Here is a 57,671-nt window from a genome sequence, read left to right on the forward strand (position 1 = left end):
GTAATGGTTGCTGATCCAGCAATGATGCCATTATTAGGTAAATACGGTAAAAAACTTGGGCCTAAAGGTCTAATGCCAAACCCTAAAACTGGCACAGTTACTCCAACTCCTGAAAAAGCAGTTGAAGAACTTAAAAAAGGTAAAGCAAACTATAGAACAGATAAAGCCGGAATTGTACATACTCAAATTGGAAAAGTATCTATGGATACAGCAAAATTAGTTGAAAACGCGCAAACTGTTATTTCACTAATTAAAAAACTAAAACCTACCGCAGTTAAAGGCGCATACATGCAAAACTTGGTTGTCTCACCTACTATGGGTCCTGGTATCAAAGTTAAAATCGAAAAATAAATATTTTTAATCAAGCAAACGCTTGGTTTTTTATTTTTTTATTATTGCTATAACTATTAACAAGAAAATAATAATAAAAAAAGGGCAAATAATATCATAATACCCGACAATATTCCAAGTCGTCACAAGACTTTAGATTACTTATACTAGACATGTGTTTTTTAATTTTGATATAGTACTATTAATATATAAGAAAAAATACATAAGTACGTTATTCGCTTTTGTAGATGGGGAATTGTATTTTCTTGTTAATTAATCGTTTTATAAGACTCTTGACCAAAAACATGTTTATGGAGCCAATTTGTTTTGGTTTTTATTATGACAATCAGTAAGCTACAATGAGGACATATAGTTATCGACTCGTTAATCGCGAAACCAATTTAGGAATTCCTTGTATTTATTTAATATATAAGTGTTTGTCAAAAAAAATGAATTAAAGAGTTATCTTAAAATACTCATTTCTCAATGAATAAGGAAAATTTTAAATTACACAATAATCTTATATAATCTATTCACTAAGGAGTTAAAATGTATAAATCAAAGTTATCAATTAGACAAACGCAGAGCGCAATCCAAGATTTGCGCTCGTACTTCCAGGACCTGCTCAAATTAGAGTTAAATTTAACGAGAGCTACCGCACCACTATTTGTTACATCAGAATCTTGTTTAAATGATGGTTTAAATGGCGAAAAACCGGTTTCATTTTTACCAAAAAATTCAACAGAAGAATTGCAAATAGTTCACTCATTAGCAAAATGAAAAAGACAGGCATTACATGATTATGATTTCAATCTTTATGAAGGTTTGTTTACCGATATGAACGCAATTCGGCGTGAGGAAGAATTGGATAATATACACTCATATTATGTCGACCAATGAGATTGAGAAAAAATAATAGATAAAAAAGATAGAAATATTGAGTATTTAAAATATACAGTAAATAAGATTTATAAATCGGTTTTACTCACCAAAAAACACATTAATGAAAAGTTCAAATTAGACACAAAATTTAGTAAAGAAGTGTTTTTTATCAGTTCTCAACAATTAGAAAATCTTTATCCTGAATTAACTCCCGAGGAAAGGGAACAAAAACTAGCCAAAGAAAAAGGAACAATTTTTATATATCAAATTGGCTGACCTTTAAAATCTGGTTATGTGCAATCTCGTCGAGCTTTTGATTATGATGACTGAGACTTGAACGGTGATTTAATTATTTATGCACCTTGACTTGATAAGGCAATTGAAATTTCGTCCATGGGTATTAGAGTAGATAGAGACGCTTTATTAAAGCAATCGAATAGAAGTGTCCAAGAATTGACTGAAATGTCGGAGTTTCACGCTAACATATTAAATAATCTTTTACCATTAACAATTGGTGGTGGAATAGGACAAAGCAGATTATGTATGTTAATTTTAGAAAAACACCATATCGGAGAGGTCCAATCTTCATATTGGCCCGAAAAAATGAAGCAAGAACTCGCTGAACAAAACATACACTTACTATAATAACGAGAAAATTCTCGTTTTTTTATTTATCGCCTAAAGACATATGTAAATATTGCTGGTTTAGTTTATAATATTAGATTATGGAACAAACAATGTACAAATCATTAATGGGTATCAAAAATAAACATGATGAACTAGTCGAAAAATTAACCGAAGAATCAGTAATTAACAACATAAAGGAGTACACAAAAATAAATCGTGAAGTTGGCAAAATTAAAGATATTGCCAATGTTTTCACTAAATATTTAAACTTAGAAAAAGACATAGCAACGGCCAAAACTATGCTTTCATCAAAAGATCAAGACGAAGTTGAATTCGCTAAATCTATCATTGACGAAAACGAACCACAGCTAGTTGAACTAGAGGGAGAATTAAAAATTCTTATTCTACCAAAAGATGAAAATGATGATAAAAACGTTATCATTGAAATTCGTGGAGCTGCCGGAGGTGATGAAGCAAACATTTTTGCCGGCGATTTATACAGAATGTATTCAAAATACGCTGAAGAGGTCGGTTTTAAACAAAGTGTTCTTTCAACTTCGCCAGCAAATGCCGGCGGATTTAGTCAAATAGTATTTATGGTCAAAGGCGAAAACGCCTACTCAAAACTAAAATTTGAAACAGGTGTGCACAGAGTCCAAAGAATACCAACAACCGAAAGTTCAGGGCGTATTCATACATCAACAGTAACGGTAACAGTAATGCCAGAAATTGATGATAGTATAGATATTGAAATTAAACCTCAAGATATTAACATTGATACATATCGTTCTTCTGGAGCGGGAGGACAAAGTGTTAATACCACTGACTCAGCGATTAGAATTACACATATTCCAACCGGAATTGTGGTAACATCTCAAGATCAACGTAGCCAAATTGCAAACAAAGAAGCTGCAATGTCAGTTCTTAGATCTAAACTTTACGACCTTGAAATGCAAAAGAAACAGGATGAAGAATCGGGTTATAGAAAATTAGCGGGACACGGGGACAGAAGTGAAAAAATTAGAACATATAACTATCCTCAAGACCGTGTAACTGACCATAGAATCGGTTATTCCACATCTTTAAAACAAGTAATTGAAGGCAAATTAGATTCAATTATTGAAAGTTTGCTGACTGAAGAACAAAACCAAAAAATAGCAGCAAGTGGATTAAAATAATGCCTACAATCGAAGAATTAAAATTAGAAAAACGTCGTTATGGATTAAGCGAAATAATCTCTGATGAAGAACTAAAAAAACTTCAAAAAGGAATGCCTATTCAATATATTATGGGATATATTGAATTTTTAAATACTAAGATAAAACTAGACCATAAGGTTTTAATACCTCGATATGAAACTGAAGAAATGGTTGATTTGGTTTTAAAAAAATATGTGAAAAACAACAATGATTTTAAAGTACTTGATCTTTGCTGCGGGTCAGGTTTTATTGGTTTGGCAATTAAGGTGAATGCGCCAAAAGTACAAGTAACTCTTTCTGATATTGATCCTATCGCTATCAAGCAAACTAGGGAAAATGCAATTGATAACCTTGGCAGTGATACACACGTAAATATTATCCAAAGTGACTTATTTTCAAATGTAAATGAAAAATTTGATTTAATAATATCTAACCCTCCATACCTCGATGAAAATATTATCTTAAATAATGACAAAGATTTAAAATGAGAACCACAACATGCTTTATATTCAAAAGACGAAGGGTGGTATTTTTATAAAAAAATACTTGAACATTATAAAAATTATTTAAACGATGATGGCATACTTATATTCGAAATTAATCCCTTGCATATTAATAAATGAAATGAATTGAGTAATGTCAAAATTTTAAATGATATAAACAATAAACCAAGATTTGCTATTATTGTATAATTACGCTATGAATATTACAAATTTAGTTATTGAAAAAGTGCAAAAATTTACCAAGTCTAAAGTTTCATTAAACTCTGAATTAAAAGAACTTAAAATAGATTCATTAACTTTGGCTGAACTTGTTTTTGACCTTGAGGACGAATTAAAAATTCGTGTCAGTGATGAAGAATTACTGAAATTAAAAACAATACAAGATGTTGTTAATTTAATTGAAAATACTAAAAAATAGCCTACGCGGCTATTTTGTTTTTAATTAAATACACCTTAACTTTTTCTTGCATTTTTACATTCAATAACGGTGTCGCAAAATGAGTAATTAAAGAAAATAAAGAAGTTAATAAAATAGCTATAAAAGCACATTCCAACATCACATTACCTGAATTAGAACCGTGTTTATTTAATTCTGCCACCATTCTTGTTGTTAACGTTTGTTGAGGGTAAAGCAACGAAAAGACTCTTGAATTTTGTCTTCCTGAAGTTAATAAAAATGGTGATGCTTCAGCAACAAATAGAGTTAGCACCATAAAGAAACAATTAAAAATTGTCGGTGATATCAATGGAAGGACTAATTTGAAAAATATTTTTTGGTTACTTAAACCTTTATTTGCGGCTTGTTTAATTAATGTTTTGTTAATTTTTTTGAATCCGTTATTAAACTGTTTAATCATTACCGGTATTAACAATACAACAACAGAAGCAACACCAGCCAATAATGATGAATCGTGACCTTTATCTAATGTTCAACCAAAAAGATGGATAAAAATACCATACGCAAATAGACCGTGTACTAATGAAGGTAAACCTCCGCTTGTTATTAATAGTGAATTAATTAACTTGCTAAAAAACGTTTTTCTTGAAAATCTCTCAAAATAAAGTGAAACCATCAAACTAAAAGGTATAACGATAATTGCTGTTCAAATAGCGCCATATAATGTGGTTGACATCGATCAAAGCGTCGTATCTACACCAAATTTTATAGTTGATGTCGGTTTAATTACTGATAAAAATCCGAATATCAAGATATAAACGAAAACACTAATGATTAACAAGCCAATAATTGTAAAAAATAACCACTCGATTGATTTTTGAATATTATCATAAATTTTAGTTCTTTTGGATTCCTTATTATTTCCATTATTTCACTTGTTGGACAATATAATTAAATTGTCTTTGTATGTTGTTTTAAACGAATTTGTTTTCATAATTAAAGTAATAAGAAAATTAATTACTCCAATCATAATAATTAATGTTAATGATAATGCAAATAGATATTCTTTCACATATCGACTTTTAAAAGCGAAAAAGTTAGTTGTTACCATTGTTGCAGCTGGTTTAACGGAGTTGCTGAAGAAATTTTTGCCACTAAACCATAAATTATATGAATTATTACTAATCATAATAAATGATGCTGCTGATGCCTCACCAACTACTTTAACAAAAGCCGTAAAACAACATTTTAAAATTTGCTTTTTATTAGATTTTAATAGTAATTTATAGATAATCAATGTTGAATTTATTCCCAAATCTTTTGCAATTTTTTGCTGGTTAAAATTTATGGAATCAAAACAATTTACTAAGTTATTTATCAAAACTGCAGAATTAAATATAATAAACATCAAAACACATGCTATAAAACTTTTTCCATTAAACGAATTAAACATAAAATGAGTAAAATTCGTTAAAACATTGAGAGCATACAATGCAAAAATCACTGAAGGGGCGCTTCCTATTATTTTCACAATTAGCTTTATAATCTTGCTTACTTTATTATTAAGTCTAAATGTAATTAAAACTGCACTTTTTATTGATAAAGGAATACTGAAAATTAATGTAAAAATAGCAATTATTATAGAGATAGCTATTGAATTAAATATACCTCCCTTAATACCGTCTACATCATCAAAATCAAATGACCAAGGTTTAAATCCAAACTCCTTAACGATATCAAATGATTTTCAAATTATTACACCTAAAAAAGCTAACATAAAAATTAAAAAAAATATTGCCACAAATAAAGCAAAAAGTTTAATCGGTTTTTTAGATGCGAATTTCCATTTATATTTACTATTTTTTTTCATATATAAAGTATAAAAAAATATTTAAAATGCAATAATATTTATAAATAAAAGATATAGGAGATACAAATGGAATTATTAGATATTTATGACAATGAACGTCAAAAAACAGGCAAAACATTCATTCGCGGAGAAGGTTTAGAGTATGGTAGCAACCATATAGTTGCTTTTCTGTGTTTATTTAATAAAAAGGGTGAAATGTTAATACAAAAAAGAGTTTCAAATAAACCAAAATATCCTAGTTTGTGAGATGTTAGTGTTGGTGGAGCGGTCGATCATGGAGAAAGTGCTGTTGAAGGAATAAAACGAGAAGCGTTAGAAGAAATTGGTTATAACTTTGAACCTTTGCATCAAAAAGCGGCATTCACAATCAACCTAAAGAAAATATTTTGTGACTATTTCATCGGTTTTACTGACTGAGAAATAGAGAAGTTCGAAATTCAAAAAGAAGAAGTTGAACAATTAATGTGAGCCGATTATGACACAGTCATTAATTTGATAAGAGAGAATAAGTTCATGAAATATCATGAATCCTTAATCAAATATATTTTTGATATTTGACAAATGCCATATACGAGATTAAGTGACCCAAACTTAGTGTAAGGATATAATTTAAATATGACAAACTATATACAATTCTTAAAAGAAAATATCAGTAAAGAATTATTAAGTGAACTTTCTGACATCAAATTTATATATAAGGGGTTTCACAACTACACATTTAAGGCTAAATATAAAAGAAAAGACGTACAGGTTAGAATACCTATTTCCAATCTCGTTAATCATGATATTGAAGCACAAGTCTTAAAATCACTCTCTACGACTTTATTTTATGAAAATGGAATATTAATTCGTGAGTGATTTGATGGAAAAACACTTGAAGATATCAAATTAACGAAGGAAATTCAACTGAAAGTAATAAAAAAAATAAAACAATTCCACCAATTACCATTAAATGTGCCAAAAATGGATTTTCATTACTACAAAAAGGGCAGTGAAAAATACGCAGATTTAGTCAAGAAATACACAAAAGACGCCAATCTGGTGACTTCACACTGTGACTTATCCGCTAAAAACATATTAATAAATGAAACAGGTGATATAGAATTAATAGATTTTGAATGAGTTCGTAAAGCCCATCCCTTTTTTGACGCTATAACATTGGTTCAATCACAGAATTTTAACACCGATATTGTTAAAACTGAATTTTGCATGACTGACCAACAATTTGAAGAAATAACATTTATATCTGATGAATTCAGACAACATGGTTATGAATCGGTATATTCAAATTTTGTTATTAATGGCGATAACAAAAAAATAGGAAGAGGATTGACAAATCTTTCTTATGTACAAAATGATTTATTTATACAAATCAAACAAAAAAATGAGTTTAATCACCTAAACAAATTATCTTTATTTGACAAACTAAAATGTAATGAAAAAGTTATATTTGAGAATGAAAATATGATAATTAGAAAATACATAAATTCATTAGATATTAATTTTGGTAACGAATATATAATTACTGACATTGCGAAGGCAATATCTGAATTACATTGTTCCCGAATTAAATTAAAAGATAATGTAATTCGTCAAAGAATTGAAAAATACATTGAAGTGTTAAATAACCATAGAAAATTTAACTTAGTATTTACTCCGAATATAATTAAAACACTGTTAACATATGCGGAATTTTTAACTAATGACGTTCCGTCCCACAATGATTTAAACAAAGAAAATATATTACTTGATAATACTAACAATATTAAGTTTATTGACTTTGAATATTCTAGTATGAACAGTATTTATTTTGATCTTTCTTATTGCGCTTCAGCCTTAGAGCTGTCGCCAGAGTTGGAGATAAAATTTCTTAATTCTTACTCTGAAAATAGCAGTAGAATAATCGATCTAAACGAGTATCATAAAACCAAAGCGTTGGCAAATTTTTACGGAATTGCATGATCGCTAACAATTAATCCTGAATTTGATTTTTCTTGATTAATAAACAACGTTTTAGATAATCTCAAATATTTTGAATAAAAAGCATTAATTAATAAAACAACCAAAAAATTATAAAAAAGTTCGTTTTTTTATTGCGTGCTTATTTTTACTTTATATATATAATGTTAATATGATTAAATTAGAAGTTACATATAAAGAGAGAATAGATAAATATATTTCAGATAATACCGAATTATCAAGAAACGATGTTAAGCAATTAATCTTACAAGGCGCGGTTTTGTTAAACGATAATACAATACCAGTCAACAAACCAAAATACATTGTTCAACCAGGTTGAAATATTACTATTACAAAATTAATCGATAAGGAAACTAATGTTGTTCCTAGAAAAATGGACTTAGACATTGTTTATGAAGATGATGATTTAGTTGTTTTAAACAAACCTACAGATTTAGTTGTTCATCCAGCACCAGGGCATCATGATGATACATTGGTAAATGGATTGCTGTTTCATTTCAAGACACTATCAAACGAAAATGGTTTATTGAGGCCAGGCATAGTTCATAGAATCGATAAAGACACAAGTGGATTGCTAATTATAGCCAAAAATAATGAAACCCACGTTAAATTGGTTGAAATGTTAAAAAATCATAAAATTCATCGTTCATATTTGGCTATTTGCGATGGTTTAATTGAAAATAAAATAACCAAAATAAATTTACCAATTAACAGACACGCAAATGATCGTAAGAAGATGACTGTCCACAAGGATGGGAAAGATTCAATTACCACAGTGTATCTACTTAAGCATTTTTATTTAGAAAAAGAACCAAAATCGTTAGTGAGATGTCAACTTGAAACTGGTCGTACTCATCAAATTCGTGTACACTTAAAATATATTGGGCACCCAGTTTATGGAGATCCTGTGTATAACAAAAAAATTGATGAATTCAATCAACGTTTACATGCTTATAAATTAGAATTTATTCATCCAATCAGCGATAAAAAAGTTACTGTTTTTGCACCTATACCAAATGAATTTAACATTACGGATTTTGATTTTAGCGAATTGAAAAACGAAGAATAATTAAGGAGAAAAATGAAAAGAACATATTTAAACATAAATAGTACAGCCGAGTTATGAAAGCTGGAAAAAACAACATTTCGTAAATACGTGATTGGCTCATTAATATCTATACTTGTAGTTGCGATAGTAATATTAGTACATCAAATATCACTATTTATACTTCAATATAAAGATGGAGTGTTTACAACAAAAGTAGATAATAGCTCAGTCCTTATTTATAACATCTTAATTCCATTGTTGTATATCGCAATATGAGTATGGATATCTATATCATACATTTTGGGAATGATTAAAAGTTATCAAAATAAAAGTTTTGAACATTTAAAACCTGGTACAGCCACTTTTTTTGGAATAATGTCGTTTATAAGCTTTTTCCAAATTATTACTTTCTTTATATCAAAAGGCAACACTTCAAACACAAAATTGAACACTTTACAAATATTACAATTAGTATTACCTATTATAATTTCGTTCCTAACAATATCTTTATATTATGGATTTGTGCGTGAAACTAAATTTATTTATATCGCTTTTGCAAACGCTAAACAATTCGAGCTTATCAAGACAATTGGCCAAAGCACTAACATGTTTTCAGACTTAAATAATATTTTCAATCATAATTCAGTGTCACCAGAATCTTCACAAAATCAAATGCCTAATCAACCCGCAGACGAAACCGAAGCCGAGATAGTTAAAACTGATAGACAACAAAAAATAGAAAAATTGCTAATGCTTCCAAATTATCGTTTATACGAAATAGCTAAGAAATTGTATATTAGTGGCTATGAAAAAATGGAAAAAGAGGAATTGGTTAACAAAATAATTGACATTACTGACAAAAAATAATTAGATTTGTGGCGCTTTGCTACAATTTTAATTAGGAGATAAATGGAATATAAAGTTAATATCGAATTAAGAGAATTTAAAAATCTAAAACAAGTTTTAGGTTTGGATGAAGCAGGTAGAGGCTGCTGTGCTGGCCCATTAGTTGTTGCGGGAGTAGTATTCCCTCCTAATTATTCAAGCCCATTAATAAACGATTCTAAAAAATTAAATGCAAAACAAAGAGAAATTGCTTTCGAACAGATTAAAAGAGATGCTATTAAATACGATATTAAATTTTTAACCAGTATTGAGGTTGATAAATTAAATCCTAAAGCCAGCTCTGTAAAACTAATGACTGAAATTGCGAACCAATTTAATGATGTTGATTTAGTTATTACAGATTATGAAAAATTGCCTAATTGTACTGTGAAACAACTAAATTTAGTGAAAGGCGATTCAAAATCTCTTACTGTCGCAGCTGCTTCAATTTTAGCGAAAGTTTCGAGAGACAGATATATGGATGAATTGGATATTAAATATCCTCAATACTCGTTCAAAACACACAAAGGTTATGGAACTTTCAAACATAAACAAGCAATGGAAAAATATGGATTAATTCCAGAACACAGAAAAAGTTATAAAAATGTTAAATTAGCATACGAAACATTTTTAAGAAATAAGGAGTAAAATGAGTTTTTATAATAAAGCTATCGAAAGATACAGTGTTCGTGAATACGACACAAACAAAAAAATTACCGATGAAGATTACAATAAAATAATAAATGTTATTAAATCTGCACCGACATCTTCAAATTGACATTCATCGAGTGTTATTGTGATAAGAGATAGAGAAATATTAAATAAATTAGGAGAAACTAGTAAATATACTGGTGCAATAAAATCATGCGATATGTTTTTGGTTTTTTTAGCAGACTACAATAGAATGAATATTGCAAAATTAAAACACCCAGAACTACAATATAATAGTCATTCGTCTGAATCTTATACAGTGGCAGTTGGTGATGCATTTATACAAGCTACAATGGCTCAAGATATTGCTACAGATTTAGGATTAGGAACTTGTTTTATAGGTCTTGTCAGAACGATCGAAAAAGAAATAATTGACTTATTAAATATAAAAGGTCAAGCATTCCCTGTAGTTGGATTAACAATTGGTCACAGACTTAATGACGGACACGTTAAACCTAAATTAAACCGTGTATACGAAAACTTCTATGACTACAATAATTTAAATCATGAAGTAGAACAATACGATACTCAACTTATTAAACATTTAAACGAAATCTCGCCAGATAAAAAAGCATTTTCATACACTGAAGCAACCATTAAATCTGCTTCATCATATCGTATGGATACTGATTTAATCGAAGAAATTTGAAATCTTGAATTAGTAAATAATAAATAGTTTGTTAATATGGCAAACTTTTTTTTATACAAAAAAGCATAAAAAACACCTGTTTGTGGAAACAGGCGGTACATTAAAGTTATACAACCTCAATGACGACTCATCGCAATTAATTTATACCATATTAACCGATTTAACCTAATTTATTTATTTAAATCTTATTGTGTTGGTAAAATGTAAATGCCAAGGAGGCAATATGAATATTAAATATGATTATCCTTATGTTTTTAAAAATAATAAACAACCACATAAGCCTGTAATATTTGTTCATGGTTTCAACTCAAAACCAGCGACATTTTTAATTTTTGAAAATTATTGAATAAAAACAGACTATTACGCAATTCAATTCCCAGGTTGCAATGGTGTAAAGGCAATAAAAAATCATGAGTTAAGTGTGAACCAATATGCAAAATTGTTAATCAAATTTATAATTGATAACAATCTTAAAGATGTAACATTAATTGGTCACTCAATGGGGGGTGGAATTATTTCATTAGCTTATAAATTGCGTCCTGATTTAATAGGTAAAATGGTGTTTGTTGCGCCGATGAATAAAACATCTCTAAAAACTGTTGATACTTATAATTCAACATATTTTCCGAAGAATTTTGAAGAATTTTTAAACTTTTTATCTGTTCTTTACTATGATATTAGTAAATTTACAAACGATAAAAAATGAATGAAACTAGCTAAAGAAAATTTCAATCCTAACGATTACAATAACCCAGATGTAATTAAATTAGGTAATTCATTACCTGTATTAGAACTTCATAACCAAATTGAAGATGGATTAAAATCAATTAAAGTGCCTTCTTTATTAATTCTAGGTGAAAAAGATGGAGTAATTGACAGAGAAAATTGTCTAAAATATTTTCGCGAAAATGTTGAGAATATTAAAACGGTCTTTATTCCAAAAACTGGTCACATGATGTTTGAAGAAAACTGGGAAGAATTTATTTCAATTCTAGAACCTTTTATTATTTCTTAAAAAGAATAAAAGGTTACTATAAACAAAAAATTAACATTTTTGAGATGTTAATTTTTATTTGGAATTTTTAGTTATTATTCGTCGTTATCTTCTGGAAGTTCTATGTTGTGGAATACTTCTTGAACATCATCATCATCTTCAAGTTTGGCAATAAATTCCTTGATTTTTTCTGCTTTTTCTCCACTAAATTCAACAGTTGAATTTGGTACATATGTAACTTCACATTGTAAAAATTCGCTGATTCCTAATTCGTTTTCTAATGCGGCCTTAAGTTCTGGAAAACTTTCCGGAGCACATGAAATTAGATACGAACTTTCATCAGTGTCGATGTCTGTTGCACCATGTTCTAGTGCGCACAGTGTTATTGTATCTTCATCAATTAAATCTTTAGAAACTTCTAACACTCCTTGTAAATCAAATTGAAATGGAACTTGACCTGTCTTGCCTAATACCGCATTTTGACGGTTGAATAATGCAGCCATAGAAGATTTGGTTCTATTCATGTTATCACTTAGAGTTTTAATTAAGAAGGTAGCTCCTCCTGTTATTGTTGCATTGAATAATGTTTCAACAAAATTTGCTCCATCTTTAGCTTCTCCTTTTGCTTTTGCTAACGCTCTTTCAATATTTGCTTTTGGCATGTTTTTTGATTTTGCCTTAGCTATTGCAAGTTTTAAGGCCGGGTTAGAGTCTACGTCAGCTCCTCCCGGTCCTGTAGCAACAACATAAATTTCTTTAAATAATTTTTGAAATATTTTTCCTCTTGCTTTATCTTGAGCACCTTTACGGTGTGCTATGTTTGCTGAATGTGAATGTCCTGCCATTTTATCTCTCCTTTTTAAAAAATTCTTTTATTGATTTTGGTTGATAAGGCTTTTGTCTTTTATGATGAGTGTTTTTATGCAACCTATCGATTTTTAATTTTATATCACTATTTATTAAATTAAAATTATTATTTAAATAATTATCTAAATCGGCATAAGAAAATCCAAGTTCATCTTCATCGCTTTGACCTTCTCACAAACCTGCCGATGGTTTTTTATTAATGATAGATTCAGGAACGTTTAAATATCTGGCCATTAATCGCACCTCGTTTTTCAATAATCGGCTTATTGGCAAAATATCAGCTCCACCATCACCATGTTTTGTAAAATATCCAATGAATAATTCATCTTCATTGTCAGTTCCGGCAACAATATAGTTATGTTGTTGCGCCAGAGCATATAATGTTGTCATTCTTAATCTTGGTTTAATGTTGCTTAAAGACATTTTGTCATCTACACACGTTACACGTTTAATTTCGTCAAAAGTATTTTTTAAATCTACAGTGACTGTTTGTAGGTCCAAATTTTTCATTAACTCCTCAATATGAACTAAATCAAAACTCATTGAATCAATAGGCATTACCACACCAAGCGTATTATCAGGAAAAGCCTTTTTAGCTAACGCAGCAACCAAACTTGAATCAATTCCACCGCTTATTCCAACTATAATTCCTTTTGCGTGAGCTTTTTTAACTCTTTGGGTTAATCAGCCAACTAAATAATCAGTATACTCCTTAATCTTTTCAAAATCAGGACTTGCATTAATTGAATTACCAACTCTTAAACCAATACGCTTTATCGACATAATTTCCTCCTAATAAATAGATAATACAATTATAAAGTATTATTTAAAGATAAAAGTACTAGAAATTACTATAAAAATTACAAAAAAAGCCAATCAGGCTTTTAGTTAAGTTCAGTAACAGATTCGACTAGCTTTGAATTTCTCATATCTCTTGCTCTAGTGTAAGAATTATCGTTTTCTTCGCCAAAAATTAAATTTCTAAGTAAAACCATATCAGGATTATCAGAACTTAGTTTTTCCCAGGCAGAATTGCTCAATCCAACCATGAATTCAAAAGTTTCTGGGTCATTGTTCAAATCCGGCATTTTTAAAAAGAAATCTAAATTTTGATCTTTAAAATTGGCGATGTATGATTCAATTTCATCCCACTGTGTTCTTAAATTAAATTCATCAAATAATTCAGACCCGTATTTAACGTCCGCAATTGACTCTTCAGTGTTTACAGCTTGAAAAGCTTTCTTGTATAGTTCTTCGTTTCTTGTATATAATGAATCAACAAATCATATTAGAATTTCCACTTTAGGAGTTTTATCATTGGCTCTTAAAGCTTTAATTCTCTTTGTAAACATTTCAATAGTTTTAGCCGCTTCATTTTTTGAGGCAATATCCCTTTTTTTAGGGAAAACGAGTGTTAGTTTCGTGTTATCTTTATTCCTAAAAGCAAGTGGGGCTCTAAATTTAATTATTTCGCTGGCATTAACAATATCTTCAGGAGTTAAGTTTTCTCCATCTCATGCTTCGATCTTTGATGTGTCCACATAATTTAAACAATATGAATTTTCAACATGCTCAACTTCCGCTTCATTTAAAACAAATTCAGCACATTCAATAATAAATTTATAATACTTATTTTCTTGAGTTCTTAAAAATGATTGTTCCATTCTAGTTAATACATTGAACGGGTGTAATTTAGAATTAAATCTAAATGGGCTTTCCAATAATTTCAACAACAACTTTGGTCCATTCCCATTCATTAATAATTGTTTTAATCTCAATTCGAAACTTGTGTAATCCATATTATTCTCCTAATTCTTCTAATATTTCAGTGTTTAAATCATCAATGTCTTTTCAACTGCTGAATTCAATTTTGTGTTTTTTAATCGTAACAAATCTGTTTCACCAATGTCTATTTTTATTTAATGAAAACGAATTTAAATATTCATTCACCTTAATTGGATCATCCTTAATCGGTGAATGTCCTTTACCAATTATGGTAAAAGGAATACCTAGTTCATTTGCATACTTCTCAAAATGTTTTGCACCAATTATTGCATCATTAGAACCTACAACAAAATTCATCTTATTGGCGTTTTCTGAATATAATTTTCCCAATGAATCTAGATATTCTTTATTCAAGATAACTTTTTCAAGCAAGGGTGCTCACACACCTTTTTTACTAAATGATTCAACTAATTTGGATGTTTTTTTGAATTTTTCACTAACTTTTACAATTAACTTACCTATTACATCAGATACAAAATTTGTAGGCGCTATTGCTGATTTTAAAATACTATAACTATTGTTTTCAGTCATGGTTGGATTGACAGTAGACATCATTATAACTTTATTAACGCGTTTATCACCTGCTAGATGCAATGCAACAACCCCGCCCATTGAGTGGCCTAAAACAATAACCTTTTTCGTTTTTATAGAATTCAACAGTATATTTCCAATATTTATTCAGTCTTCTATATTTACATCATCTGGGTTTGGTTTTTGAGTATATTTTGACCCAATAAAATTAGCAGCAACCACATTATAAGTTTTTTTAAATGGTTCAAGTTTACATATAAAATCACTACTTGAATTTATTCCGTGACAAAATAATATTGTTGTGTCTTTTTTATTGTCTTCCAGATAAACAGGGACTTTTTTATTTTTATAATTAATATAGTTTAATAACATAGCTTAATTATAGATTATGATTATCTTTTAACAATATTAAATTAAATTTTAAATAAAAAGTGGGTTCACCACTTTAAAATTTACTGTCAGGGATATATAATCTACCATCAACTGATGATACATTCGAAACTGTAATCAATGCATTTTCGTCAACTGCACGTATCTTTTTAATTAAACGTGGAACTTGTTTGTATAGGGTAATTGATGATAATACCTTAGTTTTTGAACCTGAGTAACCACCTTCACCAACTGTGACTGTAAAACTATTAATTGTTTTTTGATCGCCAATAATTGCAGCTTTAATTGCCGACATATGAGGTGAATAAACTTTACATTGAACAATTTTAAATCTTGGGAATAATTTATTCAATGCAAATACAAACACAAAGTTTGAGATTAGAGTTGAAACAAAGTTAGGTGAGAAATACATTGCTGGAGACCAACTTAATTCCTTAAATTGTTGCAACGTTTCAATAATTCTTCCTTTTTCAAAATCAGTAAGGTTTATTTTGTTGGTTTCGAATCATGTTTCCATATTTTTGAAGAAATCGCTGTTCATGATTGATGCTGTGTCAGTTGCAGAAATACCTTTGGCAAATGAATTAATCAATAAGCTTCCCGGTAGGTATGAACCGATTGCAACCGCAACAACCAAAATGCCTAGATTAATGTACCCATTAATTGTTCCAAAGTTTTTTTGTTTAACGACAGACATGTATTCACCAATAATTCCTGTAACACCTGCTGAACCACCAATGATAGCAATTACAGCAAAGAAAAATGCTAATAGGAACCCATAAACAACACCAAAAATAATTTGTGCTATGACGTTACCTGCGTCATTTCAGCTTAAAGGAATTAATTGTCACATTTGATCTTTTCCAGATCAATATTCGCTTGAAATATAATTCTTTAATTCATCGGGGATATCACTGTGTGAAAAGTTTCCGATAATGTATAACTTATCTGAACCAGGAATTTGTCCAACAGCAAACGAAACAAGGCTAGACACCACCAAGAATAGTAATGTAAGCATTGTAAATACCTTTCCGGTCTTTTTCCATCCGAAAATAAAAATTGGGATAGATAAAATAATATATAAGATTCAGAATAAGGCGTGGTCAATAACATTGTAAATTGCCGGAGTAATATTTGGGTTATTTCTAAGCAAAACGTTAGTAATTCTAGCAGTTGCTTGACCAAATGCAGCTGCTCCGAAGTTATAAATACCTGGGTTTTTAACTAAAAACACACTAATAATCCCAAAAACTATTGCAAAACCAGATGTAATTAACATAAGTTTTCACATTGGCATTGGCGCATAAAATCTTGAAAGTCTTAGTACAAAGTTAGATAATTTTGTGTATTTATATTTTGTGTTTTTACGTTCAACAGTTTTTGAAACCGGACTATCAGGTTCTTGCGTAAAAATATCAACATTTTGAACATGATTTTTAGTTTCAGAAGCAATAAATTCTTTTTGGTTTTTGCTTTCTTCACTGGTAAACTCACTCTTTTTTTCAGAATTTTTCATTTTTTTCTCCTTTCATGAGTAATTTGAATAAAAAAACTGCACTAAAAAAATTTAGTTACACCTTAATGTATTAATTATAAATTATTTTTTACAAAATTCAAAACATATATAATTACAATATAGTATTTAATATTAATATATATAAAAGACATTAAGAAGGAGAAACAATGAGCGAAACAAAAGAATATGGCGCCTCGAATATTAAGGTTCTAAAAGGTTTAGATCCTGTAAGAGTGCGTCCGGGAATGTACATCGGTTCAACGGGTCCAAGAGGTTTACACCACTTAATTTGAGAAATCGTCGACAACTCAGTTGATGAATGTATGGCAGGTTATGCCGATAAAGTAACAATAACATTAACTAATGACGGATACGTAGAAATTGAAGATAATGGTAGAGGTATACCAACTGACCCACACCCAGAGACTGGTTTATCTACTGTAGAAACTGTTTTAACCGTACTACATGCTGGTGGTAAATTTGACTCAGATAGCTATAAAGTTTCAGGTGGACTTCACGGTGTAGGTGCTTCGGTCGTAAATGCATTGAGTGATGATTTTCATGTATGAGTAAAACGCAATGGCAAATTACATTATGCACACTTCCAAAATGGTGGACATATTGCTCAGCATTTAACAGCGATTGATTCTGTTGAAACTGATGATACTGGTACTAAAGTTAAATTTCACCCAGATTTCACCATAATGGATCAACACCCATTTGATAAAAACGTTGTTGTTGACCACGCAAAACAAATAGCTTATCTAAACCGTGGACTTAAAATAAGCGTAATTGACCAAAGAGATAACAGCAATATTGAATTCCATTTTGAAGGTGGGATTGTTGACTACGTTAAAGAATTGAATAAAGGTCAAAAATTAATTCACCCAGAAGTAATATATGCCGAGGGTGAATATTCACACGGTGATGAACCTGCGGTTGCTGTTGAAGTCGCTGTACAATATAACGAAAAAATCACAAGTAATGTTGTAAGTTACGCAAATAACATAATTACAGTTGAAGGTGGAACTCATGAATTAGGTTTCTATGATGCTCTTGTACGTTTAATTAATAATTACGCAACTATTAATTCATTTATTAAATCTGAAGATGAAAAATTTACTCGGGACGACGTTAAAGAGGGTATTGTTGCAATTATTTCAATTAAACACACCGAACCTGTCTTTGAAGGTCAAACAAAAGGAAAACTAGGAAATAAAGATGCACGTGGAGCTGTTAATAAAGTATTCAGTGAATCTTTAGAACGTTTTTTAAATGAAAATCCTAATGAAGCTAAATTATTAATTCAAAAAGTTTTAGCTGCAAGAAGATCTAGATTAGCTGGTCAAGCAGCAAGAGATGCCGCTCGTCGTAAAACTGTATTTGATTCGGGTTCTTTGCCAGGTAAATTAGCCGATTGTTCATCAAAGAATGCCGAAATCAGTGAATTATACATTGTCGAAGGTAATTCGGCCGGTGGTTCAGCCAAAAATGGACGCAACAGAGAAACACAAGCCATTTTACCTCTACGTGGTAAGGTTATAAATGTTGAAAAAAATACACCAAGCAAGGTGTTTGCTAATGCTGAAATTCTATCATTAATTTCTGCGTTAGGAACTGGAGTTGGCGAAGAATTCAATATTAATAAATTAAGATACCATAAAATTGTTATTATGACTGATGCTGACGTGGATGGTTCGCATATTAGAACGTTATTATTAACATTCTTCTATCGTTACTTTAGACCTCTAATTGAATATGGTTTTATTTACATCGCTCAACCACCATTATTTAGACTTCAACAAGGCAAAACTATTAAATATGTTTATACAGATCAAGAAAAAGAAGAACTAATGGCACAAATGAACAATGGACAAAAAATCACCATTCAACGTTATAAAGGTCTTGGTGAAATGGATGCTGAGCAACTATGAGAAACAACAATGGACCCTGATAATAGAAAAATGTTGCAGGTCCAAATAGCTGATGCCGCTCGTGCTGACTGAACATTCACAACTTTAATGGGGGATGAAGTTTTTCCACGTCGTGAATTTATCGAAGAAAATGCCAAGTATGTTAAAAATATTGATTTATAATCTACTTAAAAAGCAGTCTGACTGCTTTTTTTCATTAAATTTGGAAGCGTAAAATTTTAGTGTGTTAATTCAAGCGCAAGCGTCTTAAATATCTGATTTAATTATACCTGATTTTATGATTCGTTAAATTTTTGAGCAATTTTTTTAATGAGCTCAAAATTTAGCGTGGTGTCATTAATTTGAAAACAACAAAATAACCTGGTGTCAGGTTTTTGTTTTTCCTTTACGCGCACGCGCGCACCTTTTAAGGCAAGATAAGGTTGGCAACAAACTTCTAACCGAAGTGCCAATTTATCTTGCATATTACATAGTAATATGATTTTTTAAACATTTGGCACCCAACTGGCACCAGCATTTCATTTCTGGCACCGATTTGGCACCAATTAAGGTTTTTTGTTGTTTTATATAACTATGTTATATAGTTTTTAATAGACGCTGACACTGATTTGACACCACCATATAATTAGGCATAATTTTTTGTCAAAAAATATTAATAAAATAATTTCATTTTTGGAATTATTTAATGTTTATGCACCAGAAAAATTTAGCCTATATCGTTAAAAATAGTCGCTATATTTCGCAATAAATTTTTATAAATAACTTTAGTTTTAATATGTTTTTTTGAAAACAATGCATTCGGTTTTTTGATATGTTTTTTGAATGAGTGATAAACAAAATGCTCGGTATAACTTTCATTCAAAACGATTTTTCCTTCGTTATTTCAAATGTTATTAATATGATTTTTAATATATTTGAATAGTAATTTTGCTTCTCTTATATATTTTTTATCAACCCTCAAATCAATTGCTTCATTTAGAAATGTTTGTTTTAAAGTTTCATAATTACGATAATTTAAAGCATATTTTTTATCAAAAATCGCCCCAAATAAATCAACTCATCGTGCTCCAAAAGTCGTGCTAAATCATGATTTATAAAGCTGCTTATTGTCCTTAGAATTGAATTTTCCGAACCCAAAAGTATCGTTTATTTTCTTTGCTAAATGAAAATAATCAAGGCTATATCTAACCTTGATTTTACTTGCAAAATCGCTCATTCAAATAGCACCATCTCCTTTTAAGACGGTTTTTTTACGACAGATATTTAATTTTTTAAACTCTTTATTAAAAAAATTTTCTAAATTTGTAAGTTCATTTTTTGATGATTTATCTTGTAAATTTTTAGTGAAAAAATAACATATTGCCGAGCTGTTTTGATGCTGTTTTTTAGCTGCATTTTTGCTAAGAAAATTAGTGTGTAAAATTACCTCTCTAACTCTCATTTTAGGACGATATTTTATACCTTGAAATCTAGTGAATAAATCATCAATTTCAACGTGAATTTTTTTCTGATTTCTAAGCTTAAATCTATTGGCATTTTCTAAATATTTTTTGTTATTTTGTATATCGATTTGCTCGTCGATTTTGAATCGTTTTTTCATCTCATATAATAGTTGTTTTGATGGCTTTAAAGGTATCAATTCAGACGGTAATGATTGGTTATTTAAGTCGCTTATAATACAAAATTTAATTAAATCAAAATCATATTTAGACCGCTTTAAACGTTCTATTATTACATCATGATAATATGTTATTCGACGTTTTTTGCCCCTATTATCTAAATATTCATACATCGTATAATTTAATTCGAAACTACCACCCATCGTAATTCATTTATGCGTTTTTTGTTTTGCTATTTTCCAGTCTGGATATTTTTCGAAACGTATTTTATTTCGAAATTCTTCTTCAGCAAAATTTAATTCTCTTGCTTTGTTAAAATAGTATTTTTTCAAATCTAGTTCATTACTAAATATATTAATTTCATAATTCATAATTCAATTATAAAAAAACATAGCCTCGCTATGTTCATGTTAATATTACATCTTTAATTTAAATGTAAAAGTTTCTGCAGGAGGACTTGTTTCGGGTTTTGGTTTATTCGGTAATTGAGCTTTTTTGTTGTCTTCGATATCTGGAGGTCAATTACTATTCTTAGAATTTGATAATTTATTTATAGCTTCCTCAGTATAAAATTCCTTATTTACTTGTTTAAATTCTTCCTCGCTTAATGATAGTACTTTATCTAAATTAGTTTCTAGCCGATTTAAATGTTGTTTTGCTTCAAGAGATTCATTGGCAATTTTTTGATATTTGTTTTTATAACTCGGTTTATTAGTATAAATTAAATCAGCATGTGTTCTTTTAGTTTTGAAATCAAAAGAAACTCTTTGTATTGTTAAGCAATTTTTATTATCTACCATTTTATCTTTATCTAAAAAGTTTTGTTCTAATCTAGAATAAATTCTTATAGCTTCTTTTGAATCGGCAACATTAGTTAAATCTGTGAATTCAGATTTTTTGTAAAAGGATTCAAACTCTTTTCTATCCATTATATTAATAGCTGTAGTATCAACTAAGTTTTCATATCCATTAGGGTCTTTAATTAAAATAGTTCCATCATGGATTATGCCTTTATAGGTTTCTGAATTAAGGTATCAAACTTCATTATTTACATAAAATACAACCACAGGATGATGTGTGGGATTTAAAATTGGATAGCTATTACTATCAAAATTAATTGTTCCTAATCTAGGCCCACTTCTTTCTTTAAATTTTTTCATAATTTAATTATATTAAAAGGCTAACGTTTCCGCTAGCCTTTTAATGCGTCAGTTGACAGCTTACTTAGCCATTATTTCAGGCCTTTTACATACTTATTCTACACTACTTTTTCTTATGACAAAAGAATTTTTTTGTTTTTAGCGTTTTAAATCTCAAAGAAAAGCAAAATATTTTTTTGCTATTTAATTATAAAAAACATAGCCTCGCTATGTTCATGTTAATATTACATCTTTAATTTAAATGCGAAAGCCTGTGAGTCGCTTTCTTCCTCCATGACCTTTTGCTTTTTCGCTTTTTCTGAATTAATTAAAGTATTTTTATGCTTCCGTATTTCCAGTTGGACATTATCTTGTTCTGTAAATCAGCTTAAATCTTGTTCATCAACTTCATTAAGTTGTCTTAATATTTGTTTTAAATTGGCTATTTGTGAGCTTTCTTCAAAAGTTAGTGATGATTTTAATTTTTCAACTTTTGAAAAAATGATTTCATTCCGAACTTTGCATTTACCTTCATTAAAATCTAAGTTAACACGTTGAATAGTAAAGACCTTCTCTCCATCATTAATTCTTTCAAATAAACCAGTGATGATTTCTTTACATTGCCGATCATCAATTAAATTATCTAATCTAGTAAACTCTTCTTCAGCAAAATAACTATGGAATTGTTTTTTATCCATTACTTGAATGCTCGTTAAATCAACTAATGATTCATAACCATCATTATCAATTAATTTTATTTCACCAGAGAAAAACCTCTTAGGACTTGATGTACCTCTATAATTTAATGACCGAGAATTTAGATATCATACATCATTAGCGGTATAAAAAACAACCACTGGATGATACTTTTTTCCTGTTATTCGCAAACCCCGTCTATCAAAGTTAATAATTGGTAGATTGTTCATTGCTAATTTTTTAAATTTTCTCATAACAGAATTATATTAAAAGAACTAATGTTTCCATTAGTTCTTTTAAGCACCCTTCTTGTGCTGGCTTAGAGCTATACGCTATTTATATGAATAAATAACCGCTCATTTTATTCGTTATTAGTATACTATATTTTCAAAGAAAAGCAAAATATTTTTTTGTTATTTAATTTTTTTATCAAAGTATCTCACTTTAATAAATCAGCCTAATGCTATACCAATTCCCAAAGTTATAAGGCCTAAAGGGGCTAAAATAGATATTAAAAGCTTCTTATTTTTTGCTTTTTGCTTTTGAATATCATTATTAATATTTGGCAACTCAACAACAACATCATCTAAATCATCAATGACGGAGCTATTCAAGATATTTTCAATTGTAAACTCGGCAGCATTTTCTGAACTACCGGCAATTGGCCGAATTTTTATCTGTATCGATTTTAATATATTTTTTTCATTTGTTAAAAGCCGCAAGGAATTATTTAGTTCATTCAAATCTAAATCTCAATCTATTCCATATTTAATATCGTAAGTTTTTTGTAAATACTCATTAATATCGGCTATTACTTTGTCTCTCAGTTTGGATAACACATTTTCTTTATAACTGAATTTTTTTGTTTTAATTGACATTAAATCAAATAAAAATTCCTTCCCGTTATCATCAACAACAATCTTAGCGTTATTTAAAGCGTTATAACTAGTTAAATTAACGACTTTTCGGTTAATTCCCTTAATTACTACCGCTTGCTTAAATCCTTTGCCTTTAGCAAGGTTTCTGACCGCATTTTCAAGATTGCTAATCTCGACATCTTGACCTAATATTAATCCACGTTGTAATAATTTTTCATAGGTATATCGAGTTATCTTTTCTCTGATTTCGGATAAATTACCTGCTTCAAAGCTAAAGTCAGCTATTTCAATTTCTTTTAAATTAATTTCATGTTCGAATACATGAAAAACAATGTTATTGACTTTTCCATATAATATTCCACGGCCATTAATTGCTTCAATAACTAAAATAGCATTATGAATATATTTATTATCACTTGGTCTGATTTGCGGAACAGACATTTCAAAGGCAACCGAATCTAAATTTTTTATTTGATAGTCCTTATCCAATTCCAGTCCTTTAATTTGTTTTTTAATTTCCGAAATTATGAAATTTTTAATTTCATTTACATCATTTAAACCATTAAGTTCAATTGTTTTTAAAGTTATATTAGCAAATATATTAGCTTTTGTTTGAGACTTATTAGGTTCATCTTCATCATTAGCAGAATTATGATTTGGATTTTTCTTTTTATCTTCGTCAAAATTATCTATTTCGCTTTTTTTGAAAACGTTCAAAGGAATAGAAAATATTTTATAAGGCATTATTGTAATATTAGAATCAGGTTTAACTAATTCAACTTTAATCGTTAATAATTTTGTTAAATAACTAAAATCTGTTGTAAAGTTAAGTTTATTAAATTCTTCTTCAGTAAGTCCACTAAATCAAGATTTTTTATTTTGTCAAATTTGAGCCATAAAATCTTTGATGTAATTATGTTTAGCCGTATCAATAAAGTATTGTCTATTTAATTCAAGATTAATAATTTGGTTATTAGTTGGCTCAATATCCTTGAATTTAATTTTCATAAATATAGGGTTTTGATTAAGCATATATATTTCTTCAACCGTATTAAGGTTAAAGTAGATAAATGCTCCAGATTTATCAGGATTTATTTCCACCTTGCTGATATTAACTTTATCTTTATTAGTAAAGTCCGAAAGCAGTTCAACTTCCGCTAATTTAGTATTTTTATATCTATTAGCAAATTCATCCACACTAAATTTATCGTCTGCGATTGTTTTTAGTGTTGGAGCAATACTGATATAACTATTGAAGTAATCTCTATAATAAAGACGCTCTATATAACCTTTATAGTATTCCATAGCATCTTCATAATTTAGTTTGTATATTTCCTTGTCTGTTAATCCAACCGAGATTAAATAATTATAAAATGATGCTCCGGTTGTTGTTTTTCACAAAGGCTGTATTTGACCGCTATCTAAAACAACATTATCCGTAAAATAAGAATTTGGAGGATTTTTACTATCTGAATTTTTTTCACCTGGTTCCTGAATTAATATTAATTTAAAATTACTAATTGAATTAGGGGCATTTGAGACAAACAGCCAAATTCCAGAAGTTGAAAAGTATGATGATTCACCAGTTTCTTTAATCTGGTCAATAGAATTTATTGTGTTAGTATTACTATACTTAAGAAGATATTTATTATTATGCGATTTTGCTTTTTCTAATTTAAATAATGTAAAGTTCTCTGTTTCTCCAATTACTTCTTTTAATCCACCTTTTCCAAGAACTACCGCTTCAGCAATGAAACCACTTGGTTTATCTCTATCTCAACCTGGTCTAAACAAAGTACGTGATTTATATGGTAATTTAGTATCGGCATAATATTCTTCATCAATTTCATCATTTCATTCGGGAAAGCTACTTCAATTAGCAAATGTTTCATATTTATTATCGATAAATATTGGTTCTCCTTCAAATTGTTTTAAATCAAACCAAACTAGTTGCTTCTTTGTTCCTGTTTTAGGGTCTATTGAGGCATCATACATTGGATTATCTATTAAATTACCAGCACTATCTTTTTTATATTCACCATTAGCTTCTTTAACATACTTTTCGATTAATAGTTTTTGATGCGGGTTATTTTCAGGGTCTCAAGCATATCATTTAAAATCCATTTTGGAGCTTCGTGAATTAATTTCAATTATTTTGTTATAAATTAATTTAATATTCCCTTCAGCATTTCCGCTATTTGGTTCGTATTGAATAATCTGAATTTTGTATTCATTTAGTTTATGTGAGTTTTTCTCATTTATTTCGGAATACGGGTCGGCATCAAAATCCAAAACCCTACTATTATCGCTTGCATTTAAACGATTATCTTTTAAGTTCTTAAAAAAGGTTTGGTCTAAAACATCAACTTTTTTACCATTGATAATTAAAACTTCGTTTTCACTTAATGTTGTATTAAAGTTTACGCTCAAAGGTGTGTGAGCGACCCATCTACCAGCATAGTAAGTATTTCCATAATTTCCAATTGCTTTATCATTTTTGGCTCTAACTAATACATCATCTACTAACTCCGTATCATAATCCTCGAAGTTAATATATTTACCAAGATTAATTTTTAAACGTTCGTCCATTTTTGCATTTTCTAGTCATTTAGTAGCACGATATTTGATTTTAATATTAGATTTAAGTAATTTTGAGCCAGTGTTTTTTGATTGCGTTTTAGTATCTTTAACATAAACATCTATACTATTTTTAGTGGTATCTTCAGATGAAATCTTATAACTCAAGACTAAACTATTATTTTTATCCTTGAGTTTATTATTTAATGTTTCAAAATATTTGTTTAGATTATATTTATTACTTTTTTGATTAGTGCCTTCTAATGGATTAGTCATTAAATTTCCACCCGTATCTGTATCTAAGACTATTTCGTCATTAACAACACTTAACGCTTCATTTCAGAGCTTATTATAATGTTTTTCAACATTTCGATTAACAAATTTAGACTTAACTCTAACTTTCAAAGAATACACCTTTTCATCGCCCGATATAGCATCAGTTGAATGATGATGCGTGTTTCAAACTTGACCTGTATAATAATCCTCTTCTTCGTCGTAGTACTCCTCATCAACTCAAATTAACTCATCATTAATTAATTCTATCTCAACCAAGGCGTCATCTTTATTGACGACATCATTAAAAAGTGTATTTCATTGTGAACGTAAAATATTTTTTTCGTTCGTCGAGATATTAGAATTAATTAAATTATCGTAAATTTTTCTTATTTTTTGAAAGTTGATATTTGTGTGGAGTTTATATCCTTTATAAAAATACGTTTGTGAATCAGATATTTCTTGATAATCGGTTGGTTTACTTATCATTTTACCTGTTTCCCTTATTAAGTTCAAATATTCTCCAAAAAATACACCATTATAGTTAGAATCAAGCAATTCTCTGCTGTCCATTTTAAATAAAACGTTTTTAGAATTAAAGACAAATTCTCTTATATCATCGACATATGAGTTTTTTTGTCAATCGATAGGTAATTGTTCGTTTTTAGCAGCAACCATAAAAATTGGTAGCGAAACCAATACAGGAACTGATAACCCACCCAAAATTAATTTTCTTTTTCTCATAAGTTATTCTTCCATATCATTTTCGATATTACTATCTAGTTCATTATTAAATTCATAATTGGTATATTTTTTGGTTGTTTTAGCAAGTTCTCTTGCTTTTTGCTTTTGATTTGAAATAAGCTTCTCAAGTTCGCTATTGAAAATGTTGCGAATTTGTTTAAAGTACAATGATTCATTAAGAATTTTTTCGTCCGGTTCATTAACAACATCAGGATTAAATTCAATCTCCGGATTAGATAAAACATTAAGAATCATATCTATTTTTTTACCAGCTAAACTAGTTTCAATTTCATATTTATCAATTTTGTTTTTTATTGAATTTGTAAAAGGATACATCGATGCATATAAAGCTTTTCGAAAAGCATAAAACATATCATCCTTTAACTCCCTCATCATTACTCTTTTATCAATATCCTTTAAATAATTCATCACTACCTCGCCAATTGCGACCGATACACTCTTATTGTCTCCCTTAAGCTCACGTTGCCAAGCTTTAAACCTTAAAATTTCGCTTTGGTCATATAACCGAAAAGAAATTCTTAAACCATTCTCTGATTTAGGTTCAACATCTATATTTTGCGAATCATTAATTTTCTTTTTCATTTTTCTCCTTCGCACACGTGTGCGTGTGCGTATATTTAATATACGTGTGTAAGCACACGAGCATTAATTATTTATCTTTTTAAAATCACCTTGCTTAAAATATAATGATTTTTCATAATCGTTATATCAAGCGTCAATTTTAATTTTTGAATTTAAGTGAAGTGAAATCATATTATGTCCAATTTCACCATCGCTTAAAAATGAAGTAGCAGAGCTGTTTAACCCACCCGAAAATTCATACATTTGTTTTACAGCTTTTAAATCGCGGCTTTTTAAACCAAAGAATGTAGAATATTGACAATTCTGAACAATCGATTCAGCCTTATCAGAAACTAACAAGTCTGACGGCGATTGAGTAGTTAAATCAAGAGATAATAAGTATTTTCTCCCTGTCTTAGTTAATTTCCAAATGAAATCTAACATAATAGGTCTATTAACATTAACATATTGGTGTATTTCATCAATAAACGCAACCGTGTGCTTATTAGGATTTTTAATTATGTTTTGATAAACGAGGTTTTGAATCAAACTTAGCAAAACATATGTACCAACAGAGTTGTCTTCTTTTCCTAATGACATTAGTTCCTTAGTGTTAAATATAATAAAGTCATTATCTAAATTAATGTTTGTTTTGGCGTTATAAAGCTTTTCGAATTTGCCGTTATATTGAAATAAGTATTTGAATACATCTAATATTCGAGCAATACTTAATTGCTTACGTTCTTTTTCGTATTTATCGGCAAATTCAAAATTTTGCAGCTCTTCTATTAAGTCATCAATTATTGGAAATTCAATTTTATTTAATTCATCAATTGATTTAACTTGATATACATTCAACTTTTCATAAAGTCGTCTGACAGCAGTCATAATCAGCATAATATGTTCATTTGTGAAATCATCACTAATCAATTTAAAGAAGTTTTCAAGTCATTCGTTATGCTTTTTAATTACACTATTAATGTTAAAATCAACTTCTTCGTTGCCATTATCTTCTTCTCAAATTTGAACACGAATTTCTAATGGATTTAAACTAGTTCCTGAATCAGTACCTAGGTTAAAAACGCTACCACCAAATTTTTCAGAAAGATATTTATATTCGTTTTCAATATCGACAACATAAACATTATGATTTTCCATCAAGGCATCAACAATAGATTTAGACTTTGAGGTCGACTTACCTTTGCCTGATGAACCTAATGTCATTCAGTTGTAGTTAGTTCGACGTGAATTTTTTTTATAGAATCTATCAACGATTACAGGTTCTGCCGTATTAATTGTGGTTCCAATAAAACAAAGATTACCGTCGTTTTGGTATTCGTTTTCAAAACCTCAACCGCGAGAAACGTTATACGAAGATATTTGCATTGCTTCATTTAAATTATTAGTAGTTATAAATAAACTTTGTGCAAATGCCTCAAATTGTCTGAAAGGAAGAGACTTAACTAAAATCTTGGCTCTTTTAGCGTCTGCATAATTCTGCGATTCGATTTTTCTAAGTTCTTCTAACGAATCAGCTTCATTAATAATCATAAAGTGCGAATCAAATAAATTATTTTTATCAATTTGAATTTGATTTTCCAAATATTCGATTGCTTCAAGTTGCAAGTTATTACCTTTTTGGCTAAAACCTGATTTGATAATTGTTGCATTGTCCTTAGTTCTACGAGTTCCCTTATCTAAAATATCACCAACCGAATCATAAGTAATAGCTCCTAAATTTCAAACTATTTTACTTTCATTATTAAGCAAATCATAAGTTCATGCTTCATCTAATCTAAGGGGCAATTCAGCCACAGTTTGAATAGAATAGTATTTCTCATCAATTTTGAAATAACTTGGCTTAAATACAACCTTATTTAGCTCAAATAAGTCAGATAATTTAATTTGGTCGTCTTGTTTAGCTTCGTCTGGTTCATTTTGTTTCTTAAACTTAGTAATAAATCAACTCTTAATACGCATTATTAAATCTTGCTTATTAACTTCATCATCATTACGTCTATGTTTTCAAGAATATGATTTTTCTTGTTGCAAAAAATATTTATCAATTAACTCATCATTAATTTTTGAACCAAATTGCTTGGAAATAAAATTAACTAATTTTTTTCCTTCAAGCAACTCAGGTTCTAATTCCATCGAGTTAATGGTCGTATAGACTGCTTCAATGGTCTTGATTAACTCACTAAGTTTTTTATCATAAACAACAATATAATAATTGTCGAGCATAATATCATTATCCAAAACATCAAAATCATGATATTTTTCCTCATAAAGTTTTGTGAAAGCATCAATGACCTCAGCCTTCGAATCATTATTTATTAAAGAATGAATTTTGACATCCATATTTGTCTTTAAAGAATTAAAATTATTTGAATAATCAACTAATTCTTTATATCTGACAATCGAAATTTGAGATGTAATAGAATCTAAAATACTAACAAATTTTCCAAGAAAAGCCTCTCTATCAAATTCTGCCTCATTCCAAGGGACACGCCCTTTAAATTTAATTACTCCAAAGTGCTTAATTCCACCTTTTAAAAATTTTGTTTTCACATATTTATTTTCAATAATGGCGTCATATGGAATTAAAAACTCTTTTTTGCTTTTTGTTCCATCGCCATATTTTTTTGTTTTGAATAAATATCTAATCATTCAACCAAACAGAACATATAATCTGACATCATATTTGACAACACGTATTAAACTAGTGTTGAAAATAAGAAAAATTGTTATTCAAATAAGAAATCTAACAAATACATTTATATTTTCGGGTAAAAAGGCATAAAGAATGAAAAATGAAGTTATTACATTTATCAAAAGTACCAAAAAATCTAATCAAGTATAGTTTTTAAAAATTTTGTTCCGTGTTTTTTTAATATTCTTAGGTTGCAACATTAATTTTTACCTCTTTTCGTTTGACTATATTTATCCTTCATCGCATTAAGACCAGTTGAAATTTTATTATTATGTGCTTTGTCAGTTGTCAAGCTTGATTTCATCTGTTCGATTTTATTTTTCATGTTTTTAGGCATTTCTTTTCCTTCATATTTCTTTTCAAATCTTTGAATAATGTTTTCTTTTTTAGCAATTGTCGAAGCACTAAATTTAGCTCTTTTAGCATTTTCAAAATTCATCTTATCTGTCTTAGAAACTGTTAAACTATCGCCAGAATTACGTTCAATTCTTTTATCAATCAACTCTCTTAATTCTCTTTGTCTTCCTAGAACTTGATTATATTTTGCACTTCCTTTCTCACTTAGTGTTTTACCACCTAGCTTAGCAAGTTTCTTGTTATTTTTCGCTTCAAGCTTTGTTAATTTTGCATTTGAAGCTCGTAAATCACTTTTCTTTAAATTGCTTTCGCCAGCATCAATTTGACCTCTAAGTACCTGATTTTCTAATTTTGTATCACGACGCGCCAATTTAACAGATTCATTTCTATCATGTATTTTTTGATTTAGCCCCATTGCTCTCATTTGATACTCGCTCTTATCGATTTTACCCTTAGACAACTGTGCTCTTAATTCTCTTTTAGCATTAAGAGCTTCAAGCCCTCTACGACCTTTTGTTAAAGCAACGGCACCGGTTTTGGCAGCTTTACCGCCAGCTTTTAGCATTTTGCCAGTTCCTTTTAGCGCTAACCCAGCTCCACCCGCTAAGGCCATTCCAGCAGCCATTAAACCTTTGGTTTCGCTTAGCGTTTCTCTAATAGAAGCACTTTCCCCAACAAAAGCCGCAACTTCACTTGAGATTCCCATTGAAGCAACCGCCCCTCCAACACTAACACCAAGAATAAGTAATATTCTTATAAAGAAATTAATGTTTAAAGAACTTACTCAATTAAATGATTGATTTAGAAATGCGCTTAATATCTGAACTCCAACCGCCAGAGAAATAATCGCAAATCCTTTGCCAAAATACATTTGGCCTCACAACTTTAATCTCTTTCCATCATCGGCAATAGCTGATGAAGCGACAAATGGCGAAATTATGAATAGGAAAAATTGTTGGAATATTTTTTGCACAACGGTAAGCAGTCCCAACACCAATGGAATTAACGTCGAACATGAAATTAAACATCCTAAGAATATTATTTGAATTCCTTGACCTCAAGCCAATTCTTTGTAATCACTGTCTTTAATCAAAAACGCATTATCGTAAACACTATCTCATTTAGCACGTGTAAAACCCTTCAAGTGCCCTTCAGCGAACAAATTATTAAATAGTTGTCTGTCCAATGAAATTTCGTTTCCGCTAAGTGTTAATTTAATCATTAAACCAACCAGCATATTAAAAATATATAAAACAATAGGTATTCCAATCAACCACAGCGTTGCTAAAAACGAATATTTAAGAGCAACACTCACGGGATTGGGTTCATTTTCGCCCTTTCAAAAATGAAGCCTAATTAAACTTGAAATTAATAACATCACATACATAAACACCGATATTATTAATAATCTGAGAAACATATTAGGGAATCTAGCGACTTCAAATGAATCAGTCAAACTAATTCCAAATAGAATATATTGCGGCAATGCAATTGCTATCAAATCATAGCAAGCCAATACCGCCTTCAATAAAATTAATGGTAATACTACAAGCAAATATCAAAATGCGATAAAAACACCATAGTAAACACCATCTAAAAGATTTTGCCACATAAACTAACTCGTTTTAATTTCAGCAAAGTTTCTCAATAGCGACATTAGTAATGGACTTAAAGCTCATAAAATTATTACAGCAATTAAAAATATTCCTAATCACTTAATTCTTTTTAATTGTGTTTGTCTTATTTCTTCGTTATCGGTTTTACCGGCTTTAAAAAAGCTAACTGCCGCAATAACAATAATTATTACGGCTAATATACCAGCAAACGCTCCCAAAATTATATTAATGTATTGTTGTACCGTGTTTGCTATTGATTCTAAATTGGATTTGATGTTTTCTCCACCAGCATCCAAAATTACATTTGTAAATTTATTCATTTTTACCTCCTAAAAGTTCATTTTGGTCAAAATCAAAAACCATTTCTGATGTATCATCCTGTTCTTTGATTTCTTTATCATTTACATTAGTGTTTTTTGATAAATATGTTATTTGTAAGCCAATTACATCCAATTTATATTGTTTTGAACCACTAGATTTAGATGTAAATGGCTGATTATCTAGTTTTCCGACAACTTCTATCAAGTCGCCTTTTTTACAATACTTCAAAAAGTTTTCGGCAACCTTATTAAAAATATTCACATCGATAAAATCAACTTTATCTTTTCCTTCGTCTATTACGGCCATATTAAATTGAACTCATAGACTATTTTCCTTTTTGTATTCTTTAGCATTATCATTTGTGATTCTGCCAGTTAATAAAACTTTATTCATTTTTTCCTTTCTAATTAGCCAATCAAAATGTAGCTATTATTCACACGCCAAAAAAACTTATTACTATTCCAGACAACAAAATTTTTCATTCCGGATTTTTGTTTCGTGCTTCATGCTTTAACTTGTTATCTTTACTAAAACACCCCTTATAACCCCTAATAAGCACTATCAGCATCATTATTCCTACGATCGCTAAAAATATAGCGCCAGTAATTAAATAACTAATTGCCTGATTCATTTTTAACTAAAAAAACCACCAAATCATCCCGTGTCGGGAGCGTGGTGGTTTTTATGTATTATTTTTTAAATGTTCATCCAAACGGTTCAAACGAGAAAATAACATTTCTCATTCTTTCGTTTGCTTCTAGTGAATTATCTATTAAGGTAGGTCTTTTAACTTCGTCAACAAGTTCGATATTTTTTCAAGCAACTCGATAATAAGGCATTCTTGCTTCATTTTTATCAAATGCTCCATAAAAGTTTTTTTTGGTTCGTTCCCATTCTGTTCCGCCCATCGTAAATTTGATTGGACTAACAACATATTCATATTGTTTTAAAGCTCATTTATAAGTGTCCCTAAAATCAAATTCTCGTTCTTGAGCGCTATTACCTGGAAACATTAACAATTTATCATCTAATGTTAAACCCATAATGTAATCTAATTTTAAATAATCTAATAATGCTTGCTCGTATTTATTAATTATTTCATAGTTTTTAATAAATATATCTTTAAGTGATAAGGTATTATCATAAACCCCTTCTCCCTTAATTCCCTTTGTGCTAGCAAGCATAAATTCCATAAATTCTAAATATGCAACAAGTAATCTATACTGAACGCTTTGCATCATAATATTTTTCGTATTACTCAAATATAAATAATCAATAAAATCTAACTTTATATTTGGAATTGGATTTTCAAAGCTTCCAGGTTTATTTTCGTTATTATCACTAACTTTTTTAACCTTAAAGCCATCTTGTTGTTCGTAGAATAGTTTTGAAAATAATAATTCGTTTTTAGATTTTTCAAATGATGAATCGGTCGTAAATTCTCTATCAAATCTTCATCTAATATTTGGAGTGCTATAGTAAGTATTAAAAACATTAACAATTACTTTATATTTAGGGTCTTTTTCTAATGGAGATATTGCTTGATAATCATCATAATTCTCTCCGGTCGCCCAAATACTTCCCATTTTTTTACCAGCTAAATCTTCATCTATTTTTTTCAATCTTGAAAATGCATATTTCTATATCTATATAAATGTTCTCTAATATATGATTCATTCATTATCTTAAACGCTAAAGAATTATTCTCTTTATCATCCGTTGGGTAAATTTGTTTTAATTGCTCAACCTCTAAAAGATTTTTAAGTCTAACAACAACATTATATAAATCTCTTTCACTTACGACTCTATCAGATATATCATTATATTTCATTAGTTTGATATTATCGATACTTCGAATATAGCGACTTATTTTAGATATATTAGGAAATGTGAAATTATTAAATTCATCAATTTGATAATCCTTAACTTTTGGAATCATTTCTAATAACGCACTACCATTATCAACTAACGCACTATCAGCATAGAATTTTTCATTTTGGTCAAAATTATCTTCCTTAACCAAATTAAAAATCGTGCCATTATACTCAAAAATATTTTTATTTGTTTTATTAACGTTGCTATTATTACCAGAATTACTATTTTGACTATTTATAGTTCCTGAATTAGTATTATCATCAGGAACCGGAATAACAGGGTTGTTATCAATTTTGTCTAATTCTTTACCGCGTTTGTTAAACAAACTATATAAATTACAACTAACAGCACTCATTGGAGCGATTACAACCGGAATAATTCCAGCTAATTTAAATATTTTTTTCATTTTTACCTACCTTAAAAGACTTAATTACTTTACATCTTTCTACTTCAATTATAGTCCATTTACCTTCACTTTTAAGTGTTTCGACTTTATCAACCACCACGTCTCAATCAATCGACGCACCAAGCGCTTTAGAATATGAACCTTTTCTACCTCTTATTCGGTAAAAACTTCCTTTCGTATATTTATTAGTTATCATTTTCTGTTTTGCCTAATTTGCTCCACAAACTGGCTAAAATAATATATTTGCTCTTTATACCGTTATGTCTCAAATCTAAATCAACTTCTTTTTTAAAGTTTTTATCTTCTTCCATCTTAATGAAGAAGTCATCAAATTGATTTAAAATCTTTTTCGCTTCATTTAGTTTTTCTTCCATATATTTACCACCCTTGTTTTTATTCATCTGTTTTTTGATTGCGTTTTCATAGGCATTCTTGCCTTTCTTTTCCAAGTATTCTTGTTTAATTTTTAAAATATCTTTTGTCATTATTTTCCTTTCTTTTATCATTAAAGTTTTAATGATTTAGTTTGTTCTAATTCCAATAATGAAGCAAGTTCTCTATTACTTATTTCATTTAAATATTTGTCCGCAACATCACGTAATTTACCAACCGACTTTACGCTATTTAAATAAGCATCAAGTTCAACATATTCATTTTTATTAATATCTAATATATCTTCAACTAATCGAATGTATTTGCTATCTAAACCGTATTCTTTAACATCTTCATCAACAATTTCTAATAGGTCATGACCTATGTAAATTTCGTTATATTCTAAATATTCATCAAATCCAGGCAATGCACTAGGTCTATTTAAATTAATTTCCATCAACTCATTTAGTTTTTCCAAATCATCAATATTGTTATTTGTGCTTATTAAGTCAAATATTTTTTTGTTAATATCATCATTACCGTTTTTCATATTTTCATTGATGTTTTCAATTAAAGTTTTATATGCTCTACGTTCTTCATCTGAATTTAATGAACCCATAATTTCATTAAATTGATTAACAACATCTTCATCACTATCCCACTCATGTGCATATTGTGTCATATAAGATATATTTTCATAATCTAGCGGTTCAATTAGAACTTTACTGAGATTAATTTTTAACCGGTCATGTTCCATATTTATAATATATTCATCAACTATTTCTTTAAGATTTTCAGGTTTGTTATTTGGGTCTAAATTTCATATTTCATTATTTTTCAAATATTCAGCAATTCAGTCAATATTCTCAACTTTATCATTTAACATTGTCCACATAAAATTGTTTATTTCGTCTAAATCATTAATCGTTTTAGCCACATCTATTAATTTGTATCCTAATTTTTCATTATCTTCGTTTTCCAATAGATTATTAAATTCAATCACGGATAATTTATAATCAATTTTTTCCTGAATAGATTCTAGTTTATCAATGTTAATGTTGAAATCTTTCACATAATTATCATCATATTGTGCTATTGTTTCGATTTGTCTTCAACGTAAATGTTGGTTTTGTAATTCTTTACGTCTAGTGCGATATTCATCATATGCAAAGTGCTGAAACATTTCTAAGTTAACATAGCCATCTTCATCAATTGTTAGCAGGCTGTATGGCGTATCGCTGACTTTTTCCGAAAAGTCATTAATAAATCATCAAAGTTCAATCGCACTACAATTATTAGTATCAATCTTTTCTATAAATTCATCTTTTTCACCATCATCAGTATAAGTTCATTTAAAACTATAAATGTTAGGATATTCACTTGCATAATATTCTTCATCATAATTGTTTGTAGTGAATAATAGTTCATAGTTATATTTATCATTTGCGAAATCAAAGAATGCTTCGCAATCTTGTTCGTTATCAAAATCTAATAGTCTTTCAGAATTTTTGTTTTTATTAATGTTAATCATCATTATCTCCTTTATTTATCTTGTTTGCATTTCGTCTAATGTTGACTCTAAAAGTTCATCTATTTCTTTAAGATGTTTTTTATACTCTTTCATATATTTAACAACTACTTCCATATCAACTTCCTTAGAGTCAATAGTTTCATACTGTTGAGTGTCTGGATTTTTTTGTTGTTTAAATAAAGTAATCTTAAAACCATCTCAATATTTCAAAGTTCAATCACCGTTTTTCTTTTTATTTGCTAGTTTTTTAGGAAAGAAAAACTTGTATTCTTCTCATTTCAATTGCGGGCCATCATAGTATTCATTTGACATATTTTGTAAAACCACCAAGACAGATGTATCAAGTTCAACTTTCACACTATCTAGAACATTAATGTTTTTTGTGATTATTGTTTTTTTCATATAGTTTCCTCTTTATTTTGTTTTGGAAGATTTATTATCTTTTGAGAATTTAGTCTTTCTAAATCTTTCTAATGTTTGGTTAATTGGTTGGGATTTCGAGTCTATAGATAAAGCATCTTTTTTATCTGGTTTAGGTTCAACCTCAATGTTTTTTGGTCCTAAACTAATCGTTTTAGTTATTCCAGAGTTCGATGATGGTAGAGAATTTGTTCCAGAAACATCTGCTTCATAATTAATTGGTTTAAGTTTAAGAAAGTCAAAAGCCTTATCATGATTTCGCACCTCTTGAGGTTCTCTATGTCGATACGATTTATCAATATTTGTATAATCAAAAGCAAAAAGAGGTTTTATTAAAATTGGTTTATACCCACCTGATAAAATCAAAGCATCCTTTTTCGATTTAAATTTCAATTGACTAACAGACATAGTCTTTTCGCTTTGTACTGACCTTGTTGTTGACGTTCCCTTATCGCTTGAAGTGGTAGAAGTTCTTTCCACTTTACTCTCACCCATCATTTCACTAATATCTCTTAAAGTTTCTTGGTTATTAGTTTCTAAAAATACCGTTAATCTTGCTTGCGATTTAATTAATTTATTTTCATTAGCACCGGTATTGTATTTGTCAAGTTGTGTGTAATCTTGTAATGTTAAAGCAAAAAAGATTTTACGAGAACGTGAAATTGACATTCAATCTGCTATGTTTTTTAAATTTTGAATTGAAGCAAACTCTTCCAAAATAAATAGCAATGTTCGTTCAAGCCTTAAATCCTTATTTTCATTTGCTTTTGAAATTGCTTGTTCATAAATTTGACTAATTAGAATTGGAATCAAAAATGAATTAGCCTTCTTATGGTCTGGAAACTTGATAAATATCGCAAAAGGTTTATTGTTATTAAACATATCGATAAAATCAACATTATTCCCAGAAGTTATTTTTTGAATAATTGGACTTGTCTTAAATAAACCAAGAGCGTTTTGAGCATTTGTTAGAAAACCGGATAATGTTTCAGGCGTTGTGTTTGCCAAAGCCTCCATTTCGGTATAAATATCATTTCAGAGTTTATTTATATTACTGTTTTGTTTAATTTCCTTACGCCACAACCCTTTTGTAAACATATCGATATTTAAAAATGTGTAAGTATTTTCAAGAGTAAAGTAATCAAGTTTGAATTCAGAATTTATAACTGAATAAAAGGCCATAAATTTAATCACTAATTTGATGCAATTTTTAGCCTGCGAAACTCATATAGAATTCTTTTCATCGCCATAAGGTAAGTTTTCAACTATTTCATTAATACGATTTATTGCATCATAATAATCATTAATCACTAATTCTCTATCACGGTGTAAACAATCTCAAACTGTTTTTAACGGGTTTCAATAGACGCTATTATACATATCATCAAAGTCAAAAAGTTTAATATCATAGCCATTTTCTTTTAATATTCCACCAGTAGCTTGCAATAATTCGCCCTTAGGGTCGGTTATTACAAGGTTTGGTTTTTTGTTTTCGGGCAAACTAGCATTTCTTCTGATATTTTCAAATAATATTCTTCAGGTCTTTCCGGAACCGGCAATTCCAAGCAATATCATATGAGCGTCGGTATGATTAACTAATGTTCCGTGTTTTTTGATATGTCCTATTACAAAACCAACCTCATCATCATTAGCAAATTCCTTTTTAAGTTTTTTTAGCGAACCTTGATGCGTATTTTCATTTCATAAATACGCTGATGTTTCGCTACCTTTCATTTGCTTTTGAAATGCTTTTAGTCAATCATGGTATTTTATTCAAACCAAAACCACTAAACTAACAACTAAAATAACTAAAATAAAGATTCAACCATTATCTCTGCTATAAAAAGACATAACATCCTTTAATAAATTCCGCCTATGATTAAATCAGTCTTGAATTATTTGATATTTAAAGTAATATATTTGACCAAATATTCCTAATACAAAAAACAATGCAATTGGCACAATAACCAAACTAAATATATATTTACAGATATTAAATAATTTTTTATGTTTCTTCATTAACAAACTCCCACTTTTGAACCGCATATTGTTGTATATCTATTGTCTTTTTTAAGAATAACTGCTGAAAATATAAAGCTAGTTTTAGACCATATTTAACGTCATCAACAAGTAAGGAAATAATTGTTCTTTTAGACTGCTTGACAATTCTTAACTTGATAAACTCAAATGAATTTTTTTCGCAGACAAGTTCAATTTGATTTTTAATTATGTTTTCGTTATTATTTAAAAAATTAGGGTCTTTAACTTTAATATTTACTCAAACTCCAGTTTCGTTTGTTTTGATGAATTTTTTATGTGAATTCGACATATTCTCTCCTATTGCTTAAGCACATTCTTTTGATATGTTTTTAAAGCAGCAATCTTATTTTTAAAATGAATTCCGTTTGCTTCTCATTCTCATTTTTTCATTATTCAACTCCAATTAATTTTCTGACTAGACAAGTTGTTTTGCTTGTAATCAGAATAATGATTCAAACTCTCATAATCATAGTAACTTTCGTTTTGTAAAACCAATTGAATGTTTTTTTCATCTAGACACAACTTAATAATTGCATTGCCAAGCTGTTTTTCAAATTCATCGTTTTCTTTATTTAGAAAATCATTTTTTAACTTGCTATTAAAATCATTTTCCATTGATTGAATTTTTAATTCATTAAGTTCATTAGTATATTCACTATATTGATTTGCTAATTCTTCATTATTATTCAACATATAGTCAAATATCTTTCAAATAGATTTTTTTGAATCATCGGTTGCTCTTACGTATGATTTGTTTTTAGCATTTTTGAACTGATTCTGAATATTCAATACATGACTTGTTAATTCTTGGTCGCTAAAAACAGCTTCTAATTTCGCGAGTGCTTTAATATGTTTACGCTTGTCCCAAACAAGCGACTTAATCTCATTAAGATTCCGATATTCACGATTAAATGTAATTTCATTTGTCATAACCTTATTAAAATTCTCAAGGGTTTGCTTATTAATAAATCCTGTTGTTTTATAAAATAACTCTCCATTTGCTCCGAGTCTGCGAGGGGACTTTTCTCAAAAACTTAAATGAATATGAGGAAACTCTGTATTTGCATGAATCACTCAATGACCGGTTATGTTATCGGGATTTAATTGGTTACTTTTTAAAAGTTTTGTTAAATTTTTAGATAATAATTCATTCCACTCAAATTTATCGACACAAAAATTTTCAACTCCAAAATCCCCAGGATTAATTATCATTTCTCAAATAACTTGTTTTTCATCAAGTTTATTTAATATTTTTTGTTCTTCATCTAAATTAATATCTCTAGCATCGCCAAATAATCTATAAACCCCACTTTTAGAGCTTTTAACCTTCTCTGAAGTTTTGCTATTAAGCCAACTTTTGAAGCTTTGCCTACTAGAATTAAATTCCATTTCTAAATCACTCCGCACTTTATTATCATCTTGAATATAAACAGCTCCTTTACGGGAAATATATTGTAAATGTCTACCGGATTTATAAAATCTATAGTCATGGGGTTCTAATTGGCCTTTTTGCTGTTTCTTTTTAACACCATTTTTAGCAAACTGAATATTTGTATAAATGCTATTTACCATTTCACCTCCTAACTAACTAATTAATAACAATTTACATAGTTATTTAAATAAAACTTTAAATAGATATTTATATATCTATCTCTAATCACATGTAATAACGTATATATATTTCCTTAACGTTTATTTATGTTGATAATTTCGGACTCTTAAATTTACTTCATTTGGAATTGCGACCATTTTTGCTAAAAACGCAACACCTAAAAATTTACTCGTATAAGTAAATTGAGGGTTTTACTTTGTTTGTAGCACCAAGGAATCTGAATACTTGGCAAGCACTCACATTCCTTGGTGCAGTGCTAGAAACTAGTAAAGCTAAAAGATATTTAGTAAAAGAAATCTTTCGCTTTTAAATTCAAATCGAAATTTTCCATTTGAATCAAAATAATAATTCTTTCCATTTTCAAATCATTTTCAAGATTTTATGGTTCTAAAAACTTTATTCATTTTTTGTCCAAATAAAGAAACAAGTTTTTTTAAACATGTGAACACAAAGACTCTACTTCAATTTGAAAAATAATTGTTTTGCAGAAGAATTTTTTTACCGCAACCACAAGCGCTAGTAAAGCAATTGTGGTACGAACAAATATTTTCCTTTTTGGCTAGTTTTTCTTTCTTAGCTTTTCAACTTAAAATATTAAACATTTCAAGATAGTTAAACCCAAATAAAAGAAAAATCATTCATCTTTTTTTACCTGAAAAAATAATTTGATTTTGCCCTCTTTCTTCAAGACTTTTTTTGTTAACTTTTATCATCTGATTTTGATAAGAAATTAACCCCATTTTTTCAAGTATATTTACTGATTCATATATGCTAGTTTTTTTAAAACCAAATTTATATAGTTCGTTAATGCTAAATGGTTTTTTTCTAGCGCCTAAAGTAATTAATATTGCTAGTATTTCTAATGCAACTTTTTTACCTTTTAGTCCCTCAACAACTTTATACGACAGTTTGAGTTTTGACTTTAAAATTACTTTTAGACCAAGCTGATTTAATTTATCGTATTTCTTCATACAATAAAGTTTTTTAAATTTTTGTTCTAATTCAAATAATTTTAATTCTGAGTTTGTTAAACTTAAGATAAATTCATTTTCAATTTTGACGTCTGTATATTTACTCATTTTTTTCCTTTCTTTTGTTTTAGTGTCGAAAATTATGTATAATACAGACACCAAAACATTATTTTTGTTTGAGTCGACAAGCAGTCGGCTCTTTTTTTATCTATTTAACAAAAGATATAAAAAACGCAAGCTTTCGCCTGCGTGCTAACACACCTATTTTTTACACATCCTTAAATTTCAAAAAAATTAAAAAAAGCAGTTTTTTATACTGATAAATAAAGTTTTTATATTAAAATAACGATATAAATTTAGAAAGGAATTAATATGTTATACGAAATTACAGAACAAGAATATTTAGAAAATATTCAAGGTAAACACGAAAAACCTTACATTTTAGTTTTTCACGCGGTATGATGCCCACCATGTAGAAATTTTAAATTTTCATTAGAAGAATTAGCTAAAAATGATGGTGTTGATGTATATCGTGTTGATGTAGATGCTAATAAACAACTTTCTCAAGAGTTCGCTGTTAGAAATTTACCAACTTGATTTGTTTTCAACAAAAATGAAGTTGTAGAGCACGTTACAGGATACCACACATACGAAGAATTAGCTAACATTGTTAAAAAATACTTATAGAAATCGAGACAATATCGTACTCGATTTTTTATTTTTCAAATATGTATTTTGTTTATTATGACAAAAATACTGCCTAATTGTTATAATTTCACTACTATGAAAATTATAAGCGATAACAGAAAAGGACTACACGGTAACACGATACACGAAAAATATGAGGCTGGAATGGTCTTACAAGGTTGAGAAGTGAAATCAGCTCGAGCCGGAACTGTACAATTGACAAATTCATATTGTTTTTTCAAAAACAATGAACTTTATTTAAGTAATGCCACTTTTAAACAATTTATGTTAGTTAAATGTGATGAAACGCAAGATCGAAAATTGTTAATGCACCGTAATGAATTACTTAGACTTCAAAACAAAAAAGAAAGAATGGGTAATGCAACAATAATACCGACAAAAATCTATTTTAATAATCAATCAAGAATAAAAATTGAAATTGCTTTGGTAACAGGAATGAATAAAGCCGATAAGAGAGAAGCTATCAAAAAAAGAGATAACGATCGCTATCTTCAAAAAGTTCTTAAAAATTTTAAATAATAAAAATGCCCGTTGGGCATTTTATTTTTGTGTAATAATCATTGGTTTGAATAAATTTGTTATTGTGTCACCTTGGGTAAAGGTGTCATTGAATTTAGCCATTTCGGTGTCAAATATCATTTTTTCTATTTGTTCGCCTATTTTGCGGTAATCAATAAAAATTTTAGTTTTATATTTTTTTTGAGTGTCATAAATAGATTGAAAACCAATGTCCGTTAATCTTAGTTGGTTGTCGTTAGAAGACACCAGGTTAATGAAAGTTTCATGTGTTGAACAAACAACATTTGAGTGTTTGTTATCAATTAGAAATTTTTGGAATCTTTGTAATTCGTGTATTTTTTTATTTTCAACAAAATAACGTTCATATTGAATCTTCATTTTATCGCAGGCCTTCTGGAAGCCTGAAAATCTTAGTTCTCTTTGTCTTGGAGATAGCTTATTATCATCAGCATATATAACTTGTTGATTTGGTTCAATATAATCAGAAAACGTTTTTGTAACAGAATAAAAAGCATTTTCAACATCAACATCAACTCAATTAACGCCATCAATTTGTTCGCCGTATACGACCGTTATAGAGTCAAATACTTGTTCTCTGATAAATTTAATAATTTGTTCATTTTCAGTTTTAGGTAAAAAGAAAACAATCGCGTTAGGTTTTCACGCCATACAATATTTAATAGTTTCGATATATTCCTCTTGTTCGGGAGCAGAGTGAGTAATGAATACTTTTTTATTACGTCTTTTTGCTCCTTGTTCAATACCATTCATGATATGGGTATATGAATTTTCATACCACTCAGGAACAATGATGAATATCGAACGACTTCTTCCTTTTATCAGTCTCGCACCATTGTTTGGGTAATAACCATGTTCTTTAACTACTTTATCAATTTTAGCTCTTGTTTTTTTACTTACGTAGCCACCATTATAATAGCGACTAACAGTACTAATAGAAACTTTTGCTAATTTTGATATATCTTTATATGAAAAACTTCTCATATTTAAATTATATAAAATTTAAGGATATATTTTTTTAGTTTATAATAATTAAGTCAATGGAACAATAACCTTGTAACCTGGTCAGGGCGGGAACGCAGCAGCCACATCAAGAAGTGTTGTGTCTGTTGACTTTTTGTATTGAATTACCAGTAGTTTTGGGAACATGTTTTTAAACGGATATTTTTAAATGTTATTTGAAACAAAGAGAATTGTCGTTTTTCCATATTGTTTGGTTTTCTGGATTAGCATTTTTTCTGGAATAACAATTCTATTAATATCATCAGTTTCTATGACTAAATAACCTAAATCATTTAAAAATTTATTAGTTGAAATTAGTTCTAAGCATTGATTTAATAAATCGTATTCTTGATATGGAGGGTCTATAAAAATGAAATCAAAATTACGTCCTGTTTTTGTTTTTAAAAACTCTGTTGCACTCATTTTAAAGACTTCAGCATTATGTATTTTTAAATTATTCAAATTTGTATTTATTGTTTGTATAGCTTCTTTATTTATATCAACAAAATATGCTTTCATTGCATTATTACTTAAAGATTCAATACCCATAGCACCACTGCCCGCAAATAAATCAAGAATTAAAGTGCCTTCTAATTCAAATCTTAACGAATTAAAGATTGCTTCTCTAATACTATCTTTTGTTGGTCTAGTTAACTCTGTTTTCGGTTGTTGTATTAACAATCTGCGATATTTCCCCGAAATTATTCTTAACATTTTTCACCTCATAAAATATTGTTTATTTATGGTATTATAATTAAACTATGAAATACAACGTAAAATTAGTTAAATTACCCAGCAAAGTTCTTAGAAAAAAATCTAAAGATATCCCAATCCCATTAAGACCCGAGGATATAGAATTGGCCGAAACTATGATTTATCATATTGATGATAGTCAAACCGAAGGAACAATGTTCCAGCCAGGTGTTGGTGTTGCTGCAGTTCAATATGGAATTTTAAAAAATATGTTTTATATAAACACCGCTGAAATAGACCCTTTGTTATTAAATAAACAACCAAATCAAATTAAAGATGTATTTATTAATCCTAAAATAATAGCAAAATCAGATTTTAAAATTTCATTAGAAGATGGCGAAGGTTGTCTTAGTGTAGGACGAAACATTGCTGGCCAAGAAGGTTATGTTTATAGAGCAAACAGAATAGTGTTCGAAGCTTATTCATATACACAAAAAAAGGTTGTGAGAATGGATCTTGAAGGATATTTAGCAATCGTTGCACAACATGAACTTGACCATCTTGAAGGAAAACTTTTTATTGATAGAATAAATAAAAAAAATCCGTGGAATGTGGAACCAAACTCACGTTTGTTAACTTAATATTTTTAAAATTTCAGTATAAAGTACTGATTTTTTTATTTTTAAAATGATAGATTTTTAATTGCTATCGTAATATATTATTAAATAGTAAAATAAATCCATGGAAACTTTAAATAATTATTTTGAACCTGTAAAAAATATATTTAGTTCTGCTGATAAACCTACAATGGGTTTATTGCCAATTACAATATTTATTATTTTTTGCTTAATAGCTGCTTTATGAGGATATTTCAAAGGAGTCTGATCCGCAATTACGATGCTAATTTTAACAATAATTGGTGCTGTTATAGCCTTTGCTATAGCACCAAAAATACATTGAGTTGAAAAAATTATAGATATAAGTAAGGAACCTTATAGTAATTATAAAGAAGAAATAATGGCTATAATCGCCGGTTTAAATCTCTTTGTGATACTAGCATTAATCCAAATCATCGCATTAATTATGACTGAAATTTCAATGAAAATTTCAAAATTAACAACTCGTCAACTAAAGAAAAGAAACAAGAAAACTTTATTAGTTAAAACATTAGGTTTAGTTGTAGCGCCACTATCAGCGTTACCTTTTGCGTCCGCCACAGTTAATATTTCCGGTATCTTCGGTTATAATAACAGACCAATTCAGATGAATGATGCGTTATTAGAAAAATTATCCCAAGGAAAAATTAAAGGATTATCTAGATACTTGCCGTTGGTGACTACCGCAATCAAAATTTCAATGGAAAAAGAAAACATACAAAATATTTCAAACATTAGCCAAACATTTACTAAATCTCCTAGTGCAGATTACAATAAAGAAACAAATACATTGACTATTACTCCATTTAGCAAAGAACCAACGCCTGAACAAATTCAATCTTTCAACTCAACAACAACCTTAATTTCAACTATTTTGGATGGTACTTCAAAAACTGAAGAATCTTATAATGTTTTTGTGAAAAGTATCGGACATGTACCTGTTGATGAAGAACAAAAACAACAAGCCAAGCAAGCATTAAATGATTTTATTAAAAAAGTAAAAGATGAGGGCATCGACCCAACTAAAACCAAAGTAAACCTGAATTTAATTTCAAATGATTTAAAACCTATAGTAGCAAACTTAACAAAAGAGCAAAAAACTAAAGTTATAACCGAATTAACAAATCACTTCTTAGGAAGTGCTGATGAAGAAACAACAGCAATAGCTGTAGGCTTATTAGATTCATTAATAATTAATCCAAATGTGGCTGCTTAGCCGTATTTTTTAAAATAAAGAGTACAATATAGAAATTAGAAGTGAGGTGAAAATGAATATATCTATATCATATGTAGCAAAAAAATTAAACATAACCGAGGGACAAGTTGAAACAGTTTTAAATTTATTGGCTGATAATTCAACGGTTCCATTTATTGCGCGTTATCGTCAACAACAAACGGGTGGACTTGATGAAGAGGTAATTCAAAAAATAAATGATTTATATATTTATAATGTTGAATTAAACAAACGTAAAGAGGCAATTATAGAAATCCTTAAAGAGAAAGACCTTTTGACTAAAGATATTGAAAACAAACTGAAAAAAGCAGAAACTAAGTCAGAAGTAGAAAATATTTATGAGCCATTTAAGGTAGGTAAAAAAACTAAAGCTACCGAAGCAATTGCTTTAGGTTTAGAACCACTTGCTCTTGAAATAATGAATAATACAGATACAAAATATAATCCTTATCAAGATGCACAAAATTATTTAAATGACCGTGTACCAACTGTCGAGTTTGCTATTGAACAAGCTCAATATATAATTAGTCAAATAATTTCTCAGGATGCTTCAACAAGAGAATATGTAAAAAAACAACTTTGGAACTTTGGACAAATAATTACTAAAATTAAGAAAAATGCTGTTGATGAAAACCAAAACTTCAAACAATATTATGATTATTCAGAAAAAGTTAAAACCATTCCAAATCATAGAGTATTAGCAATATCTCGTGGAGAAAATAAAAAAATAATATCTTATGACATTAACTATAACGAAAATGTAATTTTATATACTTTGAACAATATCTATTTCAAAAACAAAAAAACAGGAAAAATTATTAGCGAAGCAATAAAAGATAGTTTAGACCGTCTAATTATCCCTTCAATTATTAGAGAAATTAAAGCTGATTTGTTTGCAAGAGCGGAAAAAGAAGCTGTTGAATTGTTTTCTAATAGCTTAGAAAGTATGCTATTATGGCCTGCAGTTAAAAATAAAACAGTACTGGCAATAGACCCTGCATATGTTAACGGTTGCAAGATTGCCGTAATCGATCCTCAAGGAAACTTTTTAACAAAAAATATTATCTATCCAACGCCTCCAAGAAATGAAAAAACAATTTCTACCAGAATAGTCAACCAGTTAATTGATAAATATAATGTTAATGTCATTGCAATTGGTAACGGTACTGGTTCACGTGAAACTGAAGAATTTATTTCTAATCTATTGAAAAATAGACCCAACAGCAAAAACGAAGACATTGCTTTTGTGGTTGTTTCAGAGGTCGGTGCATCTGTTTACTCAGCATCAAAAATCGCACAAGAGGAATTCCCTGATTTCAGTATTGAAGAACGTTCAGCAGTAAACATTGGCCGTAGATTTCAAGACCCATTGAATGAGTTGATTAAAATTGACCCCAAATCAATTGGTGTGGGACAATATCAACATGACGTAAATCAGAAAGACTTGTCTAAAGCCTTGGGTTTTAAAATTGATAAAGTTGTTAACAAAGTAGGTGTAGATTTAAATACTGCTTCAAAAACTATTCTTACATACATTTCTGGATTAAGTGAAAAGATGGCAGAAAATATCATCGAATATAGAAATGAGATTAAAAAATTTAAGAACAGAAACGAATTAAAGAAAGTTAAAGGGATTGGACCAAAAGCTTTTGAACAAAGTATCGGGTTTTTAAGAATTCATGATTCTAAGAATTTCTTTGACAGAACATCAATTCACCCAGAGTCATACAAATTAGCTAGTGAAATATGTGATTACTTAGCAATAGATTTTGATGATATTGATGTTAAAACACTAGAAAATCAAAATATTGAAGAACTAGCAAAAAAATTCAATTCTAATGTTTATGATGTGTCATTGATTATTGAATCGCTTAAAAACCCCACTAAAGACATTCGCGACGAAAAAGACGGATATATTTTGAAGAAAGACGTCTTAAAAGCAGAAGATGTGGCGAAAGGTATGATTATAGACGGAAGTGTACAAAGTGTTACTGACTTCGGCGTATTTGTATATATCGGAATTAAACAAAATGTATTGATTCACATTAGCAATATGAAAAAACATCCAAAACATTTTGTTAAATCTCCAACCGACATTGTTAAAGTCGGAGATAACATTAAAGTTGAAATTATTGATAATGATTTAGAACGTGGCCGCATCCAAGGAAAATTAATTTATGAAGACTAATTAAGCCGGATAAAACCTGCTTTTTTTATACTTTTTTCCTTATTTTGAATTCTTTTAAAATAATTAAGTATGATATTAATATGAATAAATATACTAACTTATACAATACAACTGAATATACTTTTTTAGATTCAATAATTAGAGTTGATGACTTGGTTCGTTTAAGCAAAGAGCACGGATTAAATGCTGTCGCTTTAACAGATCATAATAATTTATTTGGTCTTGGTGCTTTTCTTAAAAGTTGCCAAAAATATGATATTAAACCTATTATTGGAGTTGACTTAGATGTGGATGAATACAGATTTATTTTACTTGCTAAAAACTATAAAGGTTTCCAAAAAATCAATTCTTTAATACTCAAAAAATCAAAAAATGTAATAATAAATATTAATGAAATCATTGATGAAAATGTGTTTATCATAGATCACCCTAAATTAGGTTATTATGCTAAAACAGGGAAAATGGATTTAATTGACAGTGATAGTTATTATGTAAATTCATATGATACTTCTATTAAGAATGGTATTATAACTAAAACCAACAAACTCTTATATCTAAAAGATAATGACACGCTAAATATCGTTCAGAAATTGTCGAATAATACTGAAAATAAGTTCACAAACGACTATTTTGATAATTCAGTGACCGATAGCATAATAATAGATAGAATTAACTTCATTATTGATAATTGCAATTTTAAATTGCCATCAAAAAAGCTTAATTTAGCAGACTTTAACAACAATAACGAAGAAGATAACGAAAAAATGTTAATTAAATTATTGAATGAGGGTCTAACAAGAATTTCACATGAGTTACCCAAAAATAAAGATCTTTGACGAGCAAGACTTGCTTATGAATTTGAAACAATAAAATCATTGGGTTTTATAAATTATTTTCTAATAATTCAAGATCTTGTCAATTGAGCAAAAAATAATAATATTGCAATTGGTCCTGGACGTGGAAGTGCTGCCGGGTCATTCATTTCTTATTTATTAAATATTACATCTATAAACCCTTTAAAATATGATTTATTATTTGAACGCTTTTTGAATCCTCAAAGAGTATCATGGCCTGATATTGACATAGATATTCAAGATGACAGAAGAATGGAAGTTTTTGAATATCTTAAAAATAAATACGGAAATGAAAACGTTGCATTAATCTCAACATTTCAAACTCTTGGTGCTAAAATGGCGATTAGAGATGTGGGGAGGGTGTTGGGAATTAGTTTAGTTACAATTAATGCGATATCAAAAACTTTAAGCGCTAGTGAAACATTAACTGAAGCAATGCAAGGTAATGTTAAATTTAAGTTAGCTATTGAGCAATACCCAGAATTATTAGAACACGCATTAAAAATAGAGGGGCTGCCGCGTCAACAGAGTTATCACCCAGCGGGGTTAATTATTTCTAAACAACCAATAATTTCTTATGCACCAGCTTCTTTAACAAATGACGGGAGTTATCAACAGGTTCAACTTACAATGGACTATACAGAACAATTTGGTTTATTAAAGATTGATTTGTTAGGGTTAAAGACCTTAACTGAGGTTCAGAACATGGAATATTTCATTCCTGAAAAAGAATGATTTGATAATTTGCTTGTTAACGACCCAGCTAAAATGGTATTAAATGACCAATTAACTTTTTTAAGATTAAACTTAGGTTACACCGAAGGGATATTTCAATTAGAATCTCCTGGAATGAAAAAAACTATTGCAACCGTTCAGTTAAATTCATTCGACGATTTATATGCAATTATTTCTCTTTTTAGACCGGGTCCTTTGAAATATATTAAAAACTATGCGCAAAATAAACAAGACACTGATTTAATAGAAAAAATACACCCAGTTTATGATGAAATATTGAGGCCAACATTCGGTATTATGGTGTATCAGGAACAAATTATGTTAATTGCGCAAAAAGTGGCTGGAATGAGTTTTGTAGAGGCTGATTTTTTAAGACGCGCCATTAGTAAAAAACACGAAGATGAAATTAAACAATATAAAGATAAATTTGTTCGGGGTGCTTTAGATAATGGTTTAGAAATTTCACAAATTAAAAAAATTTATAAGAACATTGAACAATTTGCAGAATATGGTTTCAATAAGTCTCACGCCGTATCTTATGCTTATCTAACAATGAAAATGGCTTATTACAAAACTTATTATCCTCTAATTTTTTATTCGGCATTAATTTCAAATAGTAGAGGAGCGCAAGATAAAATTGGAAAATATGTTGAAGAAATAAAAAAACAAAATTATATAGTTAACTCACCAAACATTTTGCACTCGCTTAATGCTTGTTTAATAAAAAATAATCAAATTTATCTACCTTTCGATTTGATAAAGGGATTTGGAAATGACGGAGTAAGCAAAATAATGAGTTCAATAAATGAATTGGGTCCATTTACAAACAATTTAAACGAAACTATACTAAGATTAAGATTTGCAGGTTTGACAGAGAATGCTTTAGATTTATTAGTTCGAGCAAATGTTTTTCGTGATTTTGGACACATGAAATTTATCGAAAATGCCGTAAAAAACCTTTTAGAATGTTTTAAACTAGTTTCAAACATAAACAATTGACCAGAAGCTAGAGAAAAATTAAACAAATCAGGCTATCTTTCAATGGTTCACGACGAAATCGAGAGAGATATAAATTATGAATCAACAAATGAAATTTCTCTTTTAGGAACATGTTATAACGCCCATCCCACAATAGAATACGAAAAACAATTTAAATACAAATTATCAACAATCCCTAATACCATTACAACTGAAATAGCTGTTCAGATTATCAGAAAAACAATATTGCCAGGAAAATCGTTTTTTGTAATTGAGGTTAGTGATTCAACAATGTCACACGCATTTTTCATCAGCAATAAAAATCAAAACTTGTGGTCTCCAGTAAACGTTGGTGATATTGTAAAAATAAAAATATCAAATAATCGTGGTAAATTAAGGTTACTCGAGTTTGGCATAATTTAAGGAGAACAATGAATATGGAAAAATTTTTATTAATCGATGGTAACTTTTTATTATTTCAATCATTTTACGCATCATATCACCCATCAAGATCAATCATGACTGATATGAACGGAAAAACAACTAATGGGGTTCATGTATTCTTGATGACTCTACATAAAATTTTAGAATATATCAATCCTCAGTACTTATTCATTGCTTTTGATGCTCATGGCAAAACTTACAGACACGATTTGTACGATGATTATAAAGCCGGGCGTACAAAAGCTCCCGAAATAATTTTTGAACAATTCGCAATCATAAAAGAGATTTTAACTAGTTTAAATATAAAATGATTTGAACAGGTCGGAGATGAGGCTGATGATTTAATTGCTACATTATCAAAAATTAAAGATGTAGATAAATATATATACTCAAAAGATCAAGATTTATTACAGTTGGTATGCGAAGACACGAGTGTTATCTTTAAAAATAAAGAAGGCGATTTCGATTTATACACAAAAGATAATTTTGAACAAATTCACAATATCAAACCTTCGCAAATTCCGGATTTAAAAGGTTTGGCTGGTGATACATCAGATAATATTAAAGGTGTAGCTGGTATCGGTAAAGTCGGAGCATTGAAATTAATTAATACTTACGGTTCTATCGAAGAGATTTATCGAAATATTGATAAAATAAAAGGCGCAACTAAACAAAAACTAATCAATGGACAAGACGATGCATTGTTTTGTAAAAAACTTACTATATTAAATACAAACGTATCAATGAATACTGAGTTATCATTCTATTCATGTTCTAAAATAGACTTAAATATCGGTCTAGAGGTAATGAAGAAATACAGTTTAAATACTGCATTTAGTAAATGATTATCATTTTTAACTAAGGAGACTTAATTTATAAAGCTTGTTTTTTACCGGAAAAAATGCCATTTTTTTGACGTTTATTGGATTAAATAATGCTTAAAAAACACTTTAGAAGTAAAAAATATAAAATTTAAATGTATTTAAGATATTAAAAGGAGAAATATGAACAAGAAAAAATTCGGCTTTTTAACACTAACCGCAACATCGCTAACTGCGATTCCAGTTATTGCCGCTTCATGTAATAACAAAAAAGAAGAAAAGAAAAACTATGATGAATTGATAAAGTTAACTATTGATTCTGAAATTAAAAAAGCTAAAGAAGCTAAGGATGTATTAAAAACAGATATTGCTATTAGTGAAATTAAAGATGTAAAAATTGAAATAAAATCATTAGTGCCAAGTAATAAAATAAAAACAAAATTAATTATTACTTTGACTGTAACGGAGAAAGAAGGTAAATCATTAGAGGTTATTAAGGAACTAGATGGTTTTAAAGAACCAAGTAGTCCAAAAACCCCTGAAACACCAGGAACAAATACTGATACGCCCGTAAATAATAAGAAAAATGTAGCAAACGAAAATTTTGTAAATGCAGTGCATATCACTAAAAGCGTAAAATCTTCTGAATTTTTCAATAATATTCAAGAAAACACAACCATTTACTATGATTTTGGAACACATTCTTTTTTTGACAAAGACTATGTCAAAAATAACAACGAAGCTAACAAAAATAGAGTTGAATTATTCCGCTTAGAGGATTTTGTACCCGCATTTGGCGTTAATGTGGCACACCCTACCGAAGCGGACAAAAATATTAACAAAGTAACTCTTGTTAAGAATGGAAACAATTATTCACTAAAATTTAAATTTGGACAATACGATTCAAGAACTAAAAAAACTACAGTCTTCGACGAAGTATACACAACTAAAACCGAAGCATTTGAATTTAGAACAAAAGCTGAATTAGACACTAAAATTGATACATTAACCTTATCATACCCTGATGCAGATAAAGTTTTTGATAACCAAGCAACACAGGATAAAGTGAAATTATCTGACGAAAATGAAAAAATGGTTATTAAGTCATTTGATATTCTAAAAGGACAAGGAAAAGTAAAAGTTTCATTTGTGATTACAACACAAATTGGTGCCGAAACATTAGAAAGTAAAATTAAAGAAGTAACTATTGAAGGATTTAAAGTTGATAATTTTGAATCACAATTAGTCGGAGTAACTCTAAATTATCCAGATAAACAAAACGTAACTATAGAAAATATTGATGTTACTAAATTTACATTATCTAAAGATGATGCCCCATTTGAACTAACGGAAAATGCAACAGCAACATACAAAAAAGTTGAAAATAGCGAAAATAAATATAAAGGAACAATTTCTGTTGAAGCAACATTTGCAAAAAACGAACAAAATGTAGTAAAAACATACGAAATTAGTGGTTTTAAAACTGAAGCATTTAACTTACAAACATATGTTGATTCATTCAAATCAGTGACTCTTGATCCATCAATCAACAAATCTGAAACCTCAACAAACTCAATTACTAAAGATAGTTTTTCACTTGGTGAATTTGATAAAAAAGCAGTTAACGTTGAAATTACTAATGGAAAAATTAATGAAGCTAACACTTCAGAATATATCCTTACTTTAACTTTCACTGATTTAGTAAATGAAGGCGTAGAACTTTTAACAAAAGAATTTACAATCACCGGTTTTAAAGCGGGTGAAGAAATTAAACATTATTCTAATGAAAAAGTAGCTGAATTCGCTAAAGCACAAAAACTGTTTATTGTTGACCCTGTCAAAATTGAAGAAAATTTAGAAAACTTTGAAAAAGCAATAAAAAGTAAAAAACCACTAATAAAGGTAGAGAATAATAAAATTACATACGCCGATTCAACAATCACAGGTGATGTAATCGGGCTTTCCTTAAATCCTGATTTAGGTGTTATTTCATTAACACATGGTGGAAAAAATAATGGAACATATGTTAAACCTTATCCGAGAGTTAAAAATAATGGTGGAATCAGAATTATTAAAGATGAGAGTGGTACATTTAAACTTCAATTTAATTTAATTCTTGATGACCATGCCACGGTCGATGATGTTGTATATGAACAAATTTTATTCAACATTAATAAATAATGTCAGCAATAAAAACGGCGATTTATTCGCTTTTTTGTTGCTTTTTTAAATATTTTGATAACAGATGCAAACTTAGCAGCTTTATTTTGTTCTTATAACATTTAATAGTTTATAATTTAAATATGAAAAAAATCTTCAAAAAATTAATCTTGTTGAGCGCGTCGGCTGGTTCATTCATAGGAGCTTCAAGTGCTTGTTCCTTCCAGAATGATTCAAAAAATAATCCTGAATTTAAGTTAACATTAAAACAAAATGTTTTGATTGATCCAAGCGATAATGACTATACTAAATATTTCGATTTTAATGGCAATGAACATGGATATGAATACCTTGTAATTAATCAAGTTGAAAATAATAATCAAATGACTTTAACATATGAAATCATTGATAAAAATAAAGATGTTGTTGCTATTAAAATACTTGTTATTGACAGTAAATATGTCAAACCAATTTCAATAAACAAAGACAATAATAAAAAAATAGCAGGAAATATCGATGATCCTGATTGAACTCCTGAAGGCGATAATTGAATTGATGAGACAATTATATCGGACGATAATAATGAAAGTGTGAATAATTCTGTAGATAAACAAAATCCATCGGAAGATAACACTAACACTGAAGACAAAAACGACGATGTTCCAGTACCAAATCCAGTTCCAAACGAACATCAAGATAATCAAAATGTACAAACAACGTCAGATGATAGATTAAGAATAGCATTATGAAATGTTGCTAATTTTGGAGATGGGGCTTTGGAACCTAAATATCAAGCAATAACATCAATAATATTTACTCAAAAGTATGATGTTGTAGGTTTAATTGAATTAGACTCAATAAAAGTGATATCTCGTCTTGTTAATTATTTAAATGTCTTAGAACAAAAAAATAACACTAATAATCTTTGAGATTTCATTTACAAAGAATTACCTGTTGATTCCAAAAAGAATATTAATGTTAATGGAGACAACGCTGCTGCTTATATTTATAATAAGACTAAAGTTGTTCCTGAAATTTTGAATAATAGCCAAAACGGAATAATCTATGATAATTCAAATTTCCAAGTTTTTAAAGGCCCTCTTGCACTAAATGCATATTCAAGAGCACCGTATATTGGCAAATTTAGATCAAATGTTGAAGGATATAAAAACGTTAACTTTACACTAGCTATTTCTCATTTTGATGGGCCTGGCGTTAAAACAAAAATTGACGAAGAATCATTTAAAGGTATGGGTTCGAGAGAATATAACGAAGCAAAAAACATTAAAAACGTATTTGACTGAGTCAAAAAGCTTAATGGTAATGATGATGATTTAATTTTCATGGGTGATACTAACATTCCAAGCGGAAAAGAATCTATTGCGTTCGATTGAGTGAGTGAATACGGTGCTATTATGCCTTTAGGTGAAGGGGAAGAAGCATTGTCTTCACTAAAAACAAAATTTGGTAATTATGCAAATCCTTATGACAAAATAGTTCATAAATCAAATCTAAAATTTGAAAATGCCAAGGTTTATAAACTTTATAGTTTTGTTGATGATCCTAGCATATTCCAATGAGCAAAAATAACTTCATTAGATGATTGGGTAAAATATTATAAAAAATATAAAAGCTACTCATCAATGGATAGATACGTTTACAGCGGTGTCAGCGATCACTCTCCAATAAGTTATGATTTAATTTTAGATCCTAATGACCCTTATTAAAAAAACAGCCCAATTATAAAGGACTGTTTTTTTATACCTCAATTAAAGAAGTAATCTCAATACCGGTATCTTTAAATTTTTCACGGCCATTAAGATCTTTTAATTCTAATAAAAGAATAATTCGTTTGACAATTGCTCCTTGTTCTTCCAATAATGTAACAATTGCTTTAGTTGTGCCACCTGTTGCTAAAACATCATCAACAATAGCTACGGTTTGGCCAGGTTTAATGAAACCTTTTTGAATTTGTAAAACATTATTACCATATTCCAAAGAATAATTTTTACTGAATACTTCACCAGGTAATTTCCCAGGTTTACGCACCATAACAAAAGGTTTTTTTAAAAATGCTGCGGTAGGAGTACCAAACAAAAAACCGCGTGCATCAGGACCAACAATTATGTCGCAATCCTTAGCAATTTCTGACATCTTAGTAATTGTGTAATGTAATGCTTCACCATTACCTAAAAGAGGACTAATATCTTTAAAAATTATGCCTTCCTTTGGAAAATTAGGAACATCTCTAACGTATTTTTCTAAATTCATGATAAACCTCTCTAAATTGTAACAGCGACATCTTCAAAGAATTCCACAATATCGTCTTGTTTGATATCGTCAAATTTCTTAATTTTCATACCGAAGTCTTTTCCTTTTTCGACTTCTTTAACATCATTGATATCTCTTCTTAAGGTTTCAATTTTGCCATCGTGAATAAGTTTTCTATTTCTAAAAACTTTTACTTTGCTGCCAGCTTTTACAACACCTTCGTCTAACATTACACCAGCAATAGTACCGACTTTAGAATAGAAAAATGTTTTAATAACGTGTCCAGAACCAATCTTTTTCTCTTCATAAACAACTGCTTTCTCACCATCTAATCATGACTGCATATCTTCAATAACTTTAAAGACAACATCATAGAAAGCAATCTTAACGCCACTTTGTTTCGCACTTTGTTTAATATTTGAACTAGCTTTAATTCTGAAAGTAATGATTAAGGCATCAGATGTTTGAGCTAGTAATAAATCAGAATTTGAAACTTGTCCAGTTTGTGCTCCAATAACTTTGATTACCGCTTCATCATTACACATACCAT

Annotated in this window: 51 protein-coding genes and 1 other RNA gene (2 of these 52 running past the window's edge); 23 read left to right on the forward strand and 29 right to left on the reverse strand. The window is 29.1% G+C overall.

Annotated elements, in window-relative coordinates; all coding sequences use genetic code 4:
- The 5 genes from rplA to KQ878_RS00725 form a co-directional block, all read left to right on the forward strand.
- A protein-coding gene (rplA, locus tag KQ878_RS00705; RefSeq protein ID WP_216505211.1) for a 50S ribosomal protein L1 crosses the window boundary here: on the forward strand, positions 1–351 show its 3' portion. The gene continues 342 nt to the left of window position 1, outside the view; 351 of the gene's 693 nt are visible here — the last part of the coding sequence; its start codon lies beyond the left edge, outside the window; its stop codon occupies positions 349–351.
- 528 nt (positions 352–879) lie between these two features.
- The gene (locus tag KQ878_RS00710; protein WP_216567734.1) at positions 880–1,857 is read left to right on the forward strand and encodes an aspartate--ammonia ligase; all 978 of its coding nucleotides are present in this window, start codon (positions 880–882) and stop codon (positions 1,855–1,857) included.
- A gap of 80 nt (positions 1,858–1,937) precedes the next feature.
- Positions 1,938–3,017, forward strand: coding sequence for a peptide chain release factor 1 (gene prfA / locus KQ878_RS00715; protein ID WP_216505213.1), 1,080 nt, complete (start codon positions 1,938–1,940; stop codon positions 3,015–3,017).
- A complete protein-coding gene (gene prmC, locus KQ878_RS00720) occupies positions 3,017–3,730 on the forward strand; it encodes a peptide chain release factor N(5)-glutamine methyltransferase (protein ID WP_216567735.1) in 714 nt (237 codons plus the stop codon). Before prfA ends, prmC begins: the two co-directional genes overlap by 1 nt.
- Positions 3,731–3,737: 7 nt before the next feature.
- Entirely contained in the window at positions 3,738–3,959 is a 222-nt protein-coding gene (locus KQ878_RS00725; protein ID WP_171111252.1) for a phosphopantetheine-binding protein, read from the forward strand.
- 1 nt (position 3,960) lies between these two features.
- Here KQ878_RS00725 and KQ878_RS04315 read toward each other — a convergent pair whose 3' ends face one another.
- Positions 3,961–5,808: an ABC transporter permease subunit gene (locus KQ878_RS04315; RefSeq protein WP_216505221.1), complete on the reverse strand. Its 1,848-nt coding sequence runs from the start codon at positions 5,806–5,808 to the stop codon at positions 3,961–3,963.
- 66 nt (positions 5,809–5,874) lie between these two features.
- On the opposite strand from KQ878_RS04315, the gene KQ878_RS00735 reads away from it, so the two are divergent.
- The 7 genes from KQ878_RS00735 to KQ878_RS00765 all read left to right on the forward strand — a co-directional run bounded on the left by KQ878_RS00735 (position 5,875) and on the right by KQ878_RS00765 (position 12,096).
- Positions 5,875–6,408 carry an NUDIX hydrolase gene (locus tag KQ878_RS00735; RefSeq protein WP_216505222.1) on the forward strand — a complete coding sequence of 178 codons (534 nt, stop codon included), beginning with the start codon at positions 5,875–5,877 and terminating at the stop codon, positions 6,406–6,408.
- A gap of 15 nt (positions 6,409–6,423) precedes the next feature.
- Entirely contained in the window at positions 6,424–7,848 is a 1,425-nt protein-coding gene (locus tag KQ878_RS00740) for a phosphotransferase (RefSeq protein ID WP_216505223.1), read from the forward strand.
- 91 nt (positions 7,849–7,939) lie between these two features.
- The gene (locus KQ878_RS00745; protein WP_216505225.1) at positions 7,940–8,857 is read left to right on the forward strand and encodes an RluA family pseudouridine synthase; all 918 of its coding nucleotides are present in this window, start codon (positions 7,940–7,942) and stop codon (positions 8,855–8,857) included.
- A gap of 12 nt (positions 8,858–8,869) precedes the next feature.
- Positions 8,870–9,703, forward strand: a complete 834-nt coding sequence (locus tag KQ878_RS00750; RefSeq protein ID WP_216567736.1) for a hypothetical protein — start codon at positions 8,870–8,872, stop codon at positions 9,701–9,703.
- Between the two features lie 42 nt (positions 9,704–9,745).
- Complete coding sequence (gene rnhB, locus KQ878_RS00755; RefSeq protein WP_216505227.1) at positions 9,746–10,369, forward strand: ribonuclease HII; 624 nt, start codon at positions 9,746–9,748, stop codon at positions 10,367–10,369.
- A gap of 1 nt (position 10,370) precedes the next feature.
- Positions 10,371–11,108: a nitroreductase family protein gene (locus KQ878_RS00760; RefSeq protein WP_216567737.1), complete on the forward strand. Its 738-nt coding sequence runs from the start codon at positions 10,371–10,373 to the stop codon at positions 11,106–11,108.
- A gap of 196 nt (positions 11,109–11,304) precedes the next feature.
- Entirely contained in the window at positions 11,305–12,096 is a 792-nt protein-coding gene (locus tag KQ878_RS00765; RefSeq protein WP_216505231.1) for an alpha/beta fold hydrolase, read from the forward strand.
- A 74-nt stretch (positions 12,097–12,170) separates the two neighbouring features.
- Here KQ878_RS00765 and KQ878_RS00770 read toward each other — a convergent pair whose 3' ends face one another.
- The 5 genes from KQ878_RS00770 to KQ878_RS00790 all read right to left on the reverse strand — a co-directional run bounded on the left by KQ878_RS00770 (position 12,171) and on the right by KQ878_RS00790 (position 17,164).
- Complete coding sequence (locus KQ878_RS00770) at positions 12,171–12,920, reverse strand: YebC/PmpR family DNA-binding transcriptional regulator (RefSeq protein ID WP_216505232.1); 750 nt, start codon at positions 12,918–12,920, stop codon at positions 12,171–12,173.
- Between the two features lies 1 nt (position 12,921).
- Complete coding sequence (gene nadE / locus KQ878_RS00775) at positions 12,922–13,725, reverse strand: NAD(+) synthase (protein WP_216567738.1); 804 nt, start codon at positions 13,723–13,725, stop codon at positions 12,922–12,924.
- Between the two features lie 101 nt (positions 13,726–13,826).
- Positions 13,827–14,741 (reverse strand): HpyAIV family type II restriction enzyme, encoded by a 915-nt coding sequence (locus tag KQ878_RS00780; RefSeq protein WP_216505234.1) that lies wholly within the window; start codon positions 14,739–14,741, stop codon positions 13,827–13,829.
- A 1-nt stretch (position 14,742) separates the two neighbouring features.
- On the reverse strand, positions 14,743–15,630 hold the full coding sequence (locus KQ878_RS00785; RefSeq protein WP_216505235.1) for an alpha/beta fold hydrolase: 888 nt from the start codon (positions 15,628–15,630) through the stop codon (positions 14,743–14,745).
- Between the two features lie 73 nt (positions 15,631–15,703).
- On the reverse strand, positions 15,704–17,164 hold the full coding sequence (locus tag KQ878_RS00790; protein ID WP_216505236.1) for a DUF2179 domain-containing protein: 1,461 nt from the start codon (positions 17,162–17,164) through the stop codon (positions 15,704–15,706).
- Between the two features lie 167 nt (positions 17,165–17,331).
- Here KQ878_RS00790 and gyrB point away from each other — a divergent pair, with 167 nt between their 5' ends.
- Positions 17,332–19,260: a DNA topoisomerase (ATP-hydrolyzing) subunit B gene (gene gyrB, locus KQ878_RS00795; RefSeq protein WP_216567739.1), complete on the forward strand. Its 1,929-nt coding sequence runs from the start codon at positions 17,332–17,334 to the stop codon at positions 19,258–19,260.
- Between the two features lie 544 nt (positions 19,261–19,804).
- Here the strand turns inward: gyrB and KQ878_RS00800 are convergent.
- The 19 genes from KQ878_RS00800 to KQ878_RS00890 form a co-directional block, all read right to left on the reverse strand.
- Entirely contained in the window at positions 19,805–21,088 is a 1,284-nt protein-coding gene (locus KQ878_RS00800; RefSeq protein WP_216567740.1) for an Mbov_0401 family ICE element transposase-like protein, read from the reverse strand.
- A gap of 45 nt (positions 21,089–21,133) precedes the next feature.
- A complete protein-coding gene (locus KQ878_RS00805) occupies positions 21,134–21,877 on the reverse strand; it encodes an Mbov_0400 family ICE element protein (RefSeq protein WP_216567741.1) in 744 nt (247 codons plus the stop codon).
- A 224-nt stretch (positions 21,878–22,101) separates the two neighbouring features.
- The gene (locus KQ878_RS00810; protein ID WP_216567742.1) at positions 22,102–22,806 is read right to left on the reverse strand and encodes an Mbov_0400 family ICE element protein; all 705 of its coding nucleotides are present in this window, start codon (positions 22,804–22,806) and stop codon (positions 22,102–22,104) included.
- 159 nt (positions 22,807–22,965) lie between these two features.
- Positions 22,966–27,024 (reverse strand): Mbov_0399 family ICE element protein, encoded by a 4,059-nt coding sequence (locus tag KQ878_RS00815; RefSeq protein ID WP_216567743.1) that lies wholly within the window; start codon positions 27,022–27,024, stop codon positions 22,966–22,968.
- 3 nt (positions 27,025–27,027) lie between these two features.
- Positions 27,028–27,627: an Mbov_0398 family ICE element protein gene (locus KQ878_RS00820; protein WP_216567744.1), complete on the reverse strand. Its 600-nt coding sequence runs from the start codon at positions 27,625–27,627 to the stop codon at positions 27,028–27,030.
- Between the two features lie 63 nt (positions 27,628–27,690).
- Positions 27,691–30,519: an Mbov_0397 family ICE element conjugal transfer ATPase gene (locus tag KQ878_RS04320; protein WP_373422567.1), complete on the reverse strand. Its 2,829-nt coding sequence runs from the start codon at positions 30,517–30,519 to the stop codon at positions 27,691–27,693.
- The gene (locus tag KQ878_RS00830) at positions 30,519–32,288 is read right to left on the reverse strand and encodes an Mbov_0396 family ICE element transmembrane protein (protein ID WP_216567746.1); all 1,770 of its coding nucleotides are present in this window, start codon (positions 32,286–32,288) and stop codon (positions 30,519–30,521) included. The genes KQ878_RS04320 and KQ878_RS00830 overlap by 1 nt, the downstream gene beginning before the upstream one ends.
- Positions 32,289–32,291: 3 nt before the next feature.
- Entirely contained in the window at positions 32,292–32,612 is a 321-nt protein-coding gene (locus tag KQ878_RS00835; protein ID WP_216567747.1) for an Mbov_0395 family pilin-like conjugal transfer protein, read from the reverse strand.
- The gene (locus tag KQ878_RS00840) at positions 32,605–33,006 is read right to left on the reverse strand and encodes a single-stranded DNA-binding protein (protein ID WP_216567748.1); all 402 of its coding nucleotides are present in this window, start codon (positions 33,004–33,006) and stop codon (positions 32,605–32,607) included. The genes KQ878_RS00835 and KQ878_RS00840 overlap by 8 nt, the downstream gene beginning before the upstream one ends.
- Before the next feature lie 296 nt (positions 33,007–33,302).
- On the reverse strand, positions 33,303–34,235 hold the full coding sequence (locus KQ878_RS00845; RefSeq protein ID WP_216567749.1) for an MAG3960 family lipoprotein: 933 nt from the start codon (positions 34,233–34,235) through the stop codon (positions 33,303–33,305).
- A complete protein-coding gene (locus KQ878_RS00850; RefSeq protein WP_216567750.1) occupies positions 34,223–34,894 on the reverse strand; it encodes an MAG3960 family lipoprotein in 672 nt (223 codons plus the stop codon). Before KQ878_RS00850 ends, KQ878_RS00845 begins: the two co-directional genes overlap by 13 nt.
- Positions 34,878–35,090 (reverse strand): hypothetical protein, encoded by a 213-nt coding sequence (locus KQ878_RS00855; protein WP_216567751.1) that lies wholly within the window; start codon positions 35,088–35,090, stop codon positions 34,878–34,880. Before KQ878_RS00855 ends, KQ878_RS00850 begins: the two co-directional genes overlap by 17 nt.
- Positions 35,080–35,379 (reverse strand): hypothetical protein, encoded by a 300-nt coding sequence (locus KQ878_RS00860; RefSeq protein WP_216567752.1) that lies wholly within the window; start codon positions 35,377–35,379, stop codon positions 35,080–35,082. The genes KQ878_RS00855 and KQ878_RS00860 overlap by 11 nt, the downstream gene beginning before the upstream one ends.
- A gap of 20 nt (positions 35,380–35,399) precedes the next feature.
- A complete protein-coding gene (locus KQ878_RS00865) occupies positions 35,400–36,797 on the reverse strand; it encodes an Mbov_0392 family ICE element protein (RefSeq protein WP_216567753.1) in 1,398 nt (465 codons plus the stop codon).
- A gap of 15 nt (positions 36,798–36,812) precedes the next feature.
- The gene (locus KQ878_RS00870) at positions 36,813–37,199 is read right to left on the reverse strand and encodes a hypothetical protein (protein WP_216567754.1); all 387 of its coding nucleotides are present in this window, start codon (positions 37,197–37,199) and stop codon (positions 36,813–36,815) included.
- 12 nt (positions 37,200–37,211) lie between these two features.
- Positions 37,212–39,236, reverse strand: coding sequence for a type IV secretory system conjugative DNA transfer family protein (locus KQ878_RS04325; RefSeq protein WP_216567755.1), 2,025 nt, complete (start codon positions 39,234–39,236; stop codon positions 37,212–37,214).
- On the reverse strand, positions 39,223–39,546 hold the full coding sequence (locus KQ878_RS00880; RefSeq protein ID WP_216567756.1) for a hypothetical protein: 324 nt from the start codon (positions 39,544–39,546) through the stop codon (positions 39,223–39,225). The genes KQ878_RS04325 and KQ878_RS00880 overlap by 14 nt, the downstream gene beginning before the upstream one ends.
- An 8-nt stretch (positions 39,547–39,554) precedes the next feature.
- Positions 39,555–40,829 carry a relaxase MobL gene (locus KQ878_RS00885; protein ID WP_216567757.1) on the reverse strand — a complete coding sequence of 425 codons (1,275 nt, stop codon included), beginning with the start codon at positions 40,827–40,829 and terminating at the stop codon, positions 39,555–39,557.
- A 312-nt stretch (positions 40,830–41,141) separates the two neighbouring features.
- Complete coding sequence (locus KQ878_RS00890; RefSeq protein ID WP_216567758.1) at positions 41,142–41,948, reverse strand: MAGa4850 family ICE element protein; 807 nt, start codon at positions 41,946–41,948, stop codon at positions 41,142–41,144.
- A 264-nt stretch (positions 41,949–42,212) separates the two neighbouring features.
- On the opposite strand from KQ878_RS00890, the gene KQ878_RS00895 reads away from it, so the two are divergent.
- Both KQ878_RS00895 and smpB read left to right on the forward strand, forming a co-directional pair.
- Positions 42,213–42,527 carry a thioredoxin family protein gene (locus KQ878_RS00895; protein ID WP_216505238.1) on the forward strand — a complete coding sequence of 105 codons (315 nt, stop codon included), beginning with the start codon at positions 42,213–42,215 and terminating at the stop codon, positions 42,525–42,527.
- Positions 42,528–42,623: 96 nt separating this feature from the next.
- Positions 42,624–43,067, forward strand: coding sequence for an SsrA-binding protein (gene smpB, locus KQ878_RS00900; protein WP_216505240.1), 444 nt, complete (start codon positions 42,624–42,626; stop codon positions 43,065–43,067).
- Between the two features lie 21 nt (positions 43,068–43,088).
- Here smpB and KQ878_RS04330 read toward each other — a convergent pair whose 3' ends face one another.
- A complete protein-coding gene (locus tag KQ878_RS04330) occupies positions 43,089–44,069 on the reverse strand; it encodes a LacI family DNA-binding transcriptional regulator (RefSeq protein ID WP_216505241.1) in 981 nt (326 codons plus the stop codon).
- Between the two features lie 45 nt (positions 44,070–44,114).
- On the opposite strand from KQ878_RS04330, the gene ffs reads away from it, so the two are divergent.
- Positions 44,115–44,211: signal recognition particle sRNA small type (gene ffs, locus KQ878_RS00910), an RNA gene on the forward strand.
- A 41-nt stretch (positions 44,212–44,252) separates the two neighbouring features.
- On the opposite strand, the gene rsmD is transcribed toward ffs, so the two are convergent.
- Positions 44,253–44,801 (reverse strand): 16S rRNA (guanine(966)-N(2))-methyltransferase RsmD, encoded by a 549-nt coding sequence (gene rsmD, locus KQ878_RS00915; protein ID WP_216505243.1) that lies wholly within the window; start codon positions 44,799–44,801, stop codon positions 44,253–44,255.
- A gap of 47 nt (positions 44,802–44,848) precedes the next feature.
- Here rsmD and def point away from each other — a divergent pair, with 47 nt between their 5' ends.
- The 7 genes from def (at position 44,849) to KQ878_RS00950 (ending at position 56,577) form a co-directional block, all read left to right on the forward strand.
- On the forward strand, positions 44,849–45,421 hold the full coding sequence (gene def, locus KQ878_RS00920; RefSeq protein ID WP_216505244.1) for a peptide deformylase: 573 nt from the start codon (positions 44,849–44,851) through the stop codon (positions 45,419–45,421).
- A gap of 100 nt (positions 45,422–45,521) precedes the next feature.
- Positions 45,522–46,652, forward strand: coding sequence for a CvpA family protein (locus KQ878_RS00925; protein ID WP_216505245.1), 1,131 nt, complete (start codon positions 45,522–45,524; stop codon positions 46,650–46,652).
- Between the two features lie 52 nt (positions 46,653–46,704).
- The gene (locus KQ878_RS00930) at positions 46,705–48,858 is read left to right on the forward strand and encodes a helix-hairpin-helix domain-containing protein (RefSeq protein WP_216505246.1); all 2,154 of its coding nucleotides are present in this window, start codon (positions 46,705–46,707) and stop codon (positions 48,856–48,858) included.
- 80 nt (positions 48,859–48,938) lie between these two features.
- A complete protein-coding gene (gene dnaE / locus KQ878_RS00935) occupies positions 48,939–51,848 on the forward strand; it encodes a DNA polymerase III subunit alpha (protein WP_216505251.1) in 2,910 nt (969 codons plus the stop codon).
- A 14-nt stretch (positions 51,849–51,862) separates the two neighbouring features.
- Positions 51,863–52,741 (forward strand): 5'-3' exonuclease, encoded by an 879-nt coding sequence (locus tag KQ878_RS04335; protein WP_308506967.1) that lies wholly within the window; start codon positions 51,863–51,865, stop codon positions 52,739–52,741.
- 132 nt (positions 52,742–52,873) lie between these two features.
- Positions 52,874–54,871 (forward strand): variable surface lipoprotein, encoded by a 1,998-nt coding sequence (locus KQ878_RS00945; protein WP_216505253.1) that lies wholly within the window; start codon positions 52,874–52,876, stop codon positions 54,869–54,871.
- Between the two features lie 122 nt (positions 54,872–54,993).
- A complete protein-coding gene (locus KQ878_RS00950; RefSeq protein ID WP_216567759.1) occupies positions 54,994–56,577 on the forward strand; it encodes an MnuA family membrane nuclease in 1,584 nt (527 codons plus the stop codon).
- 31 nt (positions 56,578–56,608) lie between these two features.
- On the opposite strand, the gene KQ878_RS00955 is transcribed toward KQ878_RS00950, so the two are convergent.
- Positions 56,609–57,121 carry an adenine phosphoribosyltransferase gene (locus tag KQ878_RS00955; RefSeq protein ID WP_216505255.1) on the reverse strand — a complete coding sequence of 171 codons (513 nt, stop codon included), beginning with the start codon at positions 57,119–57,121 and terminating at the stop codon, positions 56,609–56,611.
- An 11-nt stretch (positions 57,122–57,132) separates the two neighbouring features.
- Positions 57,133–57,671 carry the 3' end of a translation initiation factor IF-2 gene (gene infB / locus KQ878_RS00960; RefSeq protein WP_216567760.1) on the reverse strand. It continues 1,264 nt past the right edge of the window, so 539 of the gene's 1,803 nt are visible here — the last part of the coding sequence; its start codon lies off the right edge, out of view; it ends in the stop codon at positions 57,133–57,135.

It is taken from the genome of Mycoplasma zalophidermidis (genome assembly GCF_018913985.1).
Lineage (GTDB): Bacteria > Bacillota_I > Bacilli_A > Mycoplasmatales > Metamycoplasmataceae > Mycoplasmopsis > Mycoplasmopsis zalophidermidis.